Annotated in this window: 59 protein-coding genes (1 of these 59 running past the window's edge); 48 read left to right on the forward strand and 11 right to left on the reverse strand. The window is 40.5% G+C overall.

The window, feature by feature from the left end; genetic code table 11:
- Positions 1–301 precede the first annotated feature (301 nt).
- Both FTU80_RS02795 and FTU80_RS02800 read left to right on the forward strand, forming a co-directional pair.
- Positions 302–520, forward strand: a complete 219-nt coding sequence (locus tag FTU80_RS02795; RefSeq protein ID WP_180007360.1) for a DUF1653 domain-containing protein — start codon at positions 302–304, stop codon at positions 518–520.
- Positions 521–577: 57 nt separating this feature from the next.
- Positions 578–1,171, forward strand: a complete 594-nt coding sequence (locus tag FTU80_RS02800) for an O-methyltransferase (RefSeq protein ID WP_180084195.1) — start codon at positions 578–580, stop codon at positions 1,169–1,171.
- Positions 1,172–1,257: 86 nt separating this feature from the next.
- On the opposite strand, the gene FTU80_RS02805 is transcribed toward FTU80_RS02800, so the two are convergent.
- The 3 genes from FTU80_RS02805 to ahpC form a co-directional block, all read right to left on the reverse strand.
- On the reverse strand, positions 1,258–1,464 hold the full coding sequence (locus tag FTU80_RS02805) for a KTSC domain-containing protein (RefSeq protein WP_078189026.1): 207 nt from the start codon (positions 1,462–1,464) through the stop codon (positions 1,258–1,260).
- Positions 1,465–1,682: 218 nt separating this feature from the next.
- The gene (locus tag FTU80_RS02810; protein ID WP_180084197.1) at positions 1,683–2,159 is read right to left on the reverse strand and encodes a hypothetical protein; all 477 of its coding nucleotides are present in this window, start codon (positions 2,157–2,159) and stop codon (positions 1,683–1,685) included.
- A 291-nt stretch (positions 2,160–2,450) separates the two neighbouring features.
- Positions 2,451–3,014 (reverse strand): alkyl hydroperoxide reductase subunit C, encoded by a 564-nt coding sequence (gene ahpC, locus FTU80_RS02815; RefSeq protein ID WP_078193727.1) that lies wholly within the window; start codon positions 3,012–3,014, stop codon positions 2,451–2,453.
- Between the two features lie 356 nt (positions 3,015–3,370).
- Between ahpC and FTU80_RS02820 the strand changes: the two genes are divergently transcribed.
- From FTU80_RS02820 to FTU80_RS02865, 10 genes are all read left to right on the forward strand, one after another.
- Entirely contained in the window at positions 3,371–3,808 is a 438-nt protein-coding gene (locus FTU80_RS02820) for a hypothetical protein (RefSeq protein ID WP_180084199.1), read from the forward strand.
- 248 nt (positions 3,809–4,056) lie between these two features.
- Positions 4,057–7,944, forward strand: a complete 3,888-nt coding sequence (gene hrpA, locus FTU80_RS02825) for an ATP-dependent RNA helicase HrpA (protein ID WP_218949004.1) — start codon at positions 4,057–4,059, stop codon at positions 7,942–7,944.
- A 30-nt stretch (positions 7,945–7,974) separates the two neighbouring features.
- On the forward strand, positions 7,975–9,090 hold the full coding sequence (locus FTU80_RS02830) for a beta-ketoacyl-ACP synthase III (protein ID WP_180026928.1): 1,116 nt from the start codon (positions 7,975–7,977) through the stop codon (positions 9,088–9,090).
- A gap of 11 nt (positions 9,091–9,101) precedes the next feature.
- Complete coding sequence (locus FTU80_RS02835; protein WP_180084203.1) at positions 9,102–9,869, forward strand: 1-acyl-sn-glycerol-3-phosphate acyltransferase; 768 nt, start codon at positions 9,102–9,104, stop codon at positions 9,867–9,869.
- Between the two features lie 213 nt (positions 9,870–10,082).
- Positions 10,083–12,098: a hypothetical protein gene (locus FTU80_RS02840; RefSeq protein ID WP_180084204.1), complete on the forward strand. Its 2,016-nt coding sequence runs from the start codon at positions 10,083–10,085 to the stop codon at positions 12,096–12,098.
- Positions 12,099–12,194: 96 nt separating this feature from the next.
- Positions 12,195–13,910, forward strand: a complete 1,716-nt coding sequence (locus FTU80_RS02845; protein ID WP_180077611.1) for an AAA family ATPase — start codon at positions 12,195–12,197, stop codon at positions 13,908–13,910.
- Between the two features lie 244 nt (positions 13,911–14,154).
- Entirely contained in the window at positions 14,155–15,075 is a 921-nt protein-coding gene (locus tag FTU80_RS02850) for a LysR family transcriptional regulator (RefSeq protein ID WP_078189020.1), read from the forward strand.
- A gap of 9 nt (positions 15,076–15,084) precedes the next feature.
- Positions 15,085–15,411 carry a gamma-glutamylcyclotransferase gene (locus FTU80_RS02855; RefSeq protein WP_180084205.1) on the forward strand — a complete coding sequence of 109 codons (327 nt, stop codon included), beginning with the start codon at positions 15,085–15,087 and terminating at the stop codon, positions 15,409–15,411.
- Positions 15,412–15,665: 254 nt separating this feature from the next.
- On the forward strand, positions 15,666–16,676 hold the full coding sequence (locus FTU80_RS02860; protein WP_180084206.1) for a sensor domain-containing diguanylate cyclase: 1,011 nt from the start codon (positions 15,666–15,668) through the stop codon (positions 16,674–16,676).
- Positions 16,677–16,997: 321 nt separating this feature from the next.
- Positions 16,998–18,164 carry a CynX/NimT family MFS transporter gene (locus FTU80_RS02865; RefSeq protein ID WP_257221414.1) on the forward strand — a complete coding sequence of 389 codons (1,167 nt, stop codon included), beginning with the start codon at positions 16,998–17,000 and terminating at the stop codon, positions 18,162–18,164.
- Positions 18,165–18,196: 32 nt separating this feature from the next.
- On the opposite strand, the gene FTU80_RS02870 is transcribed toward FTU80_RS02865, so the two are convergent.
- Positions 18,197–18,652, reverse strand: a complete 456-nt coding sequence (locus tag FTU80_RS02870; protein ID WP_180003104.1) for a DUF441 domain-containing protein — start codon at positions 18,650–18,652, stop codon at positions 18,197–18,199.
- Between the two features lie 151 nt (positions 18,653–18,803).
- Here FTU80_RS02870 and FTU80_RS02875 point away from each other — a divergent pair, with 151 nt between their 5' ends.
- Positions 18,804–19,523: a pseudouridine synthase gene (locus FTU80_RS02875; RefSeq protein WP_180084208.1), complete on the forward strand. Its 720-nt coding sequence runs from the start codon at positions 18,804–18,806 to the stop codon at positions 19,521–19,523.
- 133 nt (positions 19,524–19,656) lie between these two features.
- On the opposite strand, the gene FTU80_RS02880 is transcribed toward FTU80_RS02875, so the two are convergent.
- The 3 genes from FTU80_RS02880 to FTU80_RS02890 form a co-directional block, all read right to left on the reverse strand.
- Entirely contained in the window at positions 19,657–20,100 is a 444-nt protein-coding gene (locus tag FTU80_RS02880; protein WP_180023926.1) for a GNAT family N-acetyltransferase, read from the reverse strand.
- A 98-nt stretch (positions 20,101–20,198) separates the two neighbouring features.
- A complete protein-coding gene (locus FTU80_RS02885; protein ID WP_078193683.1) occupies positions 20,199–20,546 on the reverse strand; it encodes a type II toxin-antitoxin system RelB/DinJ family antitoxin in 348 nt (115 codons plus the stop codon).
- 112 nt (positions 20,547–20,658) lie between these two features.
- Positions 20,659–21,564, reverse strand: a complete 906-nt coding sequence (locus FTU80_RS02890) for a pseudouridine synthase (protein WP_180084209.1) — start codon at positions 21,562–21,564, stop codon at positions 20,659–20,661.
- Positions 21,565–21,699: 135 nt separating this feature from the next.
- On the opposite strand from FTU80_RS02890, the gene tsaE reads away from it, so the two are divergent.
- The 4 genes from tsaE (at position 21,700) to hfq (ending at position 25,734) form a co-directional block, all read left to right on the forward strand.
- Positions 21,700–22,179 (forward strand): tRNA (adenosine(37)-N6)-threonylcarbamoyltransferase complex ATPase subunit type 1 TsaE, encoded by a 480-nt coding sequence (gene tsaE, locus FTU80_RS02895; RefSeq protein WP_111885072.1) that lies wholly within the window; start codon positions 21,700–21,702, stop codon positions 22,177–22,179.
- Positions 22,169–24,181: a DNA mismatch repair endonuclease MutL gene (gene mutL, locus FTU80_RS02900; protein ID WP_180084210.1), complete on the forward strand. Its 2,013-nt coding sequence runs from the start codon at positions 22,169–22,171 to the stop codon at positions 24,179–24,181. Before tsaE ends, mutL begins: the two co-directional genes overlap by 11 nt.
- Before the next feature lie 6 nt (positions 24,182–24,187).
- Positions 24,188–25,132: a tRNA (adenosine(37)-N6)-dimethylallyltransferase MiaA gene (gene miaA, locus FTU80_RS02905; protein ID WP_168378881.1), complete on the forward strand. Its 945-nt coding sequence runs from the start codon at positions 24,188–24,190 to the stop codon at positions 25,130–25,132.
- Positions 25,133–25,224: 92 nt separating this feature from the next.
- Positions 25,225–25,734, forward strand: coding sequence for an RNA chaperone Hfq (hfq, locus tag FTU80_RS02910; RefSeq protein ID WP_180023922.1), 510 nt, complete (start codon positions 25,225–25,227; stop codon positions 25,732–25,734).
- Positions 25,735–25,888: 154 nt separating this feature from the next.
- On the opposite strand, the gene FTU80_RS02915 is transcribed toward hfq, so the two are convergent.
- Both FTU80_RS02915 and FTU80_RS02920 read right to left on the reverse strand, forming a co-directional pair.
- Entirely contained in the window at positions 25,889–27,196 is a 1,308-nt protein-coding gene (locus FTU80_RS02915; RefSeq protein ID WP_078193677.1) for a peptidylprolyl isomerase, read from the reverse strand.
- A complete protein-coding gene (locus tag FTU80_RS02920) occupies positions 27,196–29,676 on the reverse strand; it encodes an LPS-assembly protein LptD (protein WP_180084211.1) in 2,481 nt (826 codons plus the stop codon). Before FTU80_RS02920 ends, FTU80_RS02915 begins: the two co-directional genes overlap by 1 nt.
- A gap of 120 nt (positions 29,677–29,796) precedes the next feature.
- Here FTU80_RS02920 and FTU80_RS02925 point away from each other — a divergent pair, with 120 nt between their 5' ends.
- The 28 genes from FTU80_RS02925 to pyrF all read left to right on the forward strand — a co-directional run bounded on the left by FTU80_RS02925 (position 29,797) and on the right by pyrF (position 51,829).
- Positions 29,797–30,810, forward strand: a complete 1,014-nt coding sequence (locus FTU80_RS02925; protein WP_180084212.1) for an aminoglycoside phosphotransferase family protein — start codon at positions 29,797–29,799, stop codon at positions 30,808–30,810.
- Positions 30,810–31,499 (forward strand): N-acetylmuramate alpha-1-phosphate uridylyltransferase MurU, encoded by a 690-nt coding sequence (gene murU, locus FTU80_RS02930; RefSeq protein ID WP_111885067.1) that lies wholly within the window; start codon positions 30,810–30,812, stop codon positions 31,497–31,499. The genes FTU80_RS02925 and murU overlap by 1 nt, the downstream gene beginning before the upstream one ends.
- A gap of 84 nt (positions 31,500–31,583) precedes the next feature.
- Positions 31,584–32,216 (forward strand): 16S rRNA (guanine(527)-N(7))-methyltransferase RsmG, encoded by a 633-nt coding sequence (gene rsmG / locus FTU80_RS02935; protein WP_180084213.1) that lies wholly within the window; start codon positions 31,584–31,586, stop codon positions 32,214–32,216.
- 24 nt (positions 32,217–32,240) lie between these two features.
- A complete protein-coding gene (locus FTU80_RS02940; RefSeq protein ID WP_180084214.1) occupies positions 32,241–33,023 on the forward strand; it encodes a ParA family protein in 783 nt (260 codons plus the stop codon).
- Positions 33,020–33,907 carry a ParB/RepB/Spo0J family partition protein gene (locus tag FTU80_RS02945; RefSeq protein WP_180084215.1) on the forward strand — a complete coding sequence of 296 codons (888 nt, stop codon included), beginning with the start codon at positions 33,020–33,022 and terminating at the stop codon, positions 33,905–33,907. Before FTU80_RS02940 ends, FTU80_RS02945 begins: the two co-directional genes overlap by 4 nt.
- A 31-nt stretch (positions 33,908–33,938) precedes the next feature.
- On the forward strand, positions 33,939–34,580 hold the full coding sequence (locus FTU80_RS02950) for a MotA/TolQ/ExbB proton channel family protein (RefSeq protein ID WP_180084216.1): 642 nt from the start codon (positions 33,939–33,941) through the stop codon (positions 34,578–34,580).
- A 13-nt stretch (positions 34,581–34,593) separates the two neighbouring features.
- Complete coding sequence (locus FTU80_RS02955; protein WP_078193671.1) at positions 34,594–35,016, forward strand: biopolymer transporter ExbD; 423 nt, start codon at positions 34,594–34,596, stop codon at positions 35,014–35,016.
- Positions 35,016–36,743, forward strand: coding sequence for a lipid A export permease/ATP-binding protein MsbA (msbA, locus tag FTU80_RS02960; protein ID WP_180084217.1), 1,728 nt, complete (start codon positions 35,016–35,018; stop codon positions 36,741–36,743). The genes FTU80_RS02955 and msbA overlap by 1 nt, the downstream gene beginning before the upstream one ends.
- Positions 36,744–36,746: 3 nt before the next feature.
- The gene (gene lpxK / locus FTU80_RS02965) at positions 36,747–37,760 is read left to right on the forward strand and encodes a tetraacyldisaccharide 4'-kinase (RefSeq protein ID WP_180084218.1); all 1,014 of its coding nucleotides are present in this window, start codon (positions 36,747–36,749) and stop codon (positions 37,758–37,760) included.
- A gap of 3 nt (positions 37,761–37,763) precedes the next feature.
- Positions 37,764–38,525, forward strand: coding sequence for a 3-deoxy-manno-octulosonate cytidylyltransferase (gene kdsB, locus FTU80_RS02970; RefSeq protein WP_180084219.1), 762 nt, complete (start codon positions 37,764–37,766; stop codon positions 38,523–38,525).
- Between the two features lie 13 nt (positions 38,526–38,538).
- Positions 38,539–39,522 (forward strand): DNA polymerase III subunit delta', encoded by a 984-nt coding sequence (locus FTU80_RS02975; RefSeq protein WP_078193725.1) that lies wholly within the window; start codon positions 38,539–38,541, stop codon positions 39,520–39,522.
- 15 nt (positions 39,523–39,537) lie between these two features.
- Entirely contained in the window at positions 39,538–39,879 is a 342-nt protein-coding gene (locus FTU80_RS02980; protein WP_111885061.1) for a PilZ domain-containing protein, read from the forward strand.
- A 31-nt stretch (positions 39,880–39,910) separates the two neighbouring features.
- Positions 39,911–40,684, forward strand: coding sequence for a TatD family hydrolase (locus FTU80_RS02985; RefSeq protein ID WP_111885060.1), 774 nt, complete (start codon positions 39,911–39,913; stop codon positions 40,682–40,684).
- A gap of 42 nt (positions 40,685–40,726) precedes the next feature.
- Positions 40,727–41,341, forward strand: a complete 615-nt coding sequence (locus FTU80_RS02990) for a TetR/AcrR family transcriptional regulator (protein WP_078193665.1) — start codon at positions 40,727–40,729, stop codon at positions 41,339–41,341.
- Positions 41,342–41,350: 9 nt separating this feature from the next.
- Complete coding sequence (locus FTU80_RS02995) at positions 41,351–41,908, forward strand: type II secretion system protein (RefSeq protein ID WP_180084220.1); 558 nt, start codon at positions 41,351–41,353, stop codon at positions 41,906–41,908.
- Complete coding sequence (gene gspI / locus FTU80_RS03000; protein WP_078188947.1) at positions 41,898–42,290, forward strand: type II secretion system minor pseudopilin GspI; 393 nt, start codon at positions 41,898–41,900, stop codon at positions 42,288–42,290. The genes FTU80_RS02995 and gspI overlap by 11 nt, the downstream gene beginning before the upstream one ends.
- A 46-nt stretch (positions 42,291–42,336) precedes the next feature.
- Entirely contained in the window at positions 42,337–42,966 is a 630-nt protein-coding gene (gene gspJ, locus FTU80_RS03005) for a type II secretion system minor pseudopilin GspJ (protein WP_180034842.1), read from the forward strand.
- Positions 42,967–43,005: 39 nt separating this feature from the next.
- A complete protein-coding gene (gspK, locus tag FTU80_RS03010) occupies positions 43,006–43,953 on the forward strand; it encodes a type II secretion system minor pseudopilin GspK (RefSeq protein WP_180022531.1) in 948 nt (315 codons plus the stop codon).
- A gap of 130 nt (positions 43,954–44,083) precedes the next feature.
- The gene (locus FTU80_RS03015) at positions 44,084–44,680 is read left to right on the forward strand and encodes a 6-carboxytetrahydropterin synthase (RefSeq protein WP_078193661.1); all 597 of its coding nucleotides are present in this window, start codon (positions 44,084–44,086) and stop codon (positions 44,678–44,680) included.
- A 36-nt stretch (positions 44,681–44,716) separates the two neighbouring features.
- Positions 44,717–45,430, forward strand: coding sequence for a uracil-DNA glycosylase (gene ung, locus FTU80_RS03020; RefSeq protein ID WP_078193660.1), 714 nt, complete (start codon positions 44,717–44,719; stop codon positions 45,428–45,430).
- Positions 45,427–46,548: an enoyl-CoA hydratase/isomerase family protein gene (locus FTU80_RS03025; RefSeq protein WP_180010307.1), complete on the forward strand. Its 1,122-nt coding sequence runs from the start codon at positions 45,427–45,429 to the stop codon at positions 46,546–46,548. Before ung ends, FTU80_RS03025 begins: the two co-directional genes overlap by 4 nt.
- A gap of 7 nt (positions 46,549–46,555) precedes the next feature.
- Entirely contained in the window at positions 46,556–47,107 is a 552-nt protein-coding gene (gene tadA / locus FTU80_RS03030) for a tRNA adenosine(34) deaminase TadA (protein ID WP_078193658.1), read from the forward strand.
- A 26-nt stretch (positions 47,108–47,133) separates the two neighbouring features.
- Positions 47,134–47,565 carry an SRPBCC family protein gene (locus FTU80_RS03035; protein ID WP_180084221.1) on the forward strand — a complete coding sequence of 144 codons (432 nt, stop codon included), beginning with the start codon at positions 47,134–47,136 and terminating at the stop codon, positions 47,563–47,565.
- Positions 47,566–47,582: 17 nt separating this feature from the next.
- Positions 47,583–48,266 carry a (d)CMP kinase gene (gene cmk, locus FTU80_RS03040; RefSeq protein WP_180022534.1) on the forward strand — a complete coding sequence of 228 codons (684 nt, stop codon included), beginning with the start codon at positions 47,583–47,585 and terminating at the stop codon, positions 48,264–48,266.
- A gap of 107 nt (positions 48,267–48,373) precedes the next feature.
- Positions 48,374–50,053, forward strand: a complete 1,680-nt coding sequence (gene rpsA / locus FTU80_RS03045) for a 30S ribosomal protein S1 (RefSeq protein ID WP_078188933.1) — start codon at positions 48,374–48,376, stop codon at positions 50,051–50,053.
- A gap of 162 nt (positions 50,054–50,215) precedes the next feature.
- On the forward strand, positions 50,216–50,518 hold the full coding sequence (locus FTU80_RS03050) for an integration host factor subunit beta (RefSeq protein ID WP_067767464.1): 303 nt from the start codon (positions 50,216–50,218) through the stop codon (positions 50,516–50,518).
- Between the two features lie 24 nt (positions 50,519–50,542).
- Positions 50,543–50,908, forward strand: a complete 366-nt coding sequence (locus FTU80_RS03055; protein ID WP_078188931.1) for a lipopolysaccharide assembly protein LapA domain-containing protein — start codon at positions 50,543–50,545, stop codon at positions 50,906–50,908.
- Positions 50,909–51,148: 240 nt separating this feature from the next.
- Positions 51,149–51,829, forward strand: a complete 681-nt coding sequence (gene pyrF, locus FTU80_RS03060; protein ID WP_180084222.1) for an orotidine-5'-phosphate decarboxylase — start codon at positions 51,149–51,151, stop codon at positions 51,827–51,829.
- A gap of 80 nt (positions 51,830–51,909) precedes the next feature.
- Here pyrF and FTU80_RS03065 read toward each other — a convergent pair whose 3' ends face one another.
- Positions 51,910–52,818, reverse strand: coding sequence for a lysine exporter LysO family protein (locus FTU80_RS03065; protein WP_180084223.1), 909 nt, complete (start codon positions 52,816–52,818; stop codon positions 51,910–51,912).
- A gap of 49 nt (positions 52,819–52,867) precedes the next feature.
- On the reverse strand, positions 52,868–54,397 hold the full coding sequence (locus tag FTU80_RS03070) for an NAD(P)/FAD-dependent oxidoreductase (RefSeq protein WP_180084345.1): 1,530 nt from the start codon (positions 54,395–54,397) through the stop codon (positions 52,868–52,870).
- Between the two features lie 157 nt (positions 54,398–54,554).
- Here FTU80_RS03070 and FTU80_RS03075 point away from each other — a divergent pair, with 157 nt between their 5' ends.
- The 3 genes from FTU80_RS03075 to FTU80_RS03085 all read left to right on the forward strand — a co-directional run.
- Positions 54,555–55,562 carry an AraC family transcriptional regulator gene (locus FTU80_RS03075; protein WP_111885051.1) on the forward strand — a complete coding sequence of 336 codons (1,008 nt, stop codon included), beginning with the start codon at positions 54,555–54,557 and terminating at the stop codon, positions 55,560–55,562.
- An 84-nt stretch (positions 55,563–55,646) separates the two neighbouring features.
- Positions 55,647–56,798 carry a cell division protein ZapE gene (gene zapE / locus FTU80_RS03080; protein WP_111885050.1) on the forward strand — a complete coding sequence of 384 codons (1,152 nt, stop codon included), beginning with the start codon at positions 55,647–55,649 and terminating at the stop codon, positions 56,796–56,798.
- Positions 56,799–57,324: 526 nt separating this feature from the next.
- Positions 57,325–57,671, forward strand: the 5' portion of a protein-coding gene (locus tag FTU80_RS03085; RefSeq protein WP_180084224.1) for a malate synthase G. 1,816 nt of this gene lie beyond the right edge of the window; only the first 347 of its 2,163 coding nucleotides appear in the window; it begins with the start codon at positions 57,325–57,327; its stop codon lies off the right edge, out of view.

Below are 57,671 nucleotides of genomic sequence, written 5' to 3' on the forward strand. Positions count from 1 at the left end.
AGTATTTTGATCTAACATTGCTAACGTCTCCAGAGGAGTAAATTTATTTGATGAGAGAATGATAGAACAAACCATTAAATAGGTGAAACGGTTTGTTTTTATAAAATTAATCGGTTTTACAAATCAAATAGTTAAATTTCTTTCTAAATCATAAGAATATACCGATGTGAATCCAGTCAATATTGGGCCGCTATTGAGAAATACAAGTTAAATAGTGGAAAAATAAACGAATTCATCGCGCTTTAAGCAAGACAATGCTAGAGTCAACGCTATTGTATTGAGAACTTTTTAGGGAAATGGCATGCAGGTTAAACAGGGAATTTATCAGCATTATAAAGGTCAGTTGTATCAAATCTTTCATGTTGCAACACATAGTGAAACGCGTGAAAAAGTTGTGGTCTATCAGTGCTTGTATGACGACTATTCCATGTGGGTCAGACCCTTAGAGATGTTTATGGAAACCGTTGAAATTGATGGTGAAGTAATTCCACGTTTTAAACTGATCCAAGAAACCCACTGAGCAGACATTTAGTACTTTAATCTTTAAATATGAAAGAAATAACAAAAGGACAGAATCATGAGCATGGATGCAAATTTTAAAAACTATATGCAACAACTCTATGCAGACTTTAGTGCTCACGATGCTGCGCAAAATCACCGACTTGCGCGTTACCGAAATATTGAGCCTGAGTCTGCACTGTTTTTAGCTATGCAAATTCGCTTAAAACAAGCCAAACAGATCTTGGAAATTGGAACATCTACAGGCTATTCCACGCTGTGGTTAGCAGATGCTGCGCAGTCTACACAAGGGCGGGTCGAAACCATTGAAATTGATGCAGCGCGCATTGAGAAAGCTAAACAGCATGCGGAAAATTTAGCTTTATCCGAATACATCGAATTTCATCATGGCGATGCACTGCATTTTTTACAGCATTCAAATCGTCGTTATGACTTCATTTTATTAGATGCAGAACGTGATGCGTATGTGGCGTATTGGTCATATTTAGCTGAATTAATACAAGTTCAAAATGGCGTGTTAATCGTGGACAATGTGCTGTCACATGCCGATGAGGTCGCTGAATTTATCCAACGTGTTGAAGCGGATGACCGTTTTATCAGTACGATATTAAATGTGGGCGCAGGGCTCTTTATGGTGACTTGGCGCAACTAGAAATCAGAGCATTCAGCCCTGATTTGATTGAAAATATTTTTTAATTAATAAAAATACTGTTGCTATAGCACCAAGCTCGTAGCGGTTTAACCCTGTAAGCTTACGCGTGAAAAATGTAGATCATATTCTAAATATTTGTGGACAAATGCCGTTTTATCACTACATCGAAGTAAATTATCATAAATAAAAGGTGAAACTGGATAAAAGAGATCCCCAGAACCATTCGCATAAAATATTTTTAAGTAACGTGAAGAAGAACTGTATTTCCAAGAAGTTACCACAGTTGTTGTCATAAGCCACCCCCTTATTGCGTTGTTATAGTCATACTGCAGTTAAAGGTTTATCTCTTTTGAAATTAAGACAAATTCAAGGCGTGGAGTATTGCAGAATTGTTAAAAAATAATGTTTTATCTCACATTTTTTTCATTTCTTTATCAACTAATTTGATAAAAATAATGCCAGTTCAAATAAATGCCATAAGTGTCATTCTCCCATATTAGTGTAAGGAGAGTTAAAAACTACGGCATTGTTCTGATTTATTGCCTTTGACTTGGTTGTTACTGCCATTAATTGAAAAAGCATTTTCAAGACAAATTAAATTACCTGCGATTTCATTATTATTTAGCACAATATTGCCGTTATTTTTCTTTAATTTCAGGTCGCCTGAAATTTGGTTATTGAGGAGTTGGATGTTTTTCCCTGTCGTAAAATCGACATTGCCACTGATATTGTTATGATTGGCAATGATCTTGGTAAAATTTTTATTCGATTCAATATTGCCTTTGATGTAGTTGTCATGCAGTTCAACATTGGCACCATTTTCTAAAATCACATTGCCATGAACAATTAAACCTTCAAGCTGACAATTTTTTTTGACTTTAATATCTTCACGAATACTTTGGTTTTTAATTTCACCTTCGCAGTTCACGGCAGCAAAAGTTGTAAACGAACATAAAATTAAACTGATCGAGACGAAATATTTTTTCATGGGCTTACATCTTCCTGAAATAAGCAATTGACCTAAAATTCATGTTAAAAATACTGAAATACTGGCAAAGATGTAAGCCTAGACAATCGGGTTTGCGGCGCATTTTTATTATATTTGTGTAAGCTCTAACTTGATGAATATCTACAGACATGTGGAATGTGCTTGAGCGTTAAAGTTGTAGGAATAAAGTGTGAACTGCGTAGGGTGTATGGAGGTATATACTCGCAGATAATAGGCATAAAAAAACCACGCTAAAAGCGTGGTTTTTGAATCAGTTCAATCTAATACAGATTAGATTTTACCAACTAGGTCGATTGAAGGAGCAAGAGTTGCGTCGCCTTCTTTCCATTTAGCTGGGCAAACTTCGCCTGGGTGAGCGTGTACGTATTGAGCTGCTTTAACTTTACGAAGAAGTTCTTGAGCATCACGACCGATACCACCAGCGTTGATTTCAACGATTTGGATTTTACCTTCTGGATCGATAACGAAAGTACCACGATCAGCAAGACCGTCAGCTTCGATTAATACGTCAAAGTTTTTAGCAAGAGTCCAGTTCGCATCACCAACCATTACGTATTGGATTTTTTTGATTTCTTCTGAAGAATCGTGCCAAGCTTTGTGAGTGAAATGAGTGTCAGTAGAAACTGAGTAGATTTCAACACCTAGTTTTTGGAATTCTGCATAGTTGTCAGCAAGGTCACCAAGTTCAGTTGGGCAAACGAAAGTGAAGTCAGCTGGGTAGAAGAATACAACAGACCATTTACCTTTAAGATCAGCTTCAGTTACTTCGATGAATTGACCATTTTGGAATGCTTGTGCTTTAAACGGTTTAACTTCAGTATTAATTAAGCTCATCATTGTCTCCATGATTGAGGTTTGTTTTTGATTTCCAATAGGGTACAGAAATTTTGCTTATTGCTGAAATAGTATTTTTACATAACTAATATCGGAAAATCCGAATTAGTACACTCCAGAACTATTTCAGCAATAACGATTATTTATCATTATTTCATTCGATATAAGCCATATCAATGCCATATAAAGTTGAAAGTAAAATGACAAAATCATCTTTTCAAAGTCTGTAACCAACATGATGCTTGTGGCATAAGATTTCAAGGGTGATCTCTAAAAAAGTTATAAAAAATATTTCAAATTATAGAATTTGTTCATATAAGATGGCATGAACATAAAATGACTCCAGATTTGATCAGGTGCTTAGTCAATTTTTTCGTATCATTGCCATTCTCAGTCTTGCACTTGCATCACTATGTATTCTTAAAGTTGAAGACACAGGTACAAATTTATGTATCTATGAATACTTGCAACCTCAAAAAGCGACCTATTTTAATGAACTATTAGGAACTTCATCAGATGATCCTACGCTATTGAGTACCATGGGAATCGTTGGAATCTTCTTTTTTTTCCCACTGTTGCTATCATTTAGACGTGCTTGGTATGTGGTTATATTATGGCTATATGCGATTTTTCAATTCATCATCATTTTAATGATAGAAACTGCTTCAATTTCAAAAATTATCTATGACAGTATTGTTTATTGTCATAATGGTTGGTTGTTCGCATGGGTGATCGGGCAGAGTATATTTATTGTTTTTAGTATCATTTATATTTTCTATGGGACTGAAAACTAATGGATAAAGCATCCAAATGGATAAGCTTGAGTTGCCTATTCTAGTCAGCATGTGGCAATTATTGGTTATTGGCCGCAATTTTAGTTTTTTATCATTTTATTCTGTTCGGCTTTACCTATTGGTTTCAGGCACGCAAAAAATAGATTCATCTTTCACTATTTTTACATACAGCGTAAAATATTTGGTTCTATTTTAATTATTAGGATAATGCATCTGTGCCAAGTCAGTTAAATGTCGATCAATTGGTCATGGTTCGTGATCGCCATCGCTTAAGTCGGCTGAAAAAAGGCAAAGAAGCCAATCCTGAAAAATTTCAAGATTTGTTTGAAAAGTCGAATGCGAAAGTGCGCGAACGGATTGCCCGCATTCCCAATATTAAATTAAATCAAGACTTACCTGTTACGCAGTATGCGGACAAACTAATTGAAGCGATTCAAAAGCATCAAGTGATTATTGTGGCAGGTGAAACCGGTTCGGGTAAAACCACGCAGTTACCGCAAATTGCCATGCTTGCAGGTCGTGGTTTAACGGGTTTGATTGGTCATACTCAACCCCGTCGACTAGCAGCGCGTAGTGTTTCGCAACGTATTGCAGAAGAAGTGGGCGAAAAGCTGGGGGAGTCGATCTCCTTTAAAGTTCGTTTTAACGAGCAAGGTTCGCAAGATTCGATTGTTCGTTTAATGACCGACGGTATTTTATTGGCTGAACTGGCCAATGACCGATTCTTAAATAAATACGACACGATTATTATCGATGAAGCGCATGAGCGTTCGCTAAATATTGACTTCATCATGGGCTATCTCAAACAGCTCTTGCCACGTCGTAAAGATCTCAAAGTCATTATTACTTCCGCGACATTAGACGTAAATCGCTTCTCGAATTACTTTGATGGGGCACCTATTTTTGAAGTCGAAGGTCGAAGCTTCCCTGTAGAATTGCGTTATCGTCCGATTTCAGAGCTGAGTATTGTTGGCAGTGATGATGATGAATTTGACGATTTTGAAGAAAATTTACCGCGTGCCGTAGTTTCGGCAGTAGAAGAATGTTTTCAAGATGCGCAGGAAAAAGGTCATCCTGAACATGCCGACATTTTGATTTTTGCCAGCACTGAACAAGAAATACGTGAGTTACAGGAAACACTGCAAAAGTTTGGGCCACGACATACCGAAGTTTTACCTTTATATGCTCGATTGGCTTTGGCAGAACAGCAAAAGATCTTTAATCCATCAGGCGGTGGGCGACGTATTATTATTGCCACCAACGTGGCAGAAACGGCTTTAACTGTGCCAAATATTCGCTATGTAATTGATAGTGGCTTTGCACGTATATCCCGTTATAACTATCGCTCACGTGTACAGCGTCTACCAATTGAGGCTGTATCACAGGCGGCAGCAAATCAGCGTAAAGGTCGTTGTGGTCGTATTGCACCGGGTGTGTGTATTCGACTGTATTCAGAAGAAGACTTTATGAGTCGTCCTGAATTTACCGAACCGGAGATTAAACGAACCAACTTGGCCTCGGTTATTTTGCAAATGCAAAGTTTGGGCTTTGGTGAATTAGAAGACTTCGATTTTATTGAGCCGCCAGATCATCGTTTGGTGAATGATGGTCGTAAGCTGTTAATTGAATTAGGTGCTTTAAAAGAAAAATCGGCGTATGCACCGCAAGTTGCTTCGGAAAACCAAGCAAAACAAGGCACAAAACATGCGAATAATAAAAATGGTGCTTTAACCAAAATTGGTCAGCAAATGGCGAAAATGCCGATCGACCCACGTCTTGCACGGATGATTTTGGGTGGAGCGCATTTTGGCGTATTAAATGAAGTCTTGATTATTGTCGCTGCTTTAGCGGTACAAGATCCACGTGAACGTCCTGCGGATAAACAAATGCAGGCCGATCAGAAACATGCTTTGTTCCGTGAAGCTGACTCAGATTTCTTGTTTTATATCAAGTTATGGGAAGCTTTGGTTGCTAACCGTGATATGAGTGAAAATAAGCGTCGTACATTTGCACGCAATCATTTCCTCAGTTGGTTACGTCTTCGTGAGTGGAAAAAAACCCATGAGCAATTGGTGGATTTGGCTCAGGGCTTAAAACTGTCCTTTAATGAAAAGAAGGCCAATTATGAAAATCTGCACCGTGCGTTATTAACGGGTTTACTTTCATTTATCGCCAACAAAACCGATGAACGTAATGTGTTCATGGCAGTGCGTCAGCAAAAGGCACGTATTTTCCCTGCATCAACTTTGCATAAAACCAATACACCTTGGGTCATGGCTTTTGAGATGGTGGAAACCTCTCAGGTATATCTTCGTACATTGGCGAAAATTGAACCTGAATGGATTTTATTGGCTGCTGGCGATTTATTGAAGCATCATTATTTTGAGCCGCATTGGTCGAAAAAAGCTGGTGTGGTGAATGCTTATGATCAAATTTCTTTGTTTGGTTTGATTATTGAGCCACGTCGTCAGATTAATTATGAAAAAGTGGATCATCCGGCGGCGCATGAAATTTTCCTACGCGATGCGTTGACGACGGGACATTTGGGTATTACGCCGCCGTTCTTAAAACACAATTTATTAAAACTCGAAGAAGTTGAGCGTGTTGAAGATAAACTGCGTCGTCGTGATTTGGTGGTGGATGAAGAAACCATCTACCAATTTTATGCTGCAAAAGTGCCTGAAGAGGTGGCAAGTCGTCGTAGTTTTGAAGACTGGCGTGCAACGGTAGAACCGCAAAATCCACGGCATTTATTTATCGATGATGATTCGCTTTGGATGAATGACCGTCCAACGACCCAGCAATTTCCAGACTACCTACGAAATGGTGAACTGCGTTTGGCTGCAAGTTATCGTTTTGACCCAAGTCATGATGAAGATGGTGCAACGGTCAAAATTCCAGTTCAAGCTTTGCCGCAAGTGGATGAAAATATTTGGTCATGGGGCATACCCGGTTGGCGACAAGACCTGATTGAAGCCTTGCTTAAAGCACTGCCTAAGGATAAACGCCGTCACTTGGTGCCAATACCAGATACGGCTCGTAAATTAATGGATCGTGTCGATGCCGTGCATTTGCGCGAGCATATTTTTAGTTTCTTGGCGTTCCAACTGCGTGGTGAGCAAATCACAGATAAGGACTTTTCTTGGGAACGTGTTGAGCAATATCTGCTGCCTTTAATCAAAGTCATTGATGAAAAAGGCCGTGTGATTGAGCAAGGTCGTGATCTAGATGAACTCAAAGCACGCTGTCGTACGGAAACTCATAGCCCAGTCAAACAGTTAAAAGGTGAGTTTAAAACCTTCCCTGATAATTTTGTGTTCGAAGCATCACAAAAAGTCACGGGTGTGGTGGTGAAACAATATCAAGCGCTTGTTCCAGTCAAAAGCTTTGCGGAGTTGGATGCCAAAGACGAATCGGGTGTGGTGATTCAGACTTTCAATGACCAATTTGAAGCAGTCAAACAACATCGCGAAGGGATCATTCGTTTGGTTCATATGCAGTTGGGTGACTTAGTTCGTCAGTTGAAAAAACAGATTTCTAAACCCTTGGCATTAGCTTATTCACCGCTAGGTGACAAAGCCAAACTAGAGCAAATGTTAGTTTATGCCACACTTCAGCTTGCAATAAATGAGCTACCTGTCAATGTGCAGGAGTACCAAAACCTGATTTTAAATGTAAAGAAATCTTTCTTAACTCATGGGCAACAAGCATTAGCCGTTTTAACTGAAACCTATATTCAATGGCAGGATATACGTCGGAAATTGTTGGTTTTAGATGATTCTGTGTTTGGAAAGAACATTGATGACATTGAAGATCAACTCGATTTGATGCAACTTTCAGATTTTGTTTATGGCAAAACTTCCGATGTGTGGCTCGAATTTCCAAGATATTTGAAGGCATTAGTCTTGCGTTTAGACCGCTTGCCAAATAACCTACAAAGGGACAATTCTGCCATTGATCAAGTTGACCCATGGATGGAAAAATTATTTAAGTTTAAAAATGACACTCGCCTTAAAGAATTGTATTTCATGGTTGAGGAGTTACGCATCTCTATTTTCTCTCAACCAATGAAGACCAAGATGCCAATTTCTCCATCCCGCTTGCAAAAAGTATGGGATAAGCTCGGAATCAGTTAAGATATAGGTATTTTCTAAAAGGAGTTTTACATGGGCATCCGCATTACGGGTACAGGTCTTTATCATCCAGAAGACGTAATTACTAACGAAGAGTTAGTTGAAGCTTTAAATGCTTATGTGGAACAGTACAACAGTGATAATGCTGAAAAAATTGAAGCCGGTGAGCTAGAAGCGCGCCGTGGTTCAAGTGCAGAATTTATCGAAAAAGCATCTGGCGTGAAAGCACGTTATGTTGCTGAAAAAAGCGGTATTTTAGATCCAAAACGTTTACGCCCAGTGCTACATGAACGTCCAAATGATGAAATTTCGCTACAAGCGGAATGGGGCGTTGCTGCTGCAAAGCAAGCGATGGAAAATGCGGGTGTGACTGCTGAAGACATCGATGTTGTGATCTTGTCATGCTCTAACATTCAACGTGCATATCCAGCCGTTTCAATTGAAATTCAAACTGCGTTGGGTATTCAGGGTTATGCCTATGACATGAACGTTGCATGTTCAGCTGCAACTTTTGGTATCAAGCAAGCCTATGACGCGATCAAATCAGGCGCTCGTCGCGTGTTATTGGTAAACGTTGAGATCACATCTGGTCACACAGATTTCCGTATGCGTGACTGTCACTTCATCTTTGGTGACGTTGCAACGGCTTCGATCATTGAAGAAACTGAAACCAAAGCTGGTTTTGAAGTGTTGGATATTGACCTGTTTACTCAGTTCTCAAACAACATTCGTAACAACTTCGGTTACTTAAATATGAGTGAAGTCGATGCTGACATCGACAACAACCGTTTCCGTCAAGACGGTCGTAAAGTATTTAAAGAAGTGTGTCCATTAGTGGCGAAAATGATCACTAAGCAATTGGATGACAATAAAATTGCGGCAACAGATGTAAAACGCTTCTGGTTACACCAAGCAAATGCCAGCATGAATGAATTGATTCTGAAACTGGTTGTGGGTAAAGAACATGCTCAGCCAGACCTTGTGCCAATCATTCTTGATGAATTTGCCAATACTTCATCAGCAGGTGTCATTATTGCATTGCACCGTACTGCGAATGAAGTAAACCATGGCGAATATGGCGTACTTTGCTCATTTGGTGCAGGCTACTCAGTAGGTTCTGTACTTGTTCAAAAACATGATGCTGCCTAAGGTCAGCACATTTGCAGGTTGAACATGATGCAAAATGGATAAAGCGTTTAAGCGCTTTATCCCGCATGTATTTCACGCCAACATTTTTAGGCGCTGAATACATCGATGCATCTAAACCTGCAATGTATGTAGGGAATCATACAATTTACGGTGTACTCGATTCACCGTTGATTATTGATTATCTCTACAATGAACATAAAGTGGCTGTGGTCAGTATCGCTGATCATAGCCATTTTTATTTGCCCGGTTGGCGTGGCATGGTCAAAAAGTTCGGTGCAGTCCAAGGTATTCAGGACTATGTCAGAACAGTGATGCAACAAGGTTATTCCATTTTAGTTTTTCCCGGTGGTGGTCGAGAGGTTTTGAAGCGAAAAGGCGAAGCCTATCAACTGATTTGGAAGCAACGTTATGGCTTTTTAAAACTGGCGCAAGAATTTAATTATGATATCGTGCCTTTTGCCGCTTTAGGTGGAGATGAAGTCTTTGAACTGGGTTTTGATGCCAGTGTGATTGTTGAACATCGTTGGTTTAAACAACTATTAAAAATACAAAAAATCGATAAATTATTACGTCATGGTGATGTGATTCCGTCTTTACCCAAACGTATTATCCCCAAGCGCATTCCATTCTATTTTCAATTTTTACCCCGTCAAAGTTTGAGTCATATACAGAGTGTAGAGGATTTAAAGCTCTATCGAGAGGCATTACAACAAGATATTTACACTGCCATAGAACAGCTTAAGAAAATCCGTTCAGAACAACATTCTACAGATCAATAATAGTGACTACTCTTCAACTTCATCCATTTTTTATTCGTCACAGCTCAAAATCGTAGAGAAATGAGTCACAACATTGGCCTTTCGGTTTTTCAAAATAATTCCTTTGTATTGACCTTTTTTACAGCTATTTGGCTGATTAATGGCAGTAGTCGGAGCATTAAACTTTGACTATAGTGAAGGTTGAAAAATAATCAACGATCGTTAGGGCGGAAGATGGAAAAGAAAAGCTTGACCCCGCAGCTAGAGCATATCGCTCGGCAACTTATTCGAATATCTCCAAGTTTAAAGCAGTTGTATCAAGAGCAGATGGAACTTGCTACAGCACTCAATTCACAAAATATCTTTAAAATTGAACAAGAGCAGCACCGTATTCAACTGTGTAATGGGCTGTGGACCTTACAGCTACAAAGCCGTGAATCGATTGGCTATCAGTTTCCTAGAAGTCCATTTAGACCCATCAAAATTGTTGAATTGCATTCGACAGAGCCATGTATTGAAGTAGTAGAAGATTTCTTATTTCATGAATTGTATTTTTTTACTGGCGACCTAAAGCCGCAACATTCACTCTTGCTCAGAGAAAAAGCACAGCAATTTAGACAATTGATCTTACAGTCCGTTTTTCAACATCTAAATGGGCCAGCGCGTGTTCAGCAGTTTTTAGCACAGATGACAGGAGTTGAAGCGCAAATTTTTGATCAGTTGATGCAAGAGCAGCAGATTTATCAGACACCGCTATTACAAACGTATATCGAATGCCAAATCTGTCTACCCCATTGGTTGATGCAAAAGATTGAGCAGATGTTTGCGCTCAATTCACTTACAGAAGCTGAAATATTGCCAATACAGCTCTTGATGGATAGTTTGGACGAGATTTGTTTTGCTACAGCACAATTTTTAGATCCGACAATATACAGGATCATGAGTTTGAGCTATGAAGATCGGTTCAATTTACAAGAATTAAATGAACATATAGAAGATATTATTTTGTTGCTCGACCATGCATATGAGCGTCCCAATTTGTTGGGTTTTATTCGTTTGATGCATCGGGATGTTTGGGCAGAGCAGGACATATTGAGCCATAGTAATTTTGTGCAAGCCACAGCAATTTGGCAAAAAAAATGTGGAAAACTCCCTTTACTCGATAACAATCGTGCAGTTCGATGGATGTTCAAGCAGTCAGCCGAAGTGTTGGATTGGCTGAGTCGTAATTTTCAACACAGTAATGTACGTGTGGCTGTGACGGCATTGAGTTTCGTCGATACGCAGTATATTCATCCAACATTGATTCTTGCGACTTTACAACATTTTCAATTTGTTGCAGCGCGCTTATTTATTCAAAATTGCCATACGATTGCGCATGAACAAGATTGGTTTAATCATGAAAAAAATCTGCAGTTTGTTTTACAGCGAAAATATCAGCAGCATGATGACCATCGTGTAGTGATCAGCCCATCGATTTTGTATTTAGATGAGTGGTTGATCTTAATGCGACAGGTGTTAGGCGCGGAGGATCAGGCCATAAAAAAAGTCTATCTACCTTTGAGCCGTATTATGCAGGCCTATCTACAACATTTAGTAAGTTGTACGCAGCATTTACCGCAGGCTTTGATGGATTATATCCGTCCAGAAACCCAAGAAAATCGCCAGTTTTTAAGTATGTTACGACAGCATAAAATTCAACTGCAGGATTTTCGAAATTTATTTTATTTAAAGCCTGCTAATTTAAGAGTGTCTGTATTTGATGCATATGTGCGTGACTATGTTAGTGCGACTTATTCTACAGGTCATACAGTCCCTAAAAATATTACCTGGAATGGGGTCTTTCATCAGGCGGTGCATTGGCATGCCAAGCAACAAAAGCAGGAAGTGTTAACTCAATTAAAGCGTCAATTTGCGACAACAGTCTGGCAGTCATTTACAACAGAAGACAAAATATATTTTCAAGAGTGGGTCTTTGAAGAATTAAAAACCATCGATCGAATTATTGATGAATCTATTCACTTTAAACATTGTTTGGCATCAAGTTATAGCGCCAGTATCATTGCAAGAGTATATGTAGCTTTTCATATGTACCATCCCATTTTGCATGTATCGATGACTTTGGGCTGTCATGTGCAAAACCACATTTTGGTTTTTGATCAACTTGAGTATTCAAATAATACCCAAGCAGAAATAGAAAAAGTAAATATCGCCAAAGAATTTTTAAATAGGTTCAATAGCTTAAAGTAAGATTGGCGAAATACGGATTTAGGAAACTGTGTTGTGCGCTTAACTTTTGAGTCAAAAATCGTTAGGCTATAGCCGTTCTTTTACGGTATAGGTCTTATGAAACAAGAAACTGCACTCAAGCTGCTCAAAGCAGGCGAAAATGTGTTTTTAACAGGTTCGGCTGGTGCAGGTAAAACTTATACTTTAAATCAATACATCAATTATCTGAAAGCGCGCAAAGTGCCGGTGGCAATTACGGCTTCTACAGGGATTGCTGCAACCCATATGAATGGCATGACAATTCATACATGGGCAGGGATTGGGATTAAAGATGCGATTTCCGAAGATGAGTTAAAGCGCTTAAAAGAACGTAAATATTTAAAAGAGCATTTGGAAAATGCCCAAGTTTTAATCATCGATGAAATTTCGATGTTGCATGCCAAGCAATTAAACTTGGTGAATAAAGTTTTAAAATTTTTTAAAGACAGTGAAGATGCTTTTGGGGGGATTCAAGTCATTGTTGCAGGTGACTTCTTCCAGTTACCCCCTGTGGGACGCAAAGGTGAATTAAACCGTGACAAGTTTTGCTTTATGTCTGAGGCATGGGTAGAAGCGAAGTTTCGCGTGTGTTATTTGACCGAACAACATCGTCAGGGTAATGACTATCTCAATGATATTCTAAATGCGATTCGTGCTCAGCAAATTACGGGCGATCATTTGCATGCTTTAAGGCAGACAAGTTCACAAAATATAGGTGAAACCTTTACTCGCTTGTATACCCATAATATGGATGTAGATAGTATTAACTATAAACATCTAAATGAAATTGAGCAAGAATCTCGCCAGTTTGATGCCCAATGTGATGGTAATGATAAACTGATCGAAACCTTAAAATCTTCAGTGCGTGCGCCGGAAACTTTGACCTTAAAGAAAAATGCCAAAGTGATGTTTGTAAAAAACAACTTTGACGTGGGCTATATCAATGGCAGCCTCGGTGAAGTGATAGGTTTTGAAGAAGATGATGAATATGGCATCTTGCCTAAAGTAAAACTCACTGATGGCACGACCTTGGTGGTAGAACCTGAAACATGGTCTGTCGATAATGATGATGGTAAAACCATTGCCAGTTTCCAACAAATTCCACTGCGTTTGGCCTGGGCGATCACCATTCACAAATCTCAAGGGATGACCCTTGCAGCGGCTGAAATTAACTTGACGCATACTTTTGAGAAAGGTCAGGGTTATGTGGCATTGTCGCGTTTAAAAACATTAGATGGTTTACGTTTACTTGGTTTTAATGAACAAGCCTTAGAACTCGACAGTTTGGCGATTAAAGCCGATCGACGTTTTCAGGAACTCTCTGATGAAGCGGAAACCAATTTTGCAGAGGCTGATTTAACCGTTCAACATAAAGCCTTTATTCGTCATTGTGGTGGAACGCTGAATGAAGTGGAAATTGAGCGCAATGAAAAGAAAATTGCCAAAACTGGTGCGAAACAAAGCTTTGCCACAGCGACTTTAGATCAAACTCGTGAATTGTTTGAGGAAGGTTATGAAATTCAAGATATTGCAGTGGAGCGTGGTTTAACACCTGCTACGATTATTAATCATTTGGCTCGTCTGCAAAAAGAGCAAGGTTTAGATATATCGGTGGCACATCCGGGAGAAGACGTGGTTGAGCAGGTGCGTAAAATTTATAAACGTTTGGCGAAACGACAAGACCCAGCACATTATAACGATGATGGTACTATTAAGCTGCGCCCAATTGTGGAGTTGACCAGTCCACGCATGGGATATGACCAAGTTCGTTTGGCTTTATTATTTGTGGAATAACACATTCTTTGGATTACATACATTTAAAGCCAGATTGATCAATCTGGCTTTTTTAATAAGGGGCATCGTGTTTATTTTCATCCTTTGCATCTGCTTAAAAACGATGAATTGGTGGTTAAAGTTCCAAATAAAACTTTAAATGAATAAAACTTAATAAAATAATGATAAGATGAGTATAATTCATTAATGCTTTGCGAAAACTATTCGATTGCAAAGTTGCTCCCAAGTTTAGTTGAGAACAATCATGTTGGAATTACGCCATCTCAAAACCTTATTGGCACTCAGAGAACACGGTTCTTTGGTCGCTGCATCTAATGATCTGTGTTTAACGCCTTCTGCACTTTCACACCAGTTGAAAGAGCTTGATCATTGGTATGGGGTAGAGGTGGTGAACCGACGCACACGTCCTGTGACTTTTTCGAATGTTGGGCAACGTTTACTACGCCTTGCCGATGACATTTTGCCGCAAGTTCAAATTGCGCAATCGGACATTACACGTATTGTGCATGGTCAAACCGGCCGAATTATTTTTTCTTCAGAATGTCATAGTTGCTTTGACTGGCTGATGCCGTTATTGAATGTCTACCGTCAGCAATACCCTGATGTAGATTTGGACTTTGCTTCTGGCTTTGAAGCCAATCCGCATGAACTATTACAAACAGGCGAGTTTGATCTTCTGATTACGGCAGACCCAATCAATTTAAAAGGTGTGGAATATTTCCCAATCTTTGAATATGAGTCTCGTTTGGTATTGTCCAATACACATCCATTGGTTCGTGCGACAAATGTGACTGTTCAAGAATTAGCAGAAGAAACGCTGATTACCTATCCGGTCGATAAACATCGTTTAGATATCATGGCAAAATTATTTTTACCGGCCAATATTCAGCCTAAACACGTTCGTACTACAGATTTGACCCAGATGCTGATTCAGTTGGTTGCAAGTGGTCGTGGTATTGCGGCATTACCAGATTGGGTGGTAAATGAATATGAACAAAAAGGTTGGGTGACCTCTCGACGTTTAGATTGTGTTTCACCTGAAGGTTTAAGACGGACCTTGTACGCAGGCTATCGTACCGAAGAGGCTGAAAAAAGCTATTTTGAAGGCTTCCTAAAACAGTTGGCGAAATTCTCACAAAAGCGCAATCAATATTATTCCAACTAAGGAGGATCTATGACTCAGAGTCTTTTTGTATACGGGACATTACGTCTAGGTCAGCCCAATGCACACGTGATGGAACGCATAGGTGGCATGTGGAAGAAAGGTGTGGTTTGGGGTGAATTAGAAGATAAAGGCTGGGGTGCGGCTATGGGCAGTCCGGGTATTCGTTTATCGAAGGCAGGTCAAGCCATTGAAGGCTATGTTTTTATCTCTGAAAACTTAGCAGCTCATTGGGCTGCTTTAGATGAATTTGAAGGTACTGAATATCAACGTGTTGCTGTCGATGTACAACTGGAAGGCGGAGAATGGATGCAGAGTGAAATTTATGCCTTGAAATAATATCGTGAGGGAGAGTCGTAAAATACGTGGGTCATCCAAACATCATGACTTTCCCCAACCTGCGAAATATGTATCGATGATTCTGCTTGCTCTGTTGTTTCCTTGAGTGCATTTTCTTTTAAAGCGCAGTATCTCAATGAGTTGTATCTAAAGTGCATGAATGCACAGAAATCACTTTAAGATCGCTATACAAGTGGATGAATAATTTCTAGAATTGAGCTGTATCTCACACTGAACCCTGTTTGAACTCAATCATGCCAAATACTATAGAACCCTCACCAACTCAACTCATGTCTGTGATTCAAACGCAGACAGCTATTGCCAAACTGGGTTTAGATCTAAATGCAGTGATGACCGTGGTCGCAGAACAGGCGCAGCAGATTACACATGCTAAAGGTGCAGTTGTAGAGTTGGCTGAAGATGGTGATATGGTCTATCGTGCAGTGTCTGGCGGGGCGAGCCATTTACTGGGTTTAAGACTACATATTGAAAATAGTTTATCGGGTCTATGTATAGCGCAAAAACAAACACTGTATTGCCAAGATTCGGAAACAGATGCACGGGTAGATCGCGTGGCATGTCGACGTGTCGGGTTGCGTTCGATGGCAGTAGTGCCATTGATTCATTGTGATGAAGGTGTCGGTGTTTTAAAGATTTACTCTGACCAAGTCGATGCCTTTCAGGAAGCTGATTTACATATATTAAGTTTGATGTCTGAGTTGATCGCTGCGGCGATGTACCAAGCGACACGTTTCGGTGCGACAGAGCTATATAAATTGGCGACGCAAGATAGCTTAACCGGCTTAGCTAATCGGGCTTTGTTTGTCGACTTTTTACGCCAAGGGATAGAAAAAGCACGTGCGCAGAAAAAAGTGTTGGGTATCTTGATGATTGATATGGATGGTCTGAAGCCGATTAATGATCAGTTTGGACATCGCATTGGGGATGCTGCACTGAAAGAAATTGCACAGCGCATTTTGCGTGAAACACGTCAAGATGACTTGGTTGCACGCTTGGGCGGTGATGAATTTGCTGTGATTTTAACCAATATTGCCAACTTAGAGCGTGCGCAAACGGCGATGAATCGAATCGCAGAAAGTTGCGGACTGCCATTTGCATTCGAGCAAATGAGCTTGAAAATTGGTGCCAGTATTGGCATGGCTTTATTTCCAGAGGATGCCCAATCCATCGATCAATTGGTCGAAATGGCAGACTTGAAAATGTACGCCAATAAGCGTGAACGGAAACAAATCAATCCTGAATAACGTACTGCCTAAATAATTCACTGCTTAAATAATTCACTAATTGTTATGCAGGTGAATTCCTTCACTACCGCCAAATTATTGAAAGTATCAGAAAAAACATTTTTGATGGGAATACGTGTTGTCTCAAACAATTGCAGATGACATCACGGAATATTATTGTTTAATTTAAATCAAAGTGCGCTTAGCATGTGACGGTGCAAGATGATTAAATAATTGAAAAATCATCTAAGGTCATTTGTTTTTTGACTCAAAATAATATTTTGAATTGTTAAGCTGTGCACTATTGCATGGCGAAAAGAGCATGACAATTCAATGAAAGGGATGTCAAAAGATTTATTCATTATTGCGGCAGGTTTTATTGCTGCAATGCATATCGGGAAACTACCGCCCGCAATACCTGTATTACAACAGCAACTCGGCATTAGCTTTATTCAGTCTGGTTTATTGCTCTCACTAGTACAGGGTGCAGGAATGTGCTTTGCATTGTTGATTGGTAGTTATATCCAAAAAATTGGATTTAAACTGTGTATCTTATTGGGCTTAAGTCTATTGACGATAGCAAGTGCATGGGGGAGCTTTGCACAAAGCTTTGATGTCTTGTTGCTACTGCGTGTCATAGAAGGATTTGGCTTCTTATTGGTGACACTCACAGGGCCTGCATTTATCCGTCAGCTTGTACCGCTACAGCACATCAGCGCAAAGATGGGGCTGTGGAGTGCCTATATGGGTGGAGGTATGGGCATTGCCTTATTGGTTGCGCCATTTCTAATTGCTCAATATGGTTGGAGTGTGGTTTGGCTCAGTTTCGCTATGATTACTGCAGCATTACTACTCTGTATCGCTATGTTTATTCCTCAGCCTAATGTGGCGCTGAATACAACACCTATTATTGGTCTCATTCGGGATACTCTGAAACATCCTGCAGCATGGCTTTTGGCGCTCATTTTTGGGACATATGCAGGGCAGTGGTTTGCATTGGTGGGCTTCTTACCGATGATTTATGCCCAAAACCAAATTTCAGCAGAACTGGCGGGTGCTTTAACAGCCAGTGTTGCCGTTGCGAATGCTGTGGGCACATGGGGGTGTGGACTGCTATTACAGCGTGGTTTTCAAGCTAAAACTTTAGTCCAACTGGGTTTTGCTGTTTTGATCATTTGCTCCTTAGGGTTTTATCTCTCTAAAGATGCGTTACCTTTTTTACTGCAATATTTAACGGTGTTTAGTTTTTCGCTTTTTGGAGGCTTGGTTGCTGCGACGGTCTTTGCGCAATCACTGCATTTTGCACCTTATCCTGCGGCAATTAGTACGACGGTCGGCATGATTTTACAATGCTCTGCCATATCACAATTTGTTCTGCCACCTGTGATTGCCACTGTGGTTTCACAAACTGGAGCGTGGTTTTGGGCGGGGATCTTGATGTCAGCATTATCATTCGTTGGAATCATGCTTAGTCGACGTTTATTTCAAATGCAGCATGGCTCAAATTAAAATTTTGTTAAACCGCTATGTCAGCAACGGCCTTATTGTTTAATCCCAATCAGTAGCGACAAGATGCCTGCTGCAATGAGTGGGCCGACGGGTACACCACGCAGCATCGCAACACCTGCGACTGTCCCAATCAGTAGTCCGGCAACAACATCTGGCTGATTCGACATCAGTTTGACACCACGTCCGCCTAGCCATGCGACAAAGATGCCAATAGCGATTGCGACGAGGGATTTCCAACTTAAAAAGGATTTTAAAATCGAATCACCGGGTATTTTCCCGCTAGCGATCGGTGTGAGTACGCCAATGGTTAAAATAATAATGCCAATGTTTAAGCCATATTGTTGCAGATAGGGGAAAAATTCACTCAAAGGCGTGATGCGGAAAATAATCAAGACACCTGCTGCTATGGTGATCGCTGTATTGTGGCTAAAGATGCCACAAGCCAATAACACCAATAACACGATCAGATTTAAATCCAACTGAGACATAGGATATTCGTGAGAAACTTCAATAAATAATCAATAGTGTAGCGCAGAAACATTAAAAACTGGCGTTCAAGATCATTTCCGCTATTTTTCCTGCAAGTTGAGTCACTGTTCAGTATAAAATAGCAATATATGGTGTTTATTAGGTTGTTCTATGTTTCTGGAAAAAATGCTGCAATCACAAGGTTTTGGTTCGCGTAAATATTGCCAACAGTTGATTAAAAATGGTGCGGTCGAAATACACGGTGAGATTGTAGATAATCCAAAGCAAAAACTGGACTTGAATGATTTAACTTACAGTGTGCATGGACAGGACTATACCTATCGTGAGCATGTTTACATCGCGTTAAATAAACCCCAAGGTTATGAATGTTCACATCAGGCAACTCATCATTTCAGTGTTTTTGAATTATTTGATGATGTGCTGTTAAATCGTGGTCTGCAATGCGTCGGGCGACTGGATCAAGACACCACGGGACTGTTGCTGCTCACGGATGATGGTCAATATCTACAAGCGCTGACACACCCTAAAAAGCATGTTGCCAAAGTATATTCAATGCATACAGCAGATCCTGTGACGCCTGAGCAAATGCAACAATTGCAACAAGGCGTGGAGCTGCGAAACGAAAAAGGCATTTTCGCTGCAACCGATGTGCAGCTATTGGCTTCACAGCAATTACAAATGACTGTTCATCAAGGGGTATATCATCAAGTGAAACGGATGTTGGCGGCTGTCGGCAATAAAGTTGAAACTTTACATCGTGCTCAAATAGGACAATTAAAGCTTGAAGATCTCGCTGAGGGTGAGTGGATCTATTTGAATGCAGCGCAAATTGAACAATCGAAATTTCGCGAAAATATCGCTCCACAGTAATGGGTACTGGGCTTTGATAGGTCATCATTTGAAGGATGAATGTGCGGTATTAAAGCCCATAAATATGTCTGCTAATTATTTAAAGATGCGTTTCTAATATGCGTTGATGATGTTTTTAATGCCTAGCAGAGCATTAGCGAATAAAGTAATGATAGGTTTGAAATTCATCATCTTTAATGAAGCCCATCGATTCATAGAGTTGATGTGAGTGATAGTTATTTTTTTGAGTTTCGAGGCTGATTCGAAGCGCACCTTCATGTTGAGCAAAGAGAACCGCAGTATCGATCAATTGTTTGGCTGAACCTTGACGACGATATACAGGGCTGACATAGACATCATCTAAAATATAGTAGGTTGAACAAGCTACAGATGAAAAGCCTAAATACAGTAAGATAAACCCAGTAATGACATCATCTTTTAAGCAAATAAAAATTACGCTTTCATTATTTTCAAAACGTTGTCTTAGAAATTTATATGAGATATCAAGATTAGAAGAGGTGCCATAAAATTGGCGATATTCATCAAATAAAACAGCAAGTGGCTGAAGGTCTGCTTCTGTTGCGCGTCGAACGATCATTTTTTTCTATACTCCATGCTATTTTTATCAGTCTTGCATGAAGCATATCGAAATTTCGAAATTGGTTGATTTATAAATTGTTTATAAATGCGACAGTGTTAAGTTTTGTCACCTTCACCCAAAATTGCATTGAGTTCTTCAAACAAGTCGAGATGATCATCATCTAATAATGGATCATTATTTAAAATTTCTAATTCAGCAGGGCTAATTTCAATGGTTGAAATAGCTTGGGCTTCTTGTTGTTTTAATTTGCGTAACTTAATCAATTGTTCAATATTGATATTTTGGTTTTCAATAGAGAAGGGGATCGATTTGGTTAAAACAACTTGTTTAAAGAATAGACGTACAGCCTGTGCAGGTGTAATGCCTAATTGTTTAAACACGGCAAAGGCTTGTTTCTTTTCCTGTGAATCGAGACGGATTTGGTAGACTTCAGTTTTTCTCATATTCTTAGAAAGCTTTTAAATACTTAACTTTTCGCATTTATTCTAATCAAAACTGTTATAAATTCAAGAAAGTTTGGCAGTATTTTATCAATTTAATGTAATGACAATAGATTTACAGTGTCAATTCATAGGCAGAACTGAATTGAAAAGCCTGCTCTGTCACAGGATCGATAAACTCAAGCTGTTTCGCAAGTAGTTGTAAAGGTTGGCTGAAATCGTCATCTGCCTTATGTTGTACTACTGGATAAAAGGGATCATTTTGAATTGGAATGCCCAAAGCATTTAAATGCACACGAAGTTGGTGTTGCTTGCCGGTATGGGGCTTTAATTCATACTTTGCATGTTTTCCATGCTGCTGGAGGAGCTTAATGTATGTTTCACTATTTGGCTCACCATCTACCAGTTGCATGGTATAAAAAGGCTGACCTTTTTCCATACGATAGCGAGTTGTGATTGGGAAATTTAAGTCATCTCGATAAGCTGCAATGGCATGATAGGTTTTTTGAACTTGCCGCTTGGCAAACATCTGTTGATATAGCCCACGGCTTTCGAGACATTTGGAGAAGAGAACTACGCCGGCAGTTTCACGATCTAAACGATGAATCGGTGTTAGGTGTTCAAGCTGCGTTTGTTTTTTGAGTCGAACCAACAAGGTTTCTTGTACATACTGACCGGTCGGACTCATGGTGAGAAAATGCGGTTTATCGACCACGATGAAATGATCATTTTCAAATAAAATCTGATGCTCAAAGGGAACATGGATTTCATGCGCTAAGAATCGATAATAATAAACATGACGATTTGCTTCAAAAGGACTGTCTATCGTTAAAGCGTCACCATCTGCAGCATAGACTAGACCATCCTTAAATCGTTGTTGCCACTCTGCTGCTTGGATATGAGGAAATTGCTTACACAAATATGCATAGACCGTTGTGGCTTGTGTGTGTTGACCGTCAAGGAAGACTTTACTGGCACTAACACCATTGATCATTGGGGGAGTAAATTCAAAACTGTGCATGAAGAAAGATCTAAAAACTGAGCAAATAAAGCAGAGAACACATCATGAAAAATGCTCAATCTATAGTGTGAACATATCCATTTTAGCCAGTGCGATGCTATCATATTTAATTCTTATGTACATGTTGTGAGTAATATGCAGTATTCATTCAGTCTGGAACTTAATAGTGAAGTCGATACCCAAAACTTAGCTACCGTACTGGCGACGCATTTTACGACGGGTGTAGCGTATTTAATTGGTGACTTGGGTGCAGGAAAGACCACGTTAACACGTTATTTTTTACAACACTTGGGTCATCAAGGTGCGGTAAAAAGTCCAACCTATACATTGGTTGAACCTTACAATATTCAAGGACAAGATATTTTTCATTTTGATTTATATCGTCTGAATGACCCTTATGAGCTTGAACTTATGGGTATCCGTGATTATTTAGAAACGCCGAACGCCCTATTTTTATTTGAATGGCCATCTAAAGGGGGCGACGAAATCCCTGAAGCTGATTTAATTATTAATATTGAAAAGTCTGCGGATGAAAGCACCCGTACAGCAACTTTAAGCTCTTCTTCAGAAACTTTGCAAAACGCTTTGGAGCAAAAATTTAACCATGCTGAATGAAATCAGTGCCCGCCGCATTCGAACGCTTGATCCTGCCTTAGCCAACCAAATTGCCGCAGGGGAAGTGATTGAACGTCCTGCTTCTGTGGTCAAAGAATTACTGGAAAATGCCATTGATGCAGGGGCGACTGAGCTGATTGTTCGTATTGAACAAGGCGGCAGTACACTGATTGAAATAATAGACAATGGTCGGGGTATTCACCCTGAAGATCTACCTTTGGCGGTCATGCGCCATGCCACCAGTAAAATCCAAACTGCTGAAGATTTGCATGCCATTGTAAGTCTAGGTTTTCGTGGGGAAGCCTTGGCTTCGATTGCTGCGGTGTCTCGTTTGACATTGACCAGTAGCCAAAATGATGACGGTGTAGGCTATCAGGTCGAAGTAAATGGCACCGCATTTGATTCGCAAGAAATTCAGCCTGTGGCAGCGACGCAAGGCACCACCATCCGTGTGCAAGATTTATTTTTTAATGTGCCTGCACGGCGTAAGTTCCTCAAAAAACCGGGGACTGAGTTTGGACATATCGAAGAAATTGTCCGTCGTTTGGCACTGACCCATTTTGATATACGTTTTGTCCTTGAGCATAACAATAGTATTAAGCTGAACTTGCCTATTGCAGACAGTGGCGCGCTGCGTTTTCAGCGGGTACAACAATTATTAGGCCGTCAATTTACTGAAAATGCGTACTGGATAGATGCTGATAGCGTCAATATGCGTCTCAGTGGTTGGTTAGGCCATCCTTCAGATGCACGTGCGCAAGCCGATATGCAATACGTCTATGTGAATGGACGTATCGTAAAAGACAAGACAGTTTCACATGCACTTCGGATGGCTTATGACGGTATTTTGCATGGACATCAACATGCCGCTTATTTGTTGTTTATGGAAGTTGATCCTGAAAATATCGATGTGAATGTGCATCCGACCAAGCATGAAATTCGGTTTCTAAATCAACGTGAAGTACATGAGTTTGTTCGTCATTTTGCCAAATCGACATTAGCGCAATTTCAAACCGCGACCGCCGAATTGTCATCTGCAATGAAACTTGATGGGCAGGCACACGAAAATATTATTCCGCAGCCGCGTCATCAGGAACAATTTTCATTACATCAACCTCAGCCAGTTGCAGAGCAAGGCACAAATTTTGTCAGTCCAGAGATCGCGGGTGGACTTACTGACTTTAGTTCGCCAGCAACGGTGCAATATGGTTCAAATCATGCGCCAACAGGTCTGGAAGCTTATACACAGCAATATTCAAATGCGTCGAACAATAGCACTGGATATCAGTCAAATTTAGCGGGTTCCAGACAGCTCAATAATGCATTGCAAAGTTATTTAGCGCCTTTACGTCAAACTGAGTCGTTAAATGATCCGGATACCGCTTTAGCTGAACATATTCAGCAGAAAGTTGATGAGCATCCTTTGGGGATTGCCATTGCGCAATTGCATGGTATTTATATTTTGGCCCAAAACACCGAAGGTTTAATCATTGTTGATATGCATGCGGCACATGAACGCATTGTTTTGCAACAGATGAAAACAGCTTGGGATAAACCTGAGTTTTGGACATCACAGCAGTTGCTGATTCCTAAAGTCGTCAGTATCAGTCGGATGCAAGCGATGCGCGTCGATGAGCTCAAAGAACAATTGGCACGCCTAGGTTTAGAAATAGACCAATATGGCGATGAGCAAGTCATTGTCCGAGGTGTTCCTGCCATTTTGCATAAAGCAGACTTTGATGCGCTGATTCCAGATTTATTAAATGATTTAGACCCAAGTGATCAGGTTGCAGGGTTACTACAAAAGCGTGATCAAATATTGGCAGGCATGGCCTGTCACGGCGCTGTACGCGCACACCGTATTTTAAGTCTATCTGAAATGAATGCATTACTGCGTCAGATGGAACAAACTGAATTTGCCAGCCAATGTAACCATGGGCGTCCGACGTGGCGTGCGTTTCCATTGGCACAGCTAGATAAACTTTTTGCTCGGGGAGAGTAGTTTTACATGTCAAATCAATTGCCGGTCATCAACTTAATGGGACCAACTGCAAGCGGTAAAACCGCCTTGGCATGTGAGTTATACGAGCAAGGTGGATTCGAATTAATTTCAGTCGATTCTGCTTTGGTTTTTCAGGATATGGATATTGGTACGGCCAAGCCGAGTAAAGCTGAGTTGGAGAAATATCCACATCATTTGATTGATATTATCAGTCCGCTAGAAGTGTATTCGGCAGCGAACTTTGTGGAAGATGCGTGTGTGCTGATTGATGATATGCATGCACGAGGTAAAACACCGATTTTAGTTGGTGGTACAATGTTGTATTACAAGGCTTTATTGGAAGGGTTGTCTTCAAATTTACCAAGTGCAGACTATGCTGTACGTGCTGAAATTGAAGCCAAAGCTGAGTCGCAAGGTTGGGATGCTGTATATGCAGAACTGTGCAATGTAGACCCATTGGCAGGTGAAAAATTTAAACCGAGTGATAAGCAACGAATTATCCGTGCGCTCGAAGTTTTTAAGTTAACAGGTAAACCCATTACGCAGTTACAAGCTGAGCAACCTAAAAACGTACCATATCGTTACAATTTTCATAATTACGCATTATTGCCCGACCGATTAGAATTACATGAGCGTATAGCTCAACGTCTAAAAATAATGTGGGAAATTGGATTTTTAAATGAAGTGAAAGCTCTCATTGAAAAATACGATTTAGATGAAAATTTACCCTCTATGCGTTCAGTTGGATATCGTCAAGCTTTAGATTTTTTGAAAAATAGTGATCAAAGTAGCGAAAAACAGCGTGAAATGGAGGATAAGGCACTTTTTGCAACACGACAACTTGCAAAACGTCAATATACTTGGTTAAGATCTTTGCAAGAAACGCATAAATTTACTACATATTTAACTGCGCAGCAGGCTCAAGAAGACTTGCGAAAGTGCTACGGATAAAGCAAAATTTACAGACTACCTTTTTGATAATTTTTAATTGAAAAGTAAAGGTAGCTTTTGCGCTGATTTTTATTATTTTTTGGAGTTATAACATGTCTAAAGGTCAAACTTTACAAGATCCGTTCTTAAATTCTCTCCGTAAAGAACGTATTCCTGTGTCGATCTTCCTTGTCAACGGTATTAAATTACAAGGTCATATTGAATCTTTCGACCAATACGTTGTTTTATTAAAAAATACTGTAAGCCAAATGGTTTACAAACACGCTATTTCAACTGTTGTTCCAGCACGTAACCCACGTCCTGCTGGTGCTCCTGCTGGTGCTCAAGGCGCTGCCGGCTTCGGTGGTCAACAAGGCGGCTTCGGCGGTCAACAAGGTGGCTTCGGTGGCCAGGGTGGCTTTGGTGGTCAAGGTGGCTTTGGTGGTCAAGGTGGCTTCGGTGGTCAAGGTGGCTTCGGTGGTCAAGGTGGCTTTGGCGCTCAAGGTGGCTTCGGTGGTCAAGGTGGCTTTGGCGGTCAAAGTGGTTTCGGCGGTCAAAATGCTGGTTTTGATGGCGAAACTAAATTTGAAGATGCTCAAGACGACGAAAACAACAATCGTTAATTGAATTAAAAAAACCTCCCAAATGGGAGGTTTTTTTTGCCTATAAAAGAGTAGATTGTTTTCACAAAGGGTATGTAATAATTACTAAAGTGCTGAATGATGATAAGAATCGACATAAAAAAACCAGCCGAAGCTGGTTTTTTTATTTATTCACTTATTTCTTTTTACGATCTAGAGTAGGATCTTTAATTTCAACATAAGCATTGTTGCGAATTTCACGTAACCAGCTGTCTAGTTCAGTGTCAAATTGACGCTCACCTAAAATCTGACGTGCCATACGTTCTTGTACTTCATGAGTCATGTCTTGTTGACGTGTATCGGTCACTTGAAGGATGTGCCAACCAAACTGTGACTGAAAAGGCTTGCTGATTTCACCTTTCGCTGTTGATTTCATCATTGCTTCAAATTCTGGAACCATAACACCTGGGCTAACCCAACCTAAACTACCACCATTGGCAGCAGAACCAGTGTCATTCGAGAATGTTGAAGCCAAGACCGCAAAATCTTCACCCTTTTGCAGGCGATTATACAAGTTGTCGATCATTTGCTTGGCATTTTCAGGACTCACGACCTCAGATGGTTGAATCAGGATATGGCGAGTTTGGTATTGAGGAACAATGGCTTTTTGTTCGCCACTTTTACGGTCGACCAATTTTAAAACATGAACGCCATCACGTACTGAAATTAGTTCAGTGGTTTGACCAACTTGCAAAGGAGCTACACGTGCAGCAAGTTCATCTGGAATATCAGATAAGTTGCGGAAGCCCATATCGGCACCGTCAACTTTAATATCTTTGGTACTGTATTTGCTAGTAATCGCTTTTACATCGTTGCTTGCTGCAAGTTCTTTACGAATGTCTTCCGCGATTTTAACGGCATTATCACTGCTAGCTACACGTACATGTAAGACATGAACTTGATTACCTAACGCAGCTTGACCTTGTGGTGAGCTTAAGAAGTTTTTCACATCTTGGTCACTGATTTGAATGCGAGAAGTGACCAACTGTTGGCGTAGACGTTGTAAAGCGATGTCTTCAGCGATACGTGCACGTAAACCTGCATAGGTATTTGGCGCAACAGCATCTAATTTTTGCTGAAACGCTTCTAAGCTTGGGGAGCCTGCGTCTTTTGCAACTTTAAGTACGGCTTCATTGAGCGATTTTTCATCCGCTTTGACATTGTATCGTTTAACCTGTTCAAGCTGTGCTTGGCGCGAAATCAGCTGTTCTAAAGCTTGTTGCTGCAAATATTCAGTCGGTGGGACGGTTTGTTTTTTTGCTTGAAATTGATGAGTGATCTCGGCAATGCTTTGATCAAGATCACTACGTAGAATCACGCTATTGTCAACGACAGCTACAATTTCATCTTTAGGTTGCGCAGCAGCAAATACAGATACAGAAGTCGATAGGCAAAGTGCCAAGGCTGACGCTTTAAAAATTTGTTTTAACTGTTTTGTCTTCATTAACGTTCTGTCCAAGATTGATTAATATTGTTAAAACCCAACACTCGGTTTTCAAGCAAAGAGGTTAATTTATTGTTGAAGCCACCTAAACCTTTTAGGGTGAACTCCGCCATAATGGCACGTTTTGGTTTAACATCTGAAGATGTTACATCATCTAAATCGTTATAGTACGAACGACCATAAACTGAAACACCCCAGCAGCATGACTCGTAGTTCACACCCAGTAAATATTCACGCGCAATACTGTTGTCGAGGTCATATTGTGCATGACCAATAATACGCCAGTTATTGTGTATAGGTTGAATAAACGATGCTACTGCTTGGTCATAGCTGTCTTGGCGATTAGGAATGTCTTTACGATAGAAATAACCGACATTGTATAAATTGCCTTTATTTCCTGTGTAATACATTTGAATATCGCGCTGAGCATTATCACCATTCGCCATCCATGCTGAATTGGCATTCACACTGATGCTGTCAGATAATTGGCTAGAAATGCTCACGACAGGGCCGGTATGGCGTTCGGTATCAAATTTATCAGAGAAGTTGTTCAGTGTGACACGACGGTCTTCAAAATAGAAACTTTGACCAACGCTAGCTTTTAAACGCTCAAGACCAACATCATCAAATAAACTATAGCTCAAGCCTAGAGACGCGAAGTTGTTGTCTTCTAAACGGTCATTACCATAGAACCGACGCGGGCTAAACAATTGGTCATAATTAATTGACGCTGTGGTTGAGTCAAAGTTCGGGTTAGTGTCTTGGTTTTTGTATGGAGAATACGCATAAAAGAAACGTGGCGTTAAGGTTTGTAGATAACGACCTTCGCGCTCCATCACAAGACCCGCATCTAAAGTGAATTGCGGTACAATGACCGATTTACTTTCACTACTAGAGTGATTGTTATTTGTATTTGCACGATCAACGGTATCTTGGTCGTAAATCGTGTTGACGTTGCGAATAGACACTTCTGGTATTACAAAAGACCATGGGTTACGATAGTTATAACGCACACTAAAGTCGTTATAAATACGTGCACCACTTGGCTCATACATTGTCGCATAACTATTGTTTTGCGGAATATTATCGCCACGCAGATTCTTTTTAAAATACGCTGTATCGTTATTGAATTCGTACTGTAAGCCGAGCGGATTACCATTCTTGTAGTTCAGTAGGAATTGCGGCAAGCGCGCATATGGACGGTCTTCATCACTGACAGTTTTATCCAGTGTTTGGAAGTCTTCCACTTTAAGCTGTGCTTTTAGGCCAGGGATACCATTTTTATAATTGAGTTCCCATGCACGGCGTAAGTTTAGGTCAGTTTTTGAGTTTGGATTATTATTGAGATCTGAGAAATAGTCTTTATCGGATGCATAGTTGTATTCTAAATTTGTCGTGAATTGATCGTTAATTTTCCAGTTATGTAGGAAATGTAAGTCTTTACGATCTTGATCATCATACTTTTGGTCGGATGGTAAATAACCACCCCACACCATCCCTGAACCAAAGTTTTTGGTCAAATAACGGAATTCACCTTCCATCATTGCACCACGGTCTGCGATATAACGCGGCGTTACCGTAGCATCATAGTTTGGTGCAAGGTTTAGGTAAACTGGTACTGCAAGTTCAATACCGCCATCATTGGTAAAGCCAAAGCTTGGGGTCAAAATACCTGTGGTACGACGGTCATCAATCGGGAAGTTGAAATAGGGCACAGCCATCACAGGTACGTTTTTTACATATAATGTTGTACCTTTGGTTTCACCGCGGCCAGTTTCTTGATTCAGCTTAATTTTGTCTGCTTGAATTTTCCACGTTGGTTTTTCATCAGGTGGACAAGTGGTATAAACAGCGTTTTCTAATTCGAGTGTTTCGGTTGAAGTACGTGAAATTTTCTCAGCGCGACCGTGTGCATGCTGCTGTTCAGCAATAAAGAAACTGTTATTTAAATCACCCTGTTGGGTTTTTAAATTGTAATCAATCGAATCACTTTGAGAAATCAGCCCAGACTGTGCCATTTGCACGCGGCCAGAAGCATTGGCATAAGTTTGGGTTTTATCAATTTTGATTTGATCGGCACGAATTTGACGACCTTCTTGGTCAATCAGAACATTACCTTCAAGAATGGAGTCGCCATTCGGGTCAAAATGACCATAGTCTGCGGTAATGGTAGAGGTTACGTCTTCAGGTGCGACCGCTTTTGTTGTTGGAGCAACTGGGGTAATCCAGGTGCCTGTACAAAACGCTGAACTTAACTGATTGGTGTTACGAATCTGTGCTTCAGGTGCAGATTTATCGACATAATATTGTTCGAAGAACTGCTGCCCCGGATAAGCTTCTGAAATGCTTTGTTTGAGTTGTTCTGTATCGTCATCCGTGGACGGGTTTGAAACAGGTGCTGCATAGCTTGGTAACGAGCTACCACATAGAAGGGTTAAGATCGCAGTCGCTAAAGGATTAAATTTAAACTGATGCTTCATTTGTCTCATTAACCAGGTATGCTTAATCGCAATTAATTATTGTCGCATCATAGAGAAAAAGTTGATAAGTAGCTACACTTAGCACTTTAAAAACTCAGCCTGTATTAGAATTTATCGCAAATGAATACACAACGTGAACAATTGATACAAACATGGATTTCATCTGTACTCGGTTCAGATCAATTTGAAATTAACTTCTTAGCAGGCGATGCAAGCTTCCGTCGTTATGCACGAATCAAATTGAATAATAAAACATTTATGCTCATGGATGCACCACCAGAAAAAGAAGATTGTGGTCCTTTTGTGTCGATTGATGAATTTTTTGATGCACATGGCGTGCGTGTACCACATATCGTGGCCAAAGACCTCGATCAAGGCTTCTTATTGTTAGAAGATTTTGGTGATGTTTTATTGTCTACGTTGTTGAATGATCAAACCGTAGACGCACATTATGCTCAAAGTTTTAAACAGTTGATTCAATTGCAGTCAATTGATGGAACTGCTCATTTTCCTGCATATGCCTATGAAAAGCTGATTTCTGAAATGGAGCTGTTAACCGATTGGTTATTGCCATCTCTACAAGTGCAGCCTACTGAAGAAGAATCGGCACTGATTAAACGTACCTTTGCTATCTTAGCCAATGCTGCATTGGCTCAGCCTCAAGTGATTGTGCATCGTGATTTTCATAGCCGTAATTTGATGGTACTTGATGATGAGCAAGATCAGGGTGTGATTGACTTCCAAGATGCTGTGATTGGTGCAGATACTTATGATTTGATTTCTATTACACGTGATGCCTATGTGCAGTGGAATGCAGATCGCGTTTATGCATGGTTTAAAACGTTCTATGATTTGTTGCCTGCATCGGCTAAAGATGGTCGTAGCTTTGAGCAATTCAAACAAGACGCCGACCTGATGGCGATTCAACGTCATATCAAAATTTTAGGTATTTTTGTGCGCTTATTTGAGCGTGATGGTAAGTCGGGTTATCTCAAAGATTTGCCGCGTGTGATGTGGTATTTACTTGAAGAAAGTAAACCATATGCAGAATTACAACCTTTTATGCAATTTATTCGCGCTAAAGTATTGCCGAAATTTGAAGCCAAATACGGCACTTATGAGGTTGTTGCATAATGAAAGCCATGATTTTAGCGGCGGGTCTCGGAAATCGGATGCGCCCTTTAACATTGTATAAGCCAAAGCCTTTGCTTGAAGTGGGTGGAAAACCACTGATTGTTTGGCATATAGAAAAGCTAAAAAAAATTGGCGTAACTGAAATTATCATCAATTCTGCATGGCTTGCAGATATCCTGATTGGTACTTTGGGTGATGGTTCGCAGTTTGGTGTGAATATTCGCTGGACACGTGAAGCGGAAGGTCTGGAAACAGCCGGTGGCATTATTAATGCTTTACCTTTGCTTGGGACAGAACCGTTTATTTTAGTCAATGGTGACGTTTGGACGACCTACGATTTTTCAGCCTTGCTCAATATTGAGCTAAAAGATGACTTGGCACACTTGGTCTATGTGACTAACCCAGCGCAACATCCAAAGGGGGATTTTATCTTGGATGCTGGGCGTAGTTATACCTTTGAGCAAGAACATGCAGGCGAGGCACTCACCTATAGCGGAATCGCAGTTATACATCCAAACATGTTTAATGGATTGGAAGCTGGCAAGCGTCCGCTCGCACCTTTATTGAAACAAGCTATGTTGGATGGAAAAATTTCTGCAGAGAAAATGCAAACTGCGTGGGTTGATGTTGGCACACCTGAGCGTTTAAGTGATCTAGATCTACAGATTCGCCAAGGCATGTACGATTAAGTGCATATTCGCTAAGCGTTAGCTACTGTTCCACGGCTTAGAAATCGGTATACTTCAGTTAATTTTTATTGAGATGTCTTCTTTATGCATCCTTTTTTTCAAGACTTAAAGCAAGGTAGTCAAAAGCTTGGCTTAGATTTGAGTGAAGAAGCATTAAATCTATTGCTGAAATACCAAGATGCCCTAGTGCTGTGGAACAAAGCGTATAACTTGACTGCTATTCGTGATCCTAAAGAAATGTTGGTTAAGCATTTATTGGATAGCTTAAGTATCCTAAATGATTTGCCTGCAGGTCGTTTATTGGATATCGGTACGGGTGGTGGCATGCCGGGCATGATCATTGCACTGTGTCAGCCTGAACGTGAATGTGTGCTTTTAGATGCCAATGGTAAAAAAATTCGATTCTTAAAACAATTTATTGCTGACTTAAAACTAAAAAATGTCATTGCGGTACAAACACGTGTCGAAAATGAAGACAGCATTAATGAACTGGGGCAGTTTGATGTGATCACCAGTCGTGCTTTTGCATCGTTAACGGATTTTGTGGATGCGTCTAAACCGTATATGCATGCGCAAAGTATTATCGCGTCGATGAAAGGCTTAATTCCTGAAGAAGAAGTTGAAGCACTGAAAAGTGATTTCAAGATTGATATCGTTGCATTAAAAGTTCCACGACTTGATGAGCAGCGTCATTTAATTTTTCTTAAACGTATTTAAAATTTTCAAAGGACTGGGGTTACCATGGCTCAAATTATTGCGATTGCAAACCAAAAGGGTGGCGTAGGTAAAACCACAACGGCTGTGAACTTGGCTGCATCTTTAGCCATATTAAAAAAACGAGTTTTACTTGTGGATATGGATTCACAAGGCAATGCCACGATGGGTTCGGGCATTCAAAAAAATGATTTGTTGTATTCAGTCACGGATGTCTTACTCGGCGAAGTGCCGATCGAAACCGCCATTTATAAAGCGGAAGTGGGCTATAAAGTTTTAGGTGCAAACCGTGACTTAGCCGGTGTTGAACTGGCGATTGCGGATCAAGACGGTCGTGAGTTTATTTTGCGTGAAGCGTTGGCAAGCGTTGAAAAAGACTTCGACTATATTATTGTCGATTGTGCACCAAGTTTAAGTTTGATCACTGTCAATGCACTTGCAGCGGTACGTGCTGTGCTGATTCCAATGCAGTGTGAATATTATGCCCTAGAAGGTTTGGCTGACCTAACCCAAACCATTGACCGTATTCAGCAAGCTTTAAACCCAGATCTAGAGATCGTGGGTGTGCTGCGTACCATGTACGATGCGCGTAATGCCTTAACACGTGATGTGTCTGCTGAGCTTGAACAATACTTCGGTCAGAAACTTTATGACACGGTCATTCCGCGTAATATTCGTTTGGCTGAAGCGCCTGCGCACGGTTTACCAGTGATTTATTTTGAAAAAAACTCGAAGGGTGCAGTTGCTTATTTGAACTTGGCAGCTGAGATGTTAAAAAAAACCAAAGTAAAAAAAGGAACTAAAGCATGACCGTAAAAAAACGCGGACTGGCTAAAGGTCGTGGTCTGGATGCCTTACTCGGCTCAATCCAAAAAGAAAAACTACAGCTCGAAGCAAAAGCTTTAGATCATGGACAGTTAAAACAAATTGATGTGCATTTATTGAAACGTGGTGAGTATCAACCGCGTCGTTTCATTAAAGAACAAGATTTACAAGAACTTGCTGCATCGATTGAAAAGCATGGTGTCATGCAGCCAATCGTGATTCGTCCTGTAGAAGATGAAAAGCATCCCTACGAAATTATTGCAGGTGAGCGTCGTTGGCGTGCGGCTCAGCTTGCAGGTTTAACCGAAGTTCCAGCCATTGTTCGTGAGTTGAGTGACCAAGTGGCAATTGCCTTGGCATTGATTGAAAACATTCAACGTCAAGATCTGAACCCAATCGATCAAGCTATGGCTTTACAACGCTTCCATGACGAGTTCGGTTTAAGTCATCAAGAGATTGCCGATACGGTCGGTAAAGCACGTACCACGATTAGTAACTTGCTACGCCTCTTGTCTTTAGCGGATCAAGTCAAAGACTTTATGCAGCAAGGTTTGCTCGATATGGGGCATGCACGTGCGATCTTGACGTTAAAAGCCAAAGATCAGCTTAAAGTTGCTGAAATGGTGATTGAAAAAAGTATGTCTGTACGTCAAACCGAACAATTTGTTCGTGATTTGAATGCACCAAAACAACAAAAAGCTAAACCAATTGTTTCATCAGACATTCAACAACTGACACAACGTCTCTCTGATCGTTTCAGTGCAGACGTGAAAATTGATCATAATAAACAAGGGAAAGGCAAGCTGGTGATTAGCTACCATACTCTTGAAGAGCTAGATGGCATTTTAAATATTTGTCTAGCTGAATAATTTTTAAATTCGATTTATTGGGGAAAATCAAATGTGGGAATTAGTCAAAGCGGGCGGGTGGTTAATGATCCCGCTCGTCATTTGTTCGATTTTTACGGTAGCCATTACCATTGAGCGCTTTATTCGTTTAAAGAAATCAATGGTGTTACCAAAAGACTTGATGATGAATGTAAACACATCGGTGAAAGATGTGGTGCAGCAGCTAAAGCAAAGTCTAACTTTACAACAAAGTACATTGGGTCGTGTATTGGGCGCAGGTTACGCTAGTAAAGATCAAAACGAGCAATATGCACGTGCGCAAATGGAAGTCACAGCGTCACAAGAAATTGGTTATTTAGAAAAAAATATCAACTTTTTGGGCACTTTAAGCGCTGTTGCACCTTTACTAGGTTTGTTGGGTACGGTGATCGGTATTATTGAAGCATTCTTAATGATTGATATAGGCACCAATAGTGATCCAGTGTTGATGATGCCGGGTATTTCTAAAGCCTTGATTACCACTGCTGCCGGTATGTTAATTGCTGTACCTGCATTATTTGCGCATCGCTATTTCCAACGTTTGGTTCAGGAATATGTGGCTGAGTTAGAACAGCAGTCGACGTTATTTCATGCCGCTTTGTTTTATAAAAAAACACCTGAAGTAGAAAGTCAGGACATTCAGAAAGCCAGCTGAGTGGAGACTGCGCATGAAATTTAAACGTCGTCAGGTTGAAGATATTCATATCAACCTCACACCGATGATTGACTGTTTGATGTTCATTTTGGTGTTCTTGTTGCTCTCGACCACCTTTAACCAGATGAGTCGAATGAACCTGACTTTGCCAGATGCACAGGGTGTTCCACCTAAAAACTATGATCAAAAGATTGAAGTTGTGGTGGATTCAACAGGACATTATTCTGTCAATGGTCAGTCATTGGCGAGTAAAGAAGTCTCTGATTTGAATACTGCAATTAAACAGACAGCCAATGATCGTCGTGATTTAATGTTTGTGATTGCCGCAGATGCAAAAGCAACACATCAGGATGTGATTCGGGTGATGGATGTTGCAGGTCAACTTGGATTTGTGAATATCAACATCAGTACCAAAGTTCCAACTCGAGGTTATTAGTGAAGCACGATTTTAAGGTCTATTTACGCCTATTAAGTTATTTAAAACCTTTTTGGGGAATCGGCCTGCTGGTTTTGCTTGGTTTCGGTATTAATGCTGCGACAGAAGTTTCTGTCGCAAAATTATTGGAACGCATTATTGAAGCCATTCAAAACAAAGATCAAAGCTTTACAACCTTATTTCCACTCTTGGTGGTTTTATTGATGTTCTTCCGTGGACTCGGTTTGTTCATGGGAGGATATTTTACCGCAGTGATTTCTCGAAACTTAATCTTTAATATTCGTCAGCAAGTGTTCGCAAAACTCATGCGTTTGCCTTCGCAATATTATTTAGATAATTCGAGCGGTCATATCACTGCAAAAATTATGTATAACGTTGAACAGTTGACGGCGGCATCGTCTGAGTCACTGAAAACGATTGTACAACAGGGTCTGATTACCATCGCATTATTGGGTTATTTGCTCTATACCAATTGGCGTTTAACCCTGTGTATTTTGATTTTTGGCCCAATTATTGGTCTGATCATCCGTAAAGCGTCGAAACGCATGCGTAAATTATCCATGCAAGTACAAAGTACTATGGGTGACGTTAACCATGTGGTGCAAGAGACAGTACAAGGCAACTTGGTAGTGAAGGGCTTTGCAGGGCAAGATTATGAACAAAAACGTTTTTATGAAAGCTCGATGGAGAACTTACGCCGCGGCTTAAAAATGGTTGTGGTGCAGCAACTCAATAGCCCAATTGTTCAGCTGATTATGTCGATCGCGCTCAGTATCGTGATGTATATCGCGCTACGCCCTGAGATTTTACAAGATACAACAGCGGGTGAGTTTGTAGCGTATATCACTGCCGCAGGTATGCTGAGTAAGCCAATTAAAACCTTGACGGATGTCAACGAAAAACTACAACGAGGCATGGCAGCAGCTTATTCAGTTTTTGAATTGCTAGATATGCCTGAAGAAGTAAATAACGGCACGCTGAAGCCTGCTTTGAAAGGTGATGTCGAATTTAAAAATGTCAATTTGATCTATGCTGATGGTCACCATGCGATTCATGACTTCAATTTAAAAGTTAATGCAGGGCAAACCATTGCACTAGTTGGGCGTTCAGGTGCAGGTAAAACTTCATTGGTCAATCTGTTGGTGCGTTATCAAGAGGTGTCTTCTGGACAATTGTTGCTAGATCAGCATGATATTCATGATATTGAGCTAAATAGCTTGCGTACTCAGATTTCGATGGTCAATCAGCAAGTGGTTTTGTTTAACCGTACTGTGCGTGAAAATATTGCTTATGGACAGCTAGAGCATGCAACAGATGAACAAGTCATTGCTGCTGCTAAAGCTGCATTTGCACATGATTTTATTATGGATTTACCGCAAGGTTATGACACGCCATTGGGTGCCCAAGGTTTAAATCTGTCTGGTGGTCAACGTCAACGGATTGCGATTGCGCGTGCGATTTTGAAAAATGCACCGATCTTAATTTTAGATGAAGCGACAAGTGCGCTAGATAACGAATCTGAATTTTTCATTCAGCAAGCATTTGACGCTGCGATGCGAGATCGTACCACGATCGTGATTGCACATCGTTTATCGACCATTGAAAATGCAGACTGTATTGTGGTGATGGATAAAGGGCGTATTATTGAACAAGGTTCGCATACAGAGTTGATGGCACAGCGTGGTGCATATTACCAACTTCATCAGCGTAATTTTGAGGAAAATTAAGTCATGTCTTTTGCACAATTGATTCAGGATGCTTGGAATGAACAGGCAAAGTGGCTCGTTGTGTTTAGACCTTTGTCATGGCTTTATCGTGGCGGCTTTTTACTCAATAAAAAACTCTATCAATCAGGTATTAAGCAAAGCTATAAAGCGCCTATTCCAGTCATGGTCATTGGAAACATCACAGTGGGTGGAAGTGGTAAAACCCCATTGCTCATTCACTTGGTCAGTTATTTAAATAGCTTAAAGCTGCGTGTTGGTGTGATCAGTCGTGGCTATGGTGGTCAAGGACCATTTCCGGCCTATGTGGATTTAGACTCGACGGCTGAAATGGTAGGTGATGAACCGAGCTTAATTGTTCAGTCTACAGGTGTACCGATGGCAGTCGGTCCAAACCGCCAGCAAAGTATTGAGTTGCTGCTCTCTAAGCATGAATTGGATTTGATCATCTGCGATGATGGTTTACAGCATTGGGCGCTTCAACGTCAGTTGGAATGGATCGTACTGGATAATAACCGTGGTTTAGGCAATGAAAAATTATTACCCGAAGGTTATTTGCGTGAACCGAAAAAGCGCCTTGCCAGTGGAACAGTCATTGAACATTCAGCAGATCCAAGTTCTCCACTGAATATGCATCTAGAAGCGGCGCAGCCTTATTTGCTCAATAAAGATCTTGTGACGACATTTGATGCAAACAAAGATTTTTATGCTGTGGTGGGTATCGGATTTCCGCAACGATTTTATAAAACCCTTGAAAACATGGGGATTCATCAATTTCAATGTCATGAATTCCCGGATCATTATGAATATGAACTGAGTGATTTGCAGTTTGAAGATGCCAATCCCATCATTACCACTGAAAAAGATGCAGTTAAAATTTTAGCGATCCTCAAAAATAATCCAGATTTTAAAAGAGAAATATGGGTTGTTCCTGTTGATGCAGTGTTATCACCTGCGTGTTATGAAACTTTGCATGCACAGTTGAAACAACTGGGTCTGAAACTTCCCGAAGGCATTTAATTTATGAAACATATTGTTATTCCTGCACGTTTTTCAAGTTCACGTTTACCAGGTAAGCCATTGCTTGAAATTCATGGCCGTCCGATGATTTTACGTGTGGTCGATCAAGCCAAAAAAGTTGCAGGATTCGATGATCTTTGTGTTGCTACAGATGATGAACGTATTGCCGCAGTGTGTCGTGCGGAAGGGGTTGATGTGGTATTGACTTCTACAGAGCATCCATCTGGGACAGATCGTTTAAGTGAAGTTGCACGTATCAAAGGTTGGGCAAGTGATGACATTATTGTCAATGTGCAGGGCGATGAACCTTTGCTTCCCGCTCAATTGGTAAAACAAGTTGCACAATTACTCGTTGATCAGCCAACATGTTCAATGTCGACGCTCTGCGAGCCGATTCATAGTCTGGATGAGTTTCAACGTGACAGCATCGTCAAAGTGGTGATGTCAAAGCACAATCAAGCGCTGTATTTCAGCCGTGCGACTATTCCGTATGACCGAGACGGTGCAAAGCAAGCTGAAAAAACCTTGCATGATCAAGCTTTTCGTCATTTAGGACTTTATGCATACCGCGTAAAACTCCTTCAAGAATATGTCACTTGGGATATGGGTGTGCTCGAAAAATTAGAAAGCCTTGAACAATTACGCGTTTTGGAAAATGGTCACCGTATTGCCATTGCTGTGGCAGAAGCGAACCTACCACCGGGCGTAGACACTCAAGCTGACCTTGATCGTTTGAACCAAATGGATGTTTCAAACTTCGAATAAGGTTTAACGATTTATGCAAAATGACATTGTGGCGCAAGTGTACCCTTGGCAGCAAAATACATGGAATACATTAACCAGCCGTTTTCCACAACTGGGACATGGCGTGCTTTTGTATGGCAAAAAAGGCTGTGGTAAAGAGGCATTTGCAAAACAATTTCTTGCTTGGGTGCTGTGTCAAAAACGTGATGAGCGAACTGAGCCATGTGGTGAGTGTGGGAGTTGCCAGTGGTTAAAGTCAGATACACATCCAAATTTTGTCCACATCAGCACAGATGAAGACAATAAAAAGCAAAATGCCAAAATTAAAATCGAAAAAATTCGTGATTTATTGCCCTTTGTACAGCAAACCGTAGACGGTTGGCGAGTTGTGTTGATTGAGCCTGCTGAAGCATTAAACATTGCGTCATCGAATGCTTTGCTGAAGACATTGGAAGAGCCTGGCGAACGCATTGTGATTATGTTGTTGGCAGAGCACTATTTGAAATTGCCGGCAACCATTCGCAGTCGAATGCAGCACTATGCATTGGATCGTATTGAACCCGAACAATCACAGCAATATTTACAGCAGCATTTGCCCGATAGTGGTGAAACTCAGCGCAAAGTTCTCATGAACTTAGCCAGTCAAATGCCATTACAAGCAATTTCATTGGCAAGTAGTGAATGGCTAAATATGCGCCAAGAGTTTCTACAAGATTGGCAAAAACTTGTGACACAAAAAAACATGCCGATGGCAATTGCGACCAAGTGGAATAAAGCACTGAGTTTTAGTGATTTTAGTCAAATGTTTGAATACTTGTTGTCCGATATAATTTGTGTCAAGCTAAATCAATCCATAAAAAATATAGATTTGGATTTTGGGGTGTTGGCAGAGCAATATTCGCTCGAAACACTCTTTGGGATTTATACAGAATTACAGCAGTCTAAGCGGTTCATCGAGCAGAACGTACAGGGGAATCTGGTCGTAGATGAGCTTTGTATCAAACTGATGAATGTTTAATTAAGGGGAAACATCATGCAACCACGTATGGGCGGGATTGTTCACGCTAATATTCCAGATGTGGAAACACTTTTTGCGAGCTACATGCCTTATGTCGTTGGTGGCGGTTTATTTGTACCATCAAAGCAAGCTGTGAAAATGGGTGATGAGGTTTTCTTATTGGCGACTTTGCCTGAACAAAGTATAAAAATTCCTTTGACAGGGAAAGTGATTTGGATTTCGCAAAAGCAAAATGGCATTAAACCACAAGGCTTTGGGATTCAATTAAGCGGCGAAAAAGGCGTTTATTTCAAAACAGAAGCAGAACGTTTACTTGCAGGGCTTAAATCTGAGGGGCGTAGAAGTTACACTATGTAGTTACAACAGTGAAGACTTGTAGGTACATATTGTGTTTGTAGATACCCATTGCCATTTAACCATGCTTGACTTAAGCCCTTATGAGGGTAATTTAGATCTTGCATTGGATCAGGCTCGTCAAGCCGGGGTCTCAAAATTTATGAGTATCTCGGTTGATCTAGATGACCATATCGAACTTTCAAAAATTGCCGCACGTCATGCAGATGTAGGTTATTCCGTTGGGGTACACCCATGTGAAGATCCTGCAACGATGGCTCGGGCAACAGAAGAATATCTCATTGAATTAGCACAACCTGAAAAGGTTTGGGCGATTGGTGAAACAGGGCTGGACTATTTTCATAGTACCGACTTTATTGCAGAGCAAAAAGAATGCTTTGCCCGCCATATTCACGCATCACAAGCTGTAAAAAAACCAGTGGTTGTTCATACCCGTTCTGCAAAGCATGATACGGTGGATATTATCCGTGCAGAGAAATCCACTCACGGTATTTTGCATTGTTTTACTGAAGATTGGGAAACAGCAAAAGCGGTCTTAGATTGTGGTTATTACGTGTCATTTTCAGGCATTGTTTCTTTTAAAAATGCGCAAGATTTACGTGATGTGGCTAAGCAAGTACCACTGGATCGCGTGCTGATTGAAACAGATAGCCCATACCTTGCACCGATGCCCTATAGAGGAAAGTCTAATGAACCAAAATACGTTCCTTATGTAGCCAAAGCCTTAAGTGATGTATATGATAAGTCAATTGAAGAGATGGCTTTCATTACAATGCAAAACTTTGAAAATCTCCTCAATCTTAAGTAAATAATTTGAATTGATATAAGAGTAAGAGAGTATAGGGTGAAGATGGATCGTCAAGCTCAGTTTAGAGCAAGAGAGGCATTAATTTTCCAAGTGGCAGAGCAGCTGCTATTGGAAAATGGCGAAGCAGGGATGACACTAGATGCGCTAGCGGCAGAACTCGACTTGGCAAAAGGGACGTTATATAAACATTTTCAAAGTAAAGATGAACTATATATGTTGCTCATTATTCGTAATGAACGCATGTTATTGGAAATGATTAAAGACACCGATAAAGCTTTTCCTGAACACCTTGCTTTCTTTATGTTGCATCACTTACATCACCCAGAACGTACAGTGTTGTTTCATCAAATTGAAGAGCGTTTATCGACAACGGGTGTGGGTATTCAACACTTGTTTAGTGAACTTTATCAAGTGCGCAAACAACGCCTACGATTGATCATTCGTATGACTGAGCATTATTTGGAGTCGATTCAAAGTAGCATGCCAGTACGTGATTATCTTGCTTCAATTTGGTCACTTACACATGGCGCTGCAGCAATTTTGAACTCTAGTTTTTATCAGCGTTATTTGGGTTCAAGAGACACCTTGCGGGTTGCGTATATTGATCAAGCCTTGGCCTTACCAAAACAAGTGCATGCGGTTGCTCAATTCGCTTAAAGGCTGCTTATGAAAAGTGCATCACCATCATTGGTTCGTGGCTTCACCCTCGTAGAATTGATGGTGGTGATTGTAATTATGGGCATCATGGCCTCATTGGTGCTTTTGAATATCGGTGGGACAGATCAACGCAAAGCCATGCAAGCACGCGAAGTGTTTGTGATGGATCTGAAACGAATTTTACGTGATGCAAATGATCAAGCTTTGATATTGGCTTTACAGCAAAAAGCTGGAACGGATGTCAACACGCAAAGCTATGCGGTACAAGAATATTTACCAGAACAAAAACGTGTAGAAAATAGTATTTTAAATCAAAATAATAAATGGCAAAACTATAAAGATTTTGAAACCCGAGTATTACCTGAAAATGTCTCTTTTACAATTCAGCCTTTAGATCAGCAGTATGAAAATGCCAATAATGATGATTTGTTAAATACCAATGCACCCAAGTTGATATGGTTGGGCAATGGTGAGGTAAAGCCTGTACGTATACAGTTTTATTTTGAAGAACGTCCCATTGGTAATGAAATCGAAATTGATCATTTAGGGAAAGTCAATGCGGGCTAAAGGGTTTACGCTACTTGAAGTCATGGTGGCATTGGCAATTTTTGCGACGGCGGCAATGGCTTTGTCTAATGTTGCGATGCAATATACACAGTCGACAGCACACGCAATTTTAAGAAATAAAGCACAATTCGTCGCGTTGAATGAAATCGCTAAGATGGAAATCAATCGTGAATGGATGACAGGTACTGCATCTAAACAAGTCACTGAACAAGGCGAACAATGGCAAATTGACAAAAAAGCCCAAGCCACCATTAGTCCAAATGTACAACGTATTGATATCCAAGTGAGTTTGATGAATGCTGAAACAGGCGATGTTGAAGCAGGGATTAGCAGTTTGGTGTTCTTTAACTATAAGGCTCCGTTGGATGAAAATAATAACTAGAAAAAAACGTACATCTCAAGATATGCCTGTGCTTGTGCAGCAAGGAATGAGGAATCGAGCAGGATTTACCTTAGTTGAGCTTTTGGTTGCGATTGCTATTTTCGCAGTGCTGTCTGCTTTGGGCTGGAAGGTCTTTGATTATGTCTCGAAAGTGAAAGAGCGAAACGCAACCCATGAAGTAAGGCTCAGTCAGTTGCAAGATGCCCATCAGCAAATACTCAGAGACACTGTACAAGCTGTGCCGTTAACTGCCAATATTAATGGAGATATTCAACCAGCGTTAGTATTGCAAAATGGCCGATTTAATTTCAGTAAGACAGGTGTCACTGATCCATTAAATCAGGGCATTGCACCTGACGAGCGAGTGGAATATCAATACAAAGCTGATGAAAAAAAATTGTATCGGCTAAAATTTAAAAATCTCAACCAAACGGGGCATGATCAGCCAGATTCGAGTGTTTTACTGGATAATGTTGAACAATATAAAATCACGGTACTCAATCCAAATGAGTTAGAGAATTGGCCAGATGCTGCCGCTGATTTGAATAATGAAAAAACCATTCAACTGTTACCGCGGGGTATCAGGATGCAGCTCACAGTTGATGGGACAAACTACGAATGGTTATTCAGTTTGTTAAATACTGATTTTTTATTGGATAAAAATAAGAATGGTTAGCGGTCAGGTAGTAGAGTCATTTGAAGTTCGGAGTTGCGTATGAAACAGCAACGTGGCATCGCTTTGTTAACTATCCTGATGATGGTAGCTTTGGCAACCATAGTTGCAGCAGGCATCGCAAAACAACAAGCCCATACTTCTGAAAATACCGCTTATGTGATGCGCCAAAATCAGTCGTTGTTATATGCGAAAAGTGCCGAAGCATTTTTTGCTGAACTTTTGGTAAATGATGCCGAAAATGCAGGGCAGGTGGATCACCTCCAAGAAAATTGGGCTCAGCCTATGCCCGCCTTTCCAGTGGAAGGTGGAACTGTTGCAGGTGTGCTGCAAGATGAATCTGGAAAATTTAACCTCAATAGTTTGGTTTCAGAAGAGGGTGTAGTAAATGACAAAGCAAAGTTATGGTTTGAAAAAATATTGCAGCGTGTTGGTTTACCCGCAGAATTAAGTCAAGCCGTGATTGACTGGCAAGATGAAGATGATGAGACTTCTGGCCCGATGGGAGCAGAGCTGGCATACTATCGTGGTTTAAATAATGCGGCACTACCGCCAAATGCAAAATTCCATAGTGTGGAAGAACTGAAATCAGTCCGTGGTTTTGAAGGTGCTCAATATAAACTGATTGCGCCCTATGTGAGTAGCTTGCCCTCGCATGAAACAACGGTAAACATTAATACCGCTCCTGCATTTTTGTTAGCGACTATGGATGATCGTTTAGATGTCAATGCAGTTGAGCAAGCTTTGCAACAAAAAGCTGCCAAATTTGAACATTTCGAAAATATCAATGATTTATGGGCAATGGAGCCATTTGCACAGGTGAGCACAGAAAATAGGGAAGTTTTAAATTCACAATTGGGTGTGCAGTCGAACTATTTTAAAGCGCAAATTGAAATTATTTTAAATGAAAGAAAGCGTCAATTTACCAGTGAGTTAGTGCGAAAAGATAAAGATGTATATGTGGCTTTTCGCAGTATGGCACCATTTTAGGTCTTAAAGGTCGCTAAATTTTCATGATGCCTTTTCCCAATTGTGCTGAACAGCAAAATTAATGCCTCTTGCTAGACTTTTGCATTATAATCTCTAAGAACCCATAGATTATTTGATTGCATTACGACATATGTTAATTCGTAAGTTATTTAAGTTTGAAAACGCGCATATCGTGCGTAATTGCACGTCAGACCGTTGCAAACGTTCCATTCATGGACATAGTTATAAAGTCGAACTATTACTTAAAGCGTCGAAACTTGACCATGGGCAAATGGTTTACGATTTCGGTTTGCTCAAAGGGGTAATTAAAGACTTATTTGACAGTTTTGATCACGCGATTTGTTTTTGGCAACACGATGATGCCGAGTACATTCGTGCCTGCAAACAGTTCAGCGCACGTTGGGTTGAACTACCTGTATCGCCTTCAGCAGAGCAGTTTTCACGAATCTTCTTTTACTTGGCACAACAAGTTCTAAAATCAACAGAAACTCAAAATGGTGAGGGTGATGTTGAGGTGTATTCTGTGATCGTGCATGAGACAGACACAGGCTATGCGCAAAGCTTCTTAGAAGATATCGACAACGCACAAATGGGGTTGTTGCAGTTAGATCAAATCGTCTTCTCCGAACAGGTTCAGTCGGAATGGAACGATACTCAAATGTATGAAAAATTAAAACAGGGTCAAAAATTTTTAAACCCTGCAGTTGATTTACAAGTTAGAATTTAAGTAAATATTTGGTTTTATTAGGATTGGTTAACAGTGATGTCTTTAACAGAAGAGCAACAAGCAAAACTCGCTAAAGTGCAGCTTGAGCCTAGCTGGAAATATGCCCTAAGTGAGTTTTTGCTTAGCCCCCGCATGGATGAGTTAAAAGACTTTCTGTTACAACAAATCAAACAGGATAAAGTGATTTATCCACCGAATCCGCTGATCTTTAATGCCCTAAACACGACGCCTATGGCGAATGTAAAGGTGGTGATTTTAGGCCAAGACCCGTATCATGGGCCAAATCAGGCACATGGCTTGAGTTTTTCGGTACAAAAGGGGGTTGCATTACCACCTTCTTTACGTAATATTTTCCATGAGTTAAATACCGACCTTGGGGTACCAGTGTCAAAACATGGGGACTTAACACGCTGGGCAGAACAAGGTGTTTTGCTTTTAAATGCGGTACTGACTGTTGAGGCTGGGCAACCAACTTCACATCAAAAACGTGGCTGGGAAGATTTTACAGACCATGTGATTGATGTTTTAAATGAACAACGTGAGCATATTGTCTTTATTTTATGGGGGGCATATGCACAGCGTAAGGGACAACGCATAGACCAAAATAAGCACTTGGTGCTAAAAGCCGCGCATCCATCACCTTTGGCTGCAAACCGCGGTGGTTTTTTTGGTTGTAAGGTGTTCTCAAAAAGTAATAATTATCTTAAACAAAATGGCATTGAGCCAATAGACTGGCAGCTGGACGCATGACTTATTCTCCCGTTTCAAAAAATTATCACCCAGATCTGATTGTTGAAGAAGCGAAAAAGGGCTGGCGCATTGTTCGCTTGAATCGCCCAAAATCGCTTCATGCATTAGATGAATCAATCTGTACAGCGTTGCTTGAAGTCTTTCAGGACTTTCAACACGATGATGCTGTAAAAGCAATTTGGTTAGATTCCACTACGCCAAAAGCATTTTGTGCAGGTGGCGATGTACGCAAATTGCGCCAATTGGTGGTCAATGATGAAGTTGAAACGGCGAATAAATTCTTTGAACAAGAATATGCCCTAGATTTGCTGCTGCATAACTATGCAAAGCCGATTTTGGTTTGGGGCGAAGGTTATGTCATGGGTGGTGGTTTAGGTCTGTTTATGGCTGCACCTTTCCGTTTGGTGACACCTTATTCACGTTTAGCAATGCCTGAGATTAATATTGGTTTGTATCCAGATGTCGGTGCGACGCGTTTCTTGGCTGACCGTGGTGCCATTGGTTTATTTACGGGACTTACAGGCTCGATTATGACTGCAGCAGGTGCTTATGGTATCGGTTGGGCGACGCATATTTGTGATGCGCAGCGTGATAATGTACTTGAAACTGTCATTAATATTGATTGGGATCATTATCCAGCGGGCGATTTTCGTGCCATTGATGACACTTTAAATAGTATGCATCGTCCTGTGGGGCCGGGGCCATTACAAAACTCGTTAGATGTGATTCAAAGTGTGTGCCGTGGGCATAATTTTGAACATGACTATGAATCAATTATTGGTTTAAGCGATGCACGCAGTGATTGGCTACGTCAAGCCAGTGAAAATCTACAAAAAGGTTCACCTGCAACAGCAGCATTAACATGGTTATTGTGGCAGTGGGGCAAGCAAGTGCATTCTTGGAATGAAGTGTTTGAACTGGAAACCCAAATTTCGGATTGGAAAATTCGTCATGCAGACTTTGTGGAAGGTGTGCGCGCACGTCTAGTCGATAAAGACTTATCTCCAGAATGGAAAAAAGGTACAGATCTTTCCCTCAAAGGAATTCTGGCTGATGAGCCTCCTGTAACCAATATTGACAGTTGGAATGTACTGTTAAGACAGTATGGTGTAATTTAATTAATTGATGTCTGAACAAAATCTATATAGTGATGAACATTGGATGCAGCTTGCTTTCGAGCAGGCTGCACAAGCTGCCGAATTGCAAGAAATTCCTGTAGGCGCAGTCATTGTGAGTCAAAATCAAGTCATAGGTGCAGGGTTTAATGCGCCGATTTCTCTGAAAGATCCCACCGCACATGCGGAAGTACAAGCTTTGCGACAAGCTTGTTTGAATATCGATAATTACCGATTACCTGACGACGCAACTTTATATGTAACTTTAGAGCCATGCACAATGTGTGTGGGTGCTTTGGTACATTCAAGAATAAAACGAGTGGTATTTGCGACGACTGAGCCTAAAGCAGGTTCTTTGGTCAGTTCGCGTCAATTATTAAATTCAGGCTACTATAACCATATCTTTGAGTTTGAGCATGGTTGCCTACAAGCGCAATGCTCCCAACAATTAAGTGATTTTTTTAAAATGCGTCGTGAACAAAAACGACTGATGAAGTTACAGGAAAAAGCCACTTTGACTGAACTTAATTTAAAAAATCAAGTAAACTCTACTGACAATTAATATTGTCAAATAAAATAGGGTACACCATGAAATCCATTCAAGTAAAAAAAGAATTTAATGCACCGGTCGAGCAAGTTTTTGAATTACTTTCAAAACATTCGACCTATAACGTGGCTTTTGCGCCGATTCAAGTGGTGCGTGTTAAAGATTCAGTAGATCCTGAGCGTCCTGATGGTGTGGGTTCTGTGCGCCGTATGGGCTTTGGGCCAGTGAAACCGTTACAAGAGCAAATTACCTTGCTTGAGCCAAACCAACGTATTGAATATAAAATTATTAAAAACCCATTGGTGAAGCATCATTTGGGCGTGATTCAATTCGAAGCGATCGATGCCGGGCGTACTTTAGTCACTTATACGATTGAATTACAGGTGCGTGCGCCATTCGTTAGTCAATTAATCCTTGCGCAACTGAAGTCAGCGATTAAAATTGGTTTTTCAAAACTTGCAAAAACCGTATAAACAAAAGTGGAAGAGCAATGACAGTTCAAATCATTACAATTGATGGCCCAAGTGGCTCAGGTAAAGGAACATTGGCAGCAAAAATTGCGGCACATTATCAGTTCCACTTACTCGATTCAGGTGCGTTATATCGTCTGTTGGGATTGTCATTGCATAAGCAGGACTTAATTGATGCATTAGACTCAAAGCTCGATGAGTGCGTAAAAATTGCAACAAATTTAGACATACAATTTGTGACAAATGAAACAGGTGTTTCAGTGCTTTTAGACGGTGAAGATGTCTCAAAAGTTATCCGTACAGAGAGAGTCGGAGAGTATGCCTCAAAAGTTGCTGCAATTCCTGTACTTAGAACTGCGCTTTTAGAACGTCAGCATGCCTTTGCCCAAGCACCTGGTTTGGTTGCAGATGGCCGTGATATGGCAACAACGATTTTTCCAAATGCCCAAGCCAAGATTTATTTAACGGCTTCTGCTCAGTCCCGTGCGGAGCGCCGTGTAAATCAGTTGCAGGCTATGGGCGTGGATGTTAAAATAAACGACATTTTAGCTAATATCGAAGCGCGTGATAAGCGAGATATGGAACGCACAGTCGCTCCACTCAAGCCTGCGCCAGATGCTTATTTCATTGATAGTTCAACTTTGAGTATTGATGAAGTATTTACGCTGATGACGAATTACATCGATCAGCAATTAGCAAACTAAAGAATTTTCAGCAGAAGCATAGCTTGATCAGTCTTATACGGACTATGTAGACGCTTAATTAAACCGGCCTTGTCTGATCCAAGACCGCTGACTTTACTAGGTATATCATGACCGAATCTTTTGCAGCCCTCTTTGAAGAAAGCGAATTAAACCTCAACGTTGAAAAGGGTGCTGTCATCCAAGGCGTTGTAGTAAATATCGACTCTGACTGGGTAACAGTTGACACTGGCCTTAAATCAGAAGGTATTGTTGACCGCGCTGAATTCTTAAATGAACAACGTGAACTTGAAGTTCAAGTTGGCGACACTGTTGACGTAGTTGTTGAAGCTCTTGACAACGGTATGGGTCAAACAGTTTTATCACGTGAAAAAGCTAAACGTGCTGAAACTTGGACTAAACTTGAAAAAATCTTTGAAGACGGCGAAATCGTTACTGGTGTTATCTCTGGTAAGGTTAAAGGCGGTTTCACTGTTGACATCGGTCCAGTTCGTGCGTTCCTTCCAGGTTCTTTAGTTGATACTCGTCCTATTCGTGATACTACTCACTTAGAAGGTAAAGAGTTAGAATTTAAAGTAATCAAACTTGATGCTAAACGTAACAACGTTGTTGTATCTCGTCGTGCTGTTATGGAAGCTGAATCTTCAGCTGACCGTGAAGCTCTTCTTGCTCAGCTTGAAGAAGGTCAAACAGTTACTGGTACTATCAAAAATCTTACTGACTACGGCGCGTTCGTTGACCTTGGCGGTATTGATGGTCTTCTTCACATCACTGACATGGCTTGGAAACGTATCAAGCACCCTTCAGAAGTTGTTGAAGTTGGTCAAGAAGTTACTGTTAAAGTACTTAAATTCGACCGCGAACGTAACCGTGTATCTTTAGGCCTTAAACAATTAGGCGAAGATCCATGGTTAGCGATCATGAACCGTTACCCTAAAGGTTCTATCGTTAAAGCTCGTGTAACTAACTTAACTGACTACGGCTGTTTCGCAGAAATCGCTGAAGGCGTTGAAGGCTTAGTACACGTTTCAGAAATGGACCACACTAACAAAAACATCCACCCATCTAAAGTTGTTCAGATCGGTGACGAAGTTGACGTTATGGTTCTTGAAGTTGATGAAGAGCGTCGTCGTATTTCTCTTGGTATCAAACAAACTCGTGCTAACCCATGGGAAGAGTTTGCTAAAGAACACGACAAAGGTGAAAAAGTTTCAGGTACTATCAAGTCAATCACTGACTTCGGTATCTTCATCGGTTTACCAGGCGGTATCGATGGTCTAGTTCACTTATCTGACATTTCTTGGAACGAACAAGGCGAAGAAGCTATCCGTCGTTACAAGAAAGGTGACACAGTTGAAGCGGTTATCCTTTCAGTAGACGCTGAAGGCAACCGTATCAGCCTTGGCATCAAACAAATGAACAGCGATCCGTTCAACGATTTCTTAGCTGCTAACGAACGCGGTGCGCTTGTTAAAGGTACTGTAACTGCAGTTGACGCTAAAGGCGCTACTGTTAAGTTAGCTGACGAAGTTGAAGCGACTCTTAAAGCATCTGAAATCAACCGCGACCGCGTTGAAGATGCAACTAAGTTCCTTGAAGTTGGTCAAGAAGTTGAAGCTAAAATCATCAACGTAGACCGCAAATCACGTTCTATCAACTTGTCTATCAAAGCGAAAGACGAAGCTGAAGAAAAAGAAGCAGTAGCTAACTTGAACAAGACAGCTACAGCAACTTCAGACAATGGTCCTAAGACTATTGGTGATTTGATCAAAGCTCAAATGAACCACTAAGTAAGTGTTTGAATTGTATTGTTAATGTAAATTAATTAATATATTTTACACAATTACTGTAACGGTAGCGTAGTAAGTGATTATTACGCTACCGTTTTGTATTTAAACAGGTTATTATCAGGAAACTGATCCTAGGTAGCTTGATAATTAAAGAGGTCGCAGATGACTACTGAAGCACTTAATAAGTCTGACTTAATAGAGCGTATTTCTCTTAAAAACCCACACTTAGCTGAACCCTTAGTGGAAGAGGCCGTTAAGATAATGATCGATCAAATGATCGAAGCTTTGTCTACAGACAACCGAATTGAAATCCGTGGTTTTGGTAGTTTTGCATTACATCACCGTGAGCCACGTGTGGGTCGTAACCCAAAAACAGGTAAATCAGTTGAAGTTGCAGCAAAAGCTGTACCGCACTTTAAACCTGGTAAAGCTTTACGTGATGCGGTAAACGAATCTGCAAACTAATTCAAAACATTGTTAGGGGTGTTTATGCGTTACGTATTGGTCGTAATTCTACTGGTCCTATTTGGATACTCATTGGCTTTGGTTCTGCAAAACGGAACTGAACTTTCAGTCGATTTGTTGTTTACACAAGTGCCTGCAATGCGTTTAGGGCTTTTATTGCTATTAACCTTGTCATTAGGTTTGGTTTTAGGTCTTTTATTGGCAGTGCAAGTATTCCGAGTATTTCAAAATAACTGGGAAATTAAACGTCTACGTAAAGATATTGACCGCCTACGTAAAGAGCAAATTCAAACTGCTCAACTGGCTGCTGCTGAAGCGGCTGCACATACGCGTCATGAAAAGACAGTTTTAGATATTGATGCGAATGAGCGTCCTTCTAACCCATTATAATTGGGTTTTAGAAGTAAATTAACTACTTTTATGAGTAGATTTAAATTTTATATTTAACACTCCGGTGGATCATCGGGGTGTTTTTTTATGGGTAAAAAAAATAAATCGCTTATCTCAAATAAAATAAAGAGATAGCTCAATTCAAATTAATCATTTCAAATAACATGAGTTTTATAGCTTTCTGATCAAGTTGAATCCATTTATAATGCACTAATTTTGTCAAAATGAAGGGTAAGTCTCTTGAGTATCATCGTTGCACTAGATGCTAAAAGCCAATATGACGCACTTACAATTGCAGAACAGTTAGATCCTGCATTATGTCGAGTTAAGGTTGGTAAAGAGTTATTTACCCATGAGGGTCCAAGTGTCGTTAAGGCATTGCATGATAAAGGTTTTGAAGTATTTCTGGATCTTAAATTCCATGATATTCCAAACACCACAGCGCAAGCAGTTTGTGCGGCTGCGGATATGGGTGTATGGATGGTTAATGTGCATGCATCAGGTGGCCGTAAAATGATGGAAACCTGTGTAGAGCGCTTAAAGGCGGGCAATTACAATACTCAGCTGATAGCTGTTACAGTTTTGACCTCGATGGGCCGTGAAGATCTTGCGGATTTAGGCTTAGATGTTGAGCCTTTTGAACATGTGAAACGTCTTGCGACCTTAACGAAAGAAAGTGGTTTAGATGGTGTGGTGTGTTCGGCTCAAGAAGCAAAAATGCTGCGTGAAACTTTGGGTGCAGAGTTTGCTTTAGTGACACCGGGTATCCGTCCTGCGGGTTCTGCTGCTGATGATCAAAAACGAATTGTGACACCTAAACAAGCTATGCTTGATGGTTCTACACATTTGGTGATTGGCCGTCCAATTACTAAATCGGACAATATGCGTCAAACTTTAAAAGATATTTTGGCGAATTTGTAAGAATCCCACCCGACCTCCCTTTGAAAAAGGGAGGAGAAAGTCCCTCTTTTTTAAAGAGGGATTTAGGGAGATTAAAATCGTTAAAGCACCGCCAATATACTCACCAATATCGGTGCAAGTACAGAAAGGATAAAGCCGCTGACCATGGCATGTGGAATAAAATCATTACCGCAGGCTTGTTTGACCATAGGTAGGGTGACATCCATAGCTGTTGCACCCGCAGATGAAATTGCAGAGCGTGGGTAGCGCCAGCCAATAATATACATAAATACAATCGCAAAGATTTCTCTGAATAAATCATTCATCAGTGCGATACTGCCTAGATGCGCATTTTTTAATTCAGTCACGACGATGCCTGTCATCGAATAGAAACCATAGCCTTGTGACAGCATAATCAAATCTTTCAGGCTGATTTGTGGCAATAGATAGGCAGCAGCAAAAGCACCCAAAAGTGAACCGACGATACAGCCCAGAGGAACAAGTAGAATTTTCCAATTTAACCAAGAACGATCGAGCGGTGAGTAGGCGAGATCTAGACCAATCAGAAACATAAAGACTAAAAGTAGATCCCAAGTACTCGTATGTGGCTGAAGACTAAAATGTGCTGCAATTTCGGCAAAAGCATAACCTAAACCTAATGCAATAAAAGCATAGCTAATATTGATGAGTGAGCTTGTTACTAACTGCATGGACACTTTGCCATGACTGGGTTTATAGCCTAAAAGCTTAAATAAAATATAGCAGCAAATAAAAGCACCCATTGAGGTTAATAGTGCAATAACTACTGATGAAGAGAGGATTTGCAGAGGTGCTGGAATAGTGTGTAATGTTTCAGAAAATTCGATCGCAATCGCAAATAACAAAATATAAGTAAAGTACGGCAGGAGTTTAAAGGCGATTTTTTCAAGCCAAGTGGGTAGGCGACGTGCAAGAATAAAACCAAGCCCTAAACAGGCTAAGAGCTGGAAAATCAACCAGAAAGATTGCATACAAAAATAGGCAGATAATGAATACCTGCCTATTATGACCTGTTATTGCTTAAGCTGCATGACTAGATTTTGTTTTACTGAGGAGTCGAAAATCGGCTGGATTTATTTTTCGAGTAGCCAGCCAATATTTCCATGTATAAGTTGGCCACAGTGCAAAATTTTTACCGCCATTTTGTTGATACCAGCTCACGCAGCCTGATTGCCATACCGTGCCATCAAGCATGTCTTGTACATGAGTGTTAAATTGATCTTGCACCTGATCTTTGACAGCGATGGCTTGAACATTAGATTTTGAAACCAATTGCATCATTTGTAAGATGTAATCGACTTGTGCCTCAATCATAAAGACCACTGAATTATGGGCAAGTACTGTATTGGGGCCTAATAATTGGAACAGATTTGGAAAGCCTTTAGTACTAATGCCGTAATAACTTTCTGCGCCATCTTGCCACTGCTGCTTCAGTTCTTTACCTTTTTCACCAATACATTCAAAGGACTTGAGATAAATACGTGGGTCAGTAATAAAGCCAGTCCCATAGATTAAGCAGTCAATTTCACGGGATTTTCCATCTTTGGTAATAATGGCATTTTCAGTGATTTCTTGTATTGCATCACTGACCAATTCCACATTAGGTCTATTAAAGGTTGGAAAGTATTTATTAGAAATTAAAATGCGTTTACAACCCATGATGTAGTTTGGGGTTAGTTTCTTGGCAAGTTCAGCATCTTTCACTTGATACTTAATATACAGTTCTGCCAGTTTTTGCGCATATTTCATGGTAGTTGGTTTAACAATTGGCACGACACGTGATTCGTTGGTCCAATACAGGCGAGCGCGGTGAATTTTTCGAAACCAATCATATTTTTTAAATAATGATTTTTCTAAACCATGATAACTACGTTCATCTCGTGGAATGACCCAAGCCGCGGTACGTTGAAAAACATACAGTTGCTGTGTTTGTGGTGCGATTTCAGGAATGTATTGGATGGCACTGCCGCCTGTACCAATCGATGCGACTTTTTTACCTTCTAATGGATATTGATGATCCCATTGAGAAGAATGAAACACTTTGCCTTTAAATTTTTCAATGCCCGGAATGTGTGGAATTTGCGGGACATGTAGCGGGCCAGATGCAAAAATCACGTATTGAGCGGTAATTTTAACGCCATCTTTGAGTTCTAAATGCCAGTCGCAGGTTGATTCATTGTATTGGCTTGAAAGCACTTCACTGTTAAAGCGACAGAACTGTTTTAAATTATATTCACGGGTGACCTGTTGGATATAGTCAAATATTTCCGGCGCTTCAGCATAACGTTTTGACCAATCTGTTTTGGGTGCAAAAGAAAGCGAATACATATGTGATTGCACATCACACGCAGCGCCAGGGTAGCGGTTTTCACGCCAGGTTCCACCAAAATCATTGGCTTTTTCGAGGATCAAAAAATCTTGATTACCTTGTTGTAAAAGGCGTATCGCCATAGCAATACCACCAAAACCACCGCCGATGATGGCGATTTGTGTATGTATTTCAGAATTGGCTTTTGGGGTTTGCACTGTTTTTGTTTGCGCTTCCTGCATCATTTTTTTAATTCCAAGCGAGATTACAAGTTAAGCATACTTGAGTGCGTGATCAGAACAATATGATTGAGGTGACAGAAAAATTGATCGAAACGGCAATGTTCATAATTGCAAATTTGTAGTAAAAAAGAAGAAATTTAATGTCATTTTACGATTTATGAAACGATCCATTCTAAGCCTGATGTATTTAGTACAAGGAATGCGTAAAGCAGGCGTAGATGTCGATCAACGTTTGCAAACTATCGGGCTGCGTGTCGATGCGCTCGATCCTACTTCAGTGATTCATCCGAGTTTAGAGTGGGATGTACTGAAAGTCATTGGTAAAGATGTAGAACCTGAGCAAGGGTTATTTATTGGTCAGCATTATACGTTGGCGGGTTATGGCCCGTTGCTGATGTTATTGGTCACCAGTGATACTTTACGCCAAGCTTTAAATCAGGGGATTCGCTTTCAACAGTTGACACATCTAACTGGGCGTTTGAGTTTGCAAATCAGTCAGCATAAAGTGGCTTTGTGCTATCAACCGCAAGATGTGTATGCGCCACTGGGTGCATTATTGGCGCAGTCAGAGATTTCAGGAACTTATAAATTCATCCGTGATTTGTACAAAATGATGGGTCTATCTACGCCACAAGTTCAAATTGATTTGCCATTTGCTGAACCCAAAGATCCTGAAAAATTAAAAATGTTTACTGATTATTATGGCTCTCAAGTTCGATTTGGTGCGCCATTTGCGGCATTTTGGTTCGATGAAGATGTTTTAGATATTCGGATCCCTTCCGCAGATATTATTACTTTTCGATTATATGAGTCGAAATGTATTGCGGAGTTAGAACGTTTAAGCGCCGATGAAGATGCGCCATCATTGGTTCAACGTGTGCAAGATTATTTGGAATTACAAAGTGGTGCGATGCCAAGTATGGCAGCAACTGCTCAAGCGTTGAACTTGCCTGAAAGAACTTTGCGTCATCAACTGCAACAGTTAAATACCAGTTATAAGCAAATTCGTGAAGATATTATTAAAGATAAAGCACTCCGTATGATTGAATATAATGAATATTCAATTGAAATGATTGCAGAATTGCTGGGCTATTCAGAACCTGCGGCGTTTAATCATGCGTTTAAACGTTGGTTTGGGCATAGTCCGAGACAATATAATAAATAGCCAATGCGCTTTACTGCCAAAGTGTTATATCTTCGAGTTTATTCTTCGTTATAATTCATTTAGCCCAAAAAAGTATTTAATGATATGTCAGATTTTCAGTCACCACACAACACCGCATTTACTCCGATTTCACCGGCTGAGCGTTATGCTCAAGCCTTAGCATCTGGTCAGTTTTTACCAGATCAGGAACAGGCGCAAGCGGTGCATGAGTTGGATCGAGTTTGGCAAGAATTAATCCAACGTTTTAAGGCTTCTAAAAAAGCGTTTCGTCGTTTCCGTCGTCAAACTGCACCGAAAGGGGTGTATATGTGGGGCGGTGTAGGACGTGGTAAAACGTGGCTGATGGATCAGTTTTATGATTCTGTGCCATTTCGACGCAAAACACGTATGCATTTCCATCACTTTATGCAGTACGTACACCGTGAATTAAATAAGCTTTCAGGTCAGCGTAATCCACTCGACCTTGTTGCCGACCAAATTTATAAAGAAGCAGTCGTGATTTGCTTTGATGAATTCTTTGTATCCAATGTCACGGATGCAATGATTTTGAGTGATCTATTCCAAAAATTATTTACGCGTGGGATCACCCTTGTTGCAACATCTAACATCGCACCAGATGGTTTATATAAAAACGGGATCCATCGTGACCGTTTTATCCCAACCATCGAAATGGTGAAAAAGAACTGTGTGATTTTAAATGTAGACTCAGGCGTAGACTATCGTTTACGTGTATTGAAACAAGCGCAGTTGTTTAAGTCGCCTTTAACACATGAACATAAGTTGTGGATGGCACAGCGTTTTACAGCATTAACGCAAACCCAAACGGTTTCACAAGAGCCAATTATTATTAATCAGCGTATTGTGGAAACCATTGGTCATACGGAAGATGTACTATGGTGCGAATATTCTGAACTTTGCCTAAAACCACGTAGTCCAGCGGACTTTATTGAAATTGCCAATATTTATAATACGGTCTTGGTGAGTAATGTGCCGCACATGACGGATTATTTGTCTGAAGGGACTCGTCGTTTTATCTATCTAGTTGATGAGTTTTATGACCGTGGTGTTAAGTTGTTGCTTACTTCAGAAGATACGATTATTGAATTATATCAAGGTGAAAAATTGGCATTTGAAATTGAGCGTACACGTTCGCGCTTATTGGAAATGCAATCTGATGATTATCTACATACCTCTCACCGTCAAATCAATGCACCAGAATCTACGGCAGAAAATTAAGCGTTTCTGTTGGAATGAAAAAAGAACGTCTTGATGGCGTTCTTTTTTTTTGATTTTTAGTTTTAGATTACATGCATAGATAAGAAAAAGTATAGATCGAACAATCGACTTTAAAAGCGAGGTCGGAAGATAAAAGCATCATTTAATAAGAAGAAGGGTTGTTTAATAATTCATCGATAAAAGCGTTAAATTTAAACTGATTGGTTGAAGTTGTAGCATCGACATTGGCAGCATTTCATGGCTTAATCGAGTGAGTTTGTTTGACGCTTGGGTCTATTTGTTCAGTTTTAGAACAAAATTCTGCACTTAAGTCTAATTTCGACATTTCAAAAACTTTATACACTGTAAAAAGGTATTCAGGCTGATGATGACGTCGTATTTCTGATCTTTATTATGTTGAATGATGAGGGTATTTCATTACATAGAAAATGATCATTATTTAGGAATGTGATAGTACTATTCAGCAAAGTATAAATGGGTATACTAGAATCTCTTGTTATAAAAAATAGCAATATCAGGAAAGACAATGACTGCACGTATTCAAAAAGGCAAGTTAGCGATTGCTAAAGAACTTTACGATTTCATCGAAAATGAAGCACTACCGGGTTCAGGTTTAGACAGTGAAACTTACTGGAAAAACTTTGAACAAGTCGTTGTCGATCTTAGCCCAAAGAACAAAGCACTATTGGCTAAGCGTGACGACATTCAAGCTAAAATTGATGAATGGCACCGCAACAACAAATTTGAACTCGAAGCTTACAAAGCTTTCCTTACTGAAATTGGCTACTTATTACCAGAAGTAGAAGATTTCCAAATCAGCACAGAAAATGTAGACGAAGAAATCGCATTATTGGCTGGTGCGCAATTAGTAGT

The sequence above is a fragment of the Acinetobacter sp. YH12145 genome, assembly GCF_013418335.1.
GTDB lineage: Bacteria > Pseudomonadota > Gammaproteobacteria > Pseudomonadales > Moraxellaceae > Acinetobacter > Acinetobacter amyesii.

What these genes read in the sequence shown, in the direction of transcription:
- FTU80_RS03070 (WP_180084345.1), bottom strand. Translation starts at nt 54,397, where the DNA reads ATGCAGGAAGCGCAAACAAAAACAGTGCAAACCCCAAAAGCCAATTCT.
- FTU80_RS02920 (WP_180084211.1), bottom strand. Translation starts at nt 29,676, where the DNA reads ATGAAGCATCAGTTTAAATTTAATCCTTTAGCGACTGCGATCTTAACC.
- FTU80_RS02885 (WP_078193683.1), bottom strand. Translation starts at nt 20,546, where the DNA reads ATGAGAAAAACTGAAGTCTACCAAATCCGTCTCGATTCACAGGAAAAG.
- FTU80_RS02800 (WP_180084195.1), top strand. Translation starts at nt 578, where the DNA reads ATGAGCATGGATGCAAATTTTAAAAACTATATGCAACAACTCTATGCA.
- FTU80_RS02890 (WP_180084209.1), bottom strand. Translation starts at nt 21,564, where the DNA reads ATGCACAGTTTTGAATTTACTCCCCCAATGATCAATGGTGTTAGTGCC.
- gspI (WP_078188947.1), top strand. Translation starts at nt 41,898, where the DNA reads ATGCGGGCTAAAGGGTTTACGCTACTTGAAGTCATGGTGGCATTGGCA.
- FTU80_RS02850 (WP_078189020.1), top strand. Translation starts at nt 14,155, where the DNA reads ATGTTGGAATTACGCCATCTCAAAACCTTATTGGCACTCAGAGAACAC.
- hrpA (WP_218949004.1), top strand. Translation starts at nt 4,057, where the DNA reads ATGGTTCGTGATCGCCATCGCTTAAGTCGGCTGAAAAAAGGCAAAGAA.
- FTU80_RS02805 (WP_078189026.1), bottom strand. Translation starts at nt 1,464, where the DNA reads ATGACAACAACTGTGGTAACTTCTTGGAAATACAGTTCTTCTTCACGT.
- hfq (WP_180023922.1), top strand. Translation starts at nt 25,225, where the DNA reads ATGTCTAAAGGTCAAACTTTACAAGATCCGTTCTTAAATTCTCTCCGT.
- FTU80_RS02950 (WP_180084216.1), top strand. Translation starts at nt 33,939, where the DNA reads ATGTGGGAATTAGTCAAAGCGGGCGGGTGGTTAATGATCCCGCTCGTC.
- FTU80_RS02795 (WP_180007360.1), top strand. Translation starts at nt 302, where the DNA reads ATGCAGGTTAAACAGGGAATTTATCAGCATTATAAAGGTCAGTTGTAT.
- FTU80_RS02845 (WP_180077611.1), top strand. Translation starts at nt 12,195, where the DNA reads ATGAAACAAGAAACTGCACTCAAGCTGCTCAAAGCAGGCGAAAATGTG.
- FTU80_RS02860 (WP_180084206.1), top strand. Translation starts at nt 15,666, where the DNA reads ATGCCAAATACTATAGAACCCTCACCAACTCAACTCATGTCTGTGATT.
- FTU80_RS03015 (WP_078193661.1), top strand. Translation starts at nt 44,084, where the DNA reads ATGTTAATTCGTAAGTTATTTAAGTTTGAAAACGCGCATATCGTGCGT.
- FTU80_RS02925 (WP_180084212.1), top strand. Translation starts at nt 29,797, where the DNA reads ATGAATACACAACGTGAACAATTGATACAAACATGGATTTCATCTGTA.
- FTU80_RS03050 (WP_067767464.1), top strand. Translation starts at nt 50,216, where the DNA reads ATGACTACTGAAGCACTTAATAAGTCTGACTTAATAGAGCGTATTTCT.
- murU (WP_111885067.1), top strand. Translation starts at nt 30,810, where the DNA reads ATGAAAGCCATGATTTTAGCGGCGGGTCTCGGAAATCGGATGCGCCCT.
- FTU80_RS02830 (WP_180026928.1), top strand. Translation starts at nt 7,975, where the DNA reads ATGGGCATCCGCATTACGGGTACAGGTCTTTATCATCCAGAAGACGTA.
- tsaE (WP_111885072.1), top strand. Translation starts at nt 21,700, where the DNA reads ATGCAGTATTCATTCAGTCTGGAACTTAATAGTGAAGTCGATACCCAA.
- rpsA (WP_078188933.1), top strand. Translation starts at nt 48,374, where the DNA reads ATGACCGAATCTTTTGCAGCCCTCTTTGAAGAAAGCGAATTAAACCTC.
- FTU80_RS02995 (WP_180084220.1), top strand. Translation starts at nt 41,351, where the DNA reads ATGAAAAGTGCATCACCATCATTGGTTCGTGGCTTCACCCTCGTAGAA.
- miaA (WP_168378881.1), top strand. Translation starts at nt 24,188, where the DNA reads ATGTCAAATCAATTGCCGGTCATCAACTTAATGGGACCAACTGCAAGC.
- FTU80_RS02810 (WP_180084197.1), bottom strand. Translation starts at nt 2,159, where the DNA reads ATGAAAAAATATTTCGTCTCGATCAGTTTAATTTTATGTTCGTTTACA.
- FTU80_RS02865 (WP_257221414.1), top strand. Translation starts at nt 16,998, where the DNA reads ATGTCAAAAGATTTATTCATTATTGCGGCAGGTTTTATTGCTGCAATG.
- FTU80_RS03075 (WP_111885051.1), top strand. Translation starts at nt 54,555, where the DNA reads ATGAAACGATCCATTCTAAGCCTGATGTATTTAGTACAAGGAATGCGT.
- mutL (WP_180084210.1), top strand. Translation starts at nt 22,169, where the DNA reads ATGCTGAATGAAATCAGTGCCCGCCGCATTCGAACGCTTGATCCTGCC.
- cmk (WP_180022534.1), top strand. Translation starts at nt 47,583, where the DNA reads ATGACAGTTCAAATCATTACAATTGATGGCCCAAGTGGCTCAGGTAAA.
- FTU80_RS02840 (WP_180084204.1), top strand. Translation starts at nt 10,083, where the DNA reads ATGGAAAAGAAAAGCTTGACCCCGCAGCTAGAGCATATCGCTCGGCAA.
- FTU80_RS03065 (WP_180084223.1), bottom strand. Translation starts at nt 52,818, where the DNA reads ATGCAATCTTTCTGGTTGATTTTCCAGCTCTTAGCCTGTTTAGGGCTT.
- ahpC (WP_078193727.1), bottom strand. Translation starts at nt 3,014, where the DNA reads ATGAGCTTAATTAATACTGAAGTTAAACCGTTTAAAGCACAAGCATTC.
- FTU80_RS02940 (WP_180084214.1), top strand. Translation starts at nt 32,241, where the DNA reads ATGGCTCAAATTATTGCGATTGCAAACCAAAAGGGTGGCGTAGGTAAA.
- FTU80_RS02990 (WP_078193665.1), top strand. Translation starts at nt 40,727, where the DNA reads ATGGATCGTCAAGCTCAGTTTAGAGCAAGAGAGGCATTAATTTTCCAA.
- lpxK (WP_180084218.1), top strand. Translation starts at nt 36,747, where the DNA reads ATGTCTTTTGCACAATTGATTCAGGATGCTTGGAATGAACAGGCAAAG.
- zapE (WP_111885050.1), top strand. Translation starts at nt 55,647, where the DNA reads ATGTCAGATTTTCAGTCACCACACAACACCGCATTTACTCCGATTTCA.
- FTU80_RS02855 (WP_180084205.1), top strand. Translation starts at nt 15,085, where the DNA reads ATGACTCAGAGTCTTTTTGTATACGGGACATTACGTCTAGGTCAGCCC.
- FTU80_RS02915 (WP_078193677.1), bottom strand. Translation starts at nt 27,196, where the DNA reads ATGAAGACAAAACAGTTAAAACAAATTTTTAAAGCGTCAGCCTTGGCA.
- FTU80_RS02880 (WP_180023926.1), bottom strand. Translation starts at nt 20,100, where the DNA reads ATGATCGTTCGACGCGCAACAGAAGCAGACCTTCAGCCACTTGCTGTT.
- gspK (WP_180022531.1), top strand. Translation starts at nt 43,006, where the DNA reads ATGAAACAGCAACGTGGCATCGCTTTGTTAACTATCCTGATGATGGTA.
- FTU80_RS02955 (WP_078193671.1), top strand. Translation starts at nt 34,594, where the DNA reads ATGAAATTTAAACGTCGTCAGGTTGAAGATATTCATATCAACCTCACA.
- FTU80_RS02980 (WP_111885061.1), top strand. Translation starts at nt 39,538, where the DNA reads ATGCAACCACGTATGGGCGGGATTGTTCACGCTAATATTCCAGATGTG.
- gspJ (WP_180034842.1), top strand. Translation starts at nt 42,337, where the DNA reads ATGAGGAATCGAGCAGGATTTACCTTAGTTGAGCTTTTGGTTGCGATT.
- FTU80_RS03025 (WP_180010307.1), top strand. Translation starts at nt 45,427, where the DNA reads ATGACTTATTCTCCCGTTTCAAAAAATTATCACCCAGATCTGATTGTT.
- FTU80_RS02975 (WP_078193725.1), top strand. Translation starts at nt 38,539, where the DNA reads ATGCAAAATGACATTGTGGCGCAAGTGTACCCTTGGCAGCAAAATACA.
- rsmG (WP_180084213.1), top strand. Translation starts at nt 31,584, where the DNA reads ATGCATCCTTTTTTTCAAGACTTAAAGCAAGGTAGTCAAAAGCTTGGC.
- kdsB (WP_180084219.1), top strand. Translation starts at nt 37,764, where the DNA reads ATGAAACATATTGTTATTCCTGCACGTTTTTCAAGTTCACGTTTACCA.
- ung (WP_078193660.1), top strand. Translation starts at nt 44,717, where the DNA reads ATGTCTTTAACAGAAGAGCAACAAGCAAAACTCGCTAAAGTGCAGCTT.
- tadA (WP_078193658.1), top strand. Translation starts at nt 46,556, where the DNA reads ATGTCTGAACAAAATCTATATAGTGATGAACATTGGATGCAGCTTGCT.
- FTU80_RS02875 (WP_180084208.1), top strand. Translation starts at nt 18,804, where the DNA reads ATGTTTCTGGAAAAAATGCTGCAATCACAAGGTTTTGGTTCGCGTAAA.
- FTU80_RS03035 (WP_180084221.1), top strand. Translation starts at nt 47,134, where the DNA reads ATGAAATCCATTCAAGTAAAAAAAGAATTTAATGCACCGGTCGAGCAA.
- FTU80_RS02870 (WP_180003104.1), bottom strand. Translation starts at nt 18,652, where the DNA reads ATGTCTCAGTTGGATTTAAATCTGATCGTGTTATTGGTGTTATTGGCT.
- FTU80_RS02945 (WP_180084215.1), top strand. Translation starts at nt 33,020, where the DNA reads ATGACCGTAAAAAAACGCGGACTGGCTAAAGGTCGTGGTCTGGATGCC.
- FTU80_RS03055 (WP_078188931.1), top strand. Translation starts at nt 50,543, where the DNA reads ATGCGTTACGTATTGGTCGTAATTCTACTGGTCCTATTTGGATACTCA.